General features: G+C 75.7%; 62 protein-coding genes (2 of these 62 running past the window's edge). 35 read left to right on the top strand and 27 right to left on the bottom strand.

Features of this window, described 5'->3' with window-relative positions:
• The 3 genes in view from AB0J00_RS00875 to AB0J00_RS00865 are tightly spaced (each overlapping or abutting the next) and all read left to right on the top strand, a layout consistent with a single transcriptional unit that may run on beyond the window.
• On the top strand, positions 1–1,537 hold the 3' portion of the coding sequence (locus AB0J00_RS00875; RefSeq protein ID WP_357738778.1) for a xanthine dehydrogenase family protein molybdopterin-binding subunit. It extends 746 nt beyond the left edge of the window; 1,537 of the gene's 2,283 nt are visible here — the last part of the coding sequence; its start codon lies off the left edge, out of view; the stop codon is at positions 1,535–1,537.
• Positions 1,537–2,040: a (2Fe-2S)-binding protein gene (locus tag AB0J00_RS00870; protein ID WP_357738776.1), complete on the top strand. Its 504-nt coding sequence runs from the start codon at positions 1,537–1,539 to the stop codon at positions 2,038–2,040. Before AB0J00_RS00875 ends, AB0J00_RS00870 begins: the two co-directional genes overlap by 1 nt.
• Entirely contained in the window at positions 2,040–2,858 is an 819-nt protein-coding gene (locus AB0J00_RS00865) for a xanthine dehydrogenase family protein subunit M (RefSeq protein ID WP_357738773.1), read from the top strand. Before AB0J00_RS00870 ends, AB0J00_RS00865 begins: the two co-directional genes overlap by 1 nt.
• 111 nt (positions 2,859–2,969) lie before the next feature.
• Here AB0J00_RS00865 and AB0J00_RS00860 read toward each other — a convergent pair whose 3' ends face one another.
• From AB0J00_RS00860 to AB0J00_RS00840, 5 genes are all read right to left on the bottom strand, one after another.
• Positions 2,970–4,256 carry a GTP-binding protein gene (locus AB0J00_RS00860; RefSeq protein WP_357738770.1) on the bottom strand — a complete coding sequence of 429 codons (1,287 nt, stop codon included), beginning with the start codon at positions 4,254–4,256 and terminating at the stop codon, positions 2,970–2,972.
• Positions 4,256–5,158, bottom strand: a complete 903-nt coding sequence (gene cysD / locus AB0J00_RS00855; protein ID WP_357740107.1) for a sulfate adenylyltransferase subunit CysD — start codon at positions 5,156–5,158, stop codon at positions 4,256–4,258. The genes AB0J00_RS00860 and cysD overlap by 1 nt, the downstream gene beginning before the upstream one ends.
• A 130-nt stretch (positions 5,159–5,288) precedes the next feature.
• The gene (locus AB0J00_RS00850; RefSeq protein WP_357738767.1) at positions 5,289–6,752 is read right to left on the bottom strand and encodes a HAMP domain-containing sensor histidine kinase; all 1,464 of its coding nucleotides are present in this window, start codon (positions 6,750–6,752) and stop codon (positions 5,289–5,291) included.
• A gap of 113 nt (positions 6,753–6,865) precedes the next feature.
• Entirely contained in the window at positions 6,866–7,627 is a 762-nt protein-coding gene (locus AB0J00_RS00845; protein WP_357738764.1) for a response regulator transcription factor, read from the bottom strand.
• Between the two features lie 84 nt (positions 7,628–7,711).
• Positions 7,712–8,506: a siderophore-interacting protein gene (locus AB0J00_RS00840; protein ID WP_357738762.1), complete on the bottom strand. Its 795-nt coding sequence runs from the start codon at positions 8,504–8,506 to the stop codon at positions 7,712–7,714.
• Between the two features lie 307 nt (positions 8,507–8,813).
• On the opposite strand from AB0J00_RS00840, the gene AB0J00_RS00835 reads away from it, so the two are divergent.
• Both AB0J00_RS00835 and AB0J00_RS00830 read left to right on the top strand, forming a co-directional pair.
• A complete protein-coding gene (locus tag AB0J00_RS00835; RefSeq protein WP_357738759.1) occupies positions 8,814–9,035 on the top strand; it encodes a DUF2945 domain-containing protein in 222 nt (73 codons plus the stop codon).
• Positions 9,036–9,086: 51 nt separating this feature from the next.
• Complete coding sequence (locus AB0J00_RS00830) at positions 9,087–9,518, top strand: DUF2795 domain-containing protein (RefSeq protein WP_357738756.1); 432 nt, start codon at positions 9,087–9,089, stop codon at positions 9,516–9,518.
• Between the two features lie 41 nt (positions 9,519–9,559).
• On the opposite strand, the gene AB0J00_RS00825 is transcribed toward AB0J00_RS00830, so the two are convergent.
• Positions 9,560–10,438, bottom strand: coding sequence for a hypothetical protein (locus tag AB0J00_RS00825; RefSeq protein ID WP_357738754.1), 879 nt, complete (start codon positions 10,436–10,438; stop codon positions 9,560–9,562).
• A gap of 815 nt (positions 10,439–11,253) precedes the next feature.
• On the opposite strand from AB0J00_RS00825, the gene AB0J00_RS00820 reads away from it, so the two are divergent.
• Positions 11,254–13,122 (top strand): LytR C-terminal domain-containing protein, encoded by a 1,869-nt coding sequence (locus AB0J00_RS00820; RefSeq protein WP_357738751.1) that lies wholly within the window; start codon positions 11,254–11,256, stop codon positions 13,120–13,122.
• Positions 13,123–13,186: 64 nt separating this feature from the next.
• On the opposite strand, the gene pstB is transcribed toward AB0J00_RS00820, so the two are convergent.
• The 6 genes from pstB to AB0J00_RS00790 all read right to left on the bottom strand — a co-directional run bounded on the left by pstB (position 13,187) and on the right by AB0J00_RS00790 (position 19,177).
• Complete coding sequence (gene pstB, locus AB0J00_RS00815) at positions 13,187–13,966, bottom strand: phosphate ABC transporter ATP-binding protein PstB (RefSeq protein WP_357738748.1); 780 nt, start codon at positions 13,964–13,966, stop codon at positions 13,187–13,189.
• A gap of 25 nt (positions 13,967–13,991) precedes the next feature.
• Positions 13,992–15,071: a phosphate ABC transporter permease PstA gene (gene pstA, locus AB0J00_RS00810; protein ID WP_357738745.1), complete on the bottom strand. Its 1,080-nt coding sequence runs from the start codon at positions 15,069–15,071 to the stop codon at positions 13,992–13,994.
• Positions 15,071–16,012, bottom strand: coding sequence for a phosphate ABC transporter permease subunit PstC (pstC, locus tag AB0J00_RS00805; RefSeq protein ID WP_357738742.1), 942 nt, complete (start codon positions 16,010–16,012; stop codon positions 15,071–15,073). Before pstC ends, pstA begins: the two co-directional genes overlap by 1 nt.
• 127 nt (positions 16,013–16,139) lie before the next feature.
• Positions 16,140–17,264, bottom strand: a complete 1,125-nt coding sequence (pstS, locus tag AB0J00_RS00800) for a phosphate ABC transporter substrate-binding protein PstS (protein ID WP_357738739.1) — start codon at positions 17,262–17,264, stop codon at positions 16,140–16,142.
• Between the two features lie 229 nt (positions 17,265–17,493).
• Positions 17,494–18,399, bottom strand: coding sequence for a mycothiol synthase (gene mshD / locus AB0J00_RS00795; RefSeq protein ID WP_357740104.1), 906 nt, complete (start codon positions 18,397–18,399; stop codon positions 17,494–17,496).
• Between the two features lie 46 nt (positions 18,400–18,445).
• Positions 18,446–19,177: a response regulator transcription factor gene (locus AB0J00_RS00790; protein WP_357738737.1), complete on the bottom strand. Its 732-nt coding sequence runs from the start codon at positions 19,175–19,177 to the stop codon at positions 18,446–18,448.
• A 97-nt stretch (positions 19,178–19,274) separates the two neighbouring features.
• Between AB0J00_RS00790 and AB0J00_RS00785 the strand changes: the two genes are divergently transcribed.
• The 8 genes from AB0J00_RS00785 to AB0J00_RS00750 all read left to right on the top strand — a co-directional run bounded on the left by AB0J00_RS00785 (position 19,275) and on the right by AB0J00_RS00750 (position 25,088).
• Positions 19,275–20,096 (top strand): alpha/beta hydrolase, encoded by an 822-nt coding sequence (locus tag AB0J00_RS00785; protein WP_357738734.1) that lies wholly within the window; start codon positions 19,275–19,277, stop codon positions 20,094–20,096.
• On the top strand, positions 20,093–20,914 hold the full coding sequence (locus tag AB0J00_RS00780) for a hypothetical protein (protein ID WP_357738731.1): 822 nt from the start codon (positions 20,093–20,095) through the stop codon (positions 20,912–20,914). The genes AB0J00_RS00785 and AB0J00_RS00780 overlap by 4 nt, the downstream gene beginning before the upstream one ends.
• Position 20,915: 1 nt before the next feature.
• On the top strand, positions 20,916–21,749 hold the full coding sequence (locus tag AB0J00_RS00775) for a DUF2993 domain-containing protein (RefSeq protein WP_357738728.1): 834 nt from the start codon (positions 20,916–20,918) through the stop codon (positions 21,747–21,749).
• Positions 21,750–21,795: 46 nt separating this feature from the next.
• Positions 21,796–22,263: a thioredoxin family protein gene (locus AB0J00_RS00770; RefSeq protein WP_357738725.1), complete on the top strand. Its 468-nt coding sequence runs from the start codon at positions 21,796–21,798 to the stop codon at positions 22,261–22,263.
• A gap of 161 nt (positions 22,264–22,424) precedes the next feature.
• Entirely contained in the window at positions 22,425–22,868 is a 444-nt protein-coding gene (locus AB0J00_RS00765) for a DUF4395 domain-containing protein (RefSeq protein ID WP_357738722.1), read from the top strand.
• Between the two features lie 24 nt (positions 22,869–22,892).
• Positions 22,893–23,726: a sulfurtransferase gene (locus tag AB0J00_RS00760; protein WP_357738719.1), complete on the top strand. Its 834-nt coding sequence runs from the start codon at positions 22,893–22,895 to the stop codon at positions 23,724–23,726.
• Between the two features lies 1 nt (position 23,727).
• Positions 23,728–24,021, top strand: coding sequence for a DUF1416 domain-containing protein (locus AB0J00_RS00755; RefSeq protein ID WP_357738716.1), 294 nt, complete (start codon positions 23,728–23,730; stop codon positions 24,019–24,021).
• A 167-nt stretch (positions 24,022–24,188) separates the two neighbouring features.
• Entirely contained in the window at positions 24,189–25,088 is a 900-nt protein-coding gene (locus tag AB0J00_RS00750) for a formate/nitrite transporter family protein (RefSeq protein WP_357738714.1), read from the top strand.
• Between the two features lie 94 nt (positions 25,089–25,182).
• Here the strand turns inward: AB0J00_RS00750 and AB0J00_RS00745 are convergent, their stop codons facing one another.
• A complete protein-coding gene (locus AB0J00_RS00745; RefSeq protein WP_357738711.1) occupies positions 25,183–25,875 on the bottom strand; it encodes a TetR/AcrR family transcriptional regulator in 693 nt (230 codons plus the stop codon).
• Between the two features lie 128 nt (positions 25,876–26,003).
• Here AB0J00_RS00745 and AB0J00_RS00740 point away from each other — a divergent pair, with 128 nt between their 5' ends.
• The 3 genes from AB0J00_RS00740 to AB0J00_RS00730 all read left to right on the top strand — a co-directional run bounded on the left by AB0J00_RS00740 (position 26,004) and on the right by AB0J00_RS00730 (position 29,391).
• Positions 26,004–26,945: an NAD-dependent epimerase/dehydratase family protein gene (locus AB0J00_RS00740; protein WP_357738707.1), complete on the top strand. Its 942-nt coding sequence runs from the start codon at positions 26,004–26,006 to the stop codon at positions 26,943–26,945.
• A gap of 131 nt (positions 26,946–27,076) precedes the next feature.
• Positions 27,077–27,670: an FABP family protein gene (locus AB0J00_RS00735; protein ID WP_357738706.1), complete on the top strand. Its 594-nt coding sequence runs from the start codon at positions 27,077–27,079 to the stop codon at positions 27,668–27,670.
• Complete coding sequence (locus tag AB0J00_RS00730) at positions 27,667–29,391, top strand: DUF885 domain-containing protein (protein WP_357738703.1); 1,725 nt, start codon at positions 27,667–27,669, stop codon at positions 29,389–29,391. Before AB0J00_RS00735 ends, AB0J00_RS00730 begins: the two co-directional genes overlap by 4 nt.
• 60 nt (positions 29,392–29,451) lie before the next feature.
• On the opposite strand, the gene AB0J00_RS00725 is transcribed toward AB0J00_RS00730, so the two are convergent.
• The 3 genes from AB0J00_RS00725 to AB0J00_RS00715 all read right to left on the bottom strand — a co-directional run bounded on the left by AB0J00_RS00725 (position 29,452) and on the right by AB0J00_RS00715 (position 32,777).
• A complete protein-coding gene (locus AB0J00_RS00725; protein WP_357738700.1) occupies positions 29,452–30,186 on the bottom strand; it encodes a hypothetical protein in 735 nt (244 codons plus the stop codon).
• Positions 30,187–30,538: 352 nt separating this feature from the next.
• Entirely contained in the window at positions 30,539–31,861 is a 1,323-nt protein-coding gene (gene nhaA / locus AB0J00_RS00720) for a Na+/H+ antiporter NhaA (protein ID WP_357738697.1), read from the bottom strand.
• Between the two features lie 70 nt (positions 31,862–31,931).
• Positions 31,932–32,777 carry an aminotransferase class IV gene (locus AB0J00_RS00715; RefSeq protein ID WP_357738695.1) on the bottom strand — a complete coding sequence of 282 codons (846 nt, stop codon included), beginning with the start codon at positions 32,775–32,777 and terminating at the stop codon, positions 31,932–31,934.
• A gap of 41 nt (positions 32,778–32,818) precedes the next feature.
• On the opposite strand from AB0J00_RS00715, the gene AB0J00_RS00710 reads away from it, so the two are divergent.
• The 8 genes from AB0J00_RS00710 (at position 32,819) to AB0J00_RS00675 (ending at position 38,593) form a co-directional block, all read left to right on the top strand.
• The gene (locus AB0J00_RS00710; protein ID WP_357738692.1) at positions 32,819–33,274 is read left to right on the top strand and encodes a Fur family transcriptional regulator; all 456 of its coding nucleotides are present in this window, start codon (positions 32,819–32,821) and stop codon (positions 33,272–33,274) included.
• Positions 33,271–34,389 carry a folate-binding protein gene (locus AB0J00_RS00705; protein WP_357738689.1) on the top strand — a complete coding sequence of 373 codons (1,119 nt, stop codon included), beginning with the start codon at positions 33,271–33,273 and terminating at the stop codon, positions 34,387–34,389. The genes AB0J00_RS00710 and AB0J00_RS00705 overlap by 4 nt, the downstream gene beginning before the upstream one ends.
• Before the next feature lie 61 nt (positions 34,390–34,450).
• On the top strand, positions 34,451–35,299 hold the full coding sequence (locus tag AB0J00_RS00700; RefSeq protein ID WP_357738687.1) for a 3-keto-5-aminohexanoate cleavage protein: 849 nt from the start codon (positions 34,451–34,453) through the stop codon (positions 35,297–35,299).
• Positions 35,296–35,859: an aerial mycelium formation protein gene (locus tag AB0J00_RS00695; protein ID WP_357738684.1), complete on the top strand. Its 564-nt coding sequence runs from the start codon at positions 35,296–35,298 to the stop codon at positions 35,857–35,859. The genes AB0J00_RS00700 and AB0J00_RS00695 overlap by 4 nt, the downstream gene beginning before the upstream one ends.
• Complete coding sequence (locus AB0J00_RS00690) at positions 35,860–36,825, top strand: asparaginase (RefSeq protein WP_357738681.1); 966 nt, start codon at positions 35,860–35,862, stop codon at positions 36,823–36,825. It abuts the gene before it with no gap.
• 56 nt (positions 36,826–36,881) lie between these two features.
• Positions 36,882–37,385, top strand: a complete 504-nt coding sequence (locus AB0J00_RS00685; protein ID WP_357738678.1) for a helix-turn-helix transcriptional regulator — start codon at positions 36,882–36,884, stop codon at positions 37,383–37,385.
• Complete coding sequence (locus AB0J00_RS00680; RefSeq protein ID WP_357738675.1) at positions 37,382–38,203, top strand: hypothetical protein; 822 nt, start codon at positions 37,382–37,384, stop codon at positions 38,201–38,203. Before AB0J00_RS00685 ends, AB0J00_RS00680 begins: the two co-directional genes overlap by 4 nt.
• A gap of 96 nt (positions 38,204–38,299) precedes the next feature.
• Positions 38,300–38,593: a DUF2516 family protein gene (locus tag AB0J00_RS00675; RefSeq protein ID WP_357738673.1), complete on the top strand. Its 294-nt coding sequence runs from the start codon at positions 38,300–38,302 to the stop codon at positions 38,591–38,593.
• Between the two features lie 6 nt (positions 38,594–38,599).
• Here AB0J00_RS00675 and AB0J00_RS00670 read toward each other — a convergent pair whose 3' ends face one another.
• From AB0J00_RS00670 to AB0J00_RS00660, 3 genes are read right to left on the bottom strand one after another with little or no spacing between them, the layout of a single operon-like run.
• Positions 38,600–38,803 (bottom strand): PspC domain-containing protein, encoded by a 204-nt coding sequence (locus AB0J00_RS00670; RefSeq protein WP_357738671.1) that lies wholly within the window; start codon positions 38,801–38,803, stop codon positions 38,600–38,602.
• 34 nt (positions 38,804–38,837) lie between these two features.
• Positions 38,838–39,698, bottom strand: coding sequence for a fused MFS/spermidine synthase (locus tag AB0J00_RS00665; RefSeq protein ID WP_357738667.1), 861 nt, complete (start codon positions 39,696–39,698; stop codon positions 38,838–38,840).
• Between the two features lie 24 nt (positions 39,699–39,722).
• Positions 39,723–40,193 carry a VOC family protein gene (locus AB0J00_RS00660; RefSeq protein WP_357738664.1) on the bottom strand — a complete coding sequence of 157 codons (471 nt, stop codon included), beginning with the start codon at positions 40,191–40,193 and terminating at the stop codon, positions 39,723–39,725.
• A 27-nt stretch (positions 40,194–40,220) separates the two neighbouring features.
• On the opposite strand from AB0J00_RS00660, the gene AB0J00_RS00655 reads away from it, so the two are divergent.
• Complete coding sequence (locus AB0J00_RS00655; protein ID WP_357738661.1) at positions 40,221–41,081, top strand: helix-turn-helix domain-containing protein; 861 nt, start codon at positions 40,221–40,223, stop codon at positions 41,079–41,081.
• A 7-nt stretch (positions 41,082–41,088) separates the two neighbouring features.
• Here AB0J00_RS00655 and AB0J00_RS00650 read toward each other — a convergent pair whose 3' ends face one another.
• Positions 41,089–41,874 (bottom strand): maleylpyruvate isomerase family mycothiol-dependent enzyme, encoded by a 786-nt coding sequence (locus AB0J00_RS00650; protein WP_357738658.1) that lies wholly within the window; start codon positions 41,872–41,874, stop codon positions 41,089–41,091.
• Between the two features lie 74 nt (positions 41,875–41,948).
• Positions 41,949–42,800, bottom strand: coding sequence for a class I SAM-dependent methyltransferase (locus AB0J00_RS00645; RefSeq protein ID WP_357738655.1), 852 nt, complete (start codon positions 42,798–42,800; stop codon positions 41,949–41,951).
• Positions 42,801–42,840: 40 nt separating this feature from the next.
• On the opposite strand from AB0J00_RS00645, the gene AB0J00_RS00640 reads away from it, so the two are divergent.
• Positions 42,841–43,869 (top strand): UDP-N-acetylmuramate dehydrogenase, encoded by a 1,029-nt coding sequence (locus tag AB0J00_RS00640; protein ID WP_357738653.1) that lies wholly within the window; start codon positions 42,841–42,843, stop codon positions 43,867–43,869.
• Entirely contained in the window at positions 43,866–44,138 is a 273-nt protein-coding gene (locus AB0J00_RS00635) for a hypothetical protein (RefSeq protein WP_357738650.1), read from the top strand. Before AB0J00_RS00640 ends, AB0J00_RS00635 begins: the two co-directional genes overlap by 4 nt.
• 35 nt (positions 44,139–44,173) lie before the next feature.
• Here AB0J00_RS00635 and AB0J00_RS00630 read toward each other — a convergent pair whose 3' ends face one another.
• On the bottom strand, positions 44,174–44,956 hold the full coding sequence (locus tag AB0J00_RS00630) for an SDR family oxidoreductase (protein WP_357738647.1): 783 nt from the start codon (positions 44,954–44,956) through the stop codon (positions 44,174–44,176).
• An 85-nt stretch (positions 44,957–45,041) separates the two neighbouring features.
• On the opposite strand from AB0J00_RS00630, the gene mshA reads away from it, so the two are divergent.
• From mshA to AB0J00_RS00610, 4 genes are all read left to right on the top strand, one after another.
• Positions 45,042–46,403, top strand: a complete 1,362-nt coding sequence (gene mshA / locus AB0J00_RS00625) for a D-inositol-3-phosphate glycosyltransferase (protein ID WP_357738644.1) — start codon at positions 45,042–45,044, stop codon at positions 46,401–46,403.
• Positions 46,403–46,921, top strand: coding sequence for a YbjN domain-containing protein (locus AB0J00_RS00620; protein ID WP_357738641.1), 519 nt, complete (start codon positions 46,403–46,405; stop codon positions 46,919–46,921). Before mshA ends, AB0J00_RS00620 begins: the two co-directional genes overlap by 1 nt.
• Before the next feature lie 156 nt (positions 46,922–47,077).
• The gene (locus tag AB0J00_RS00615; RefSeq protein ID WP_357738638.1) at positions 47,078–48,358 is read left to right on the top strand and encodes an aminotransferase class I/II-fold pyridoxal phosphate-dependent enzyme; all 1,281 of its coding nucleotides are present in this window, start codon (positions 47,078–47,080) and stop codon (positions 48,356–48,358) included.
• Between the two features lie 34 nt (positions 48,359–48,392).
• On the top strand, positions 48,393–49,145 hold the full coding sequence (locus AB0J00_RS00610; RefSeq protein ID WP_357738635.1) for a phosphoglyceromutase: 753 nt from the start codon (positions 48,393–48,395) through the stop codon (positions 49,143–49,145).
• 80 nt (positions 49,146–49,225) lie between these two features.
• On the opposite strand, the gene AB0J00_RS00605 is transcribed toward AB0J00_RS00610, so the two are convergent.
• Genes AB0J00_RS00605 through phoU form a run of 3 tightly spaced genes read right to left on the bottom strand, consistent with a single transcriptional unit; the run spans position 49,226 to position 50,728 of the window.
• Entirely contained in the window at positions 49,226–49,606 is a 381-nt protein-coding gene (locus AB0J00_RS00605; protein WP_357738632.1) for a hypothetical protein, read from the bottom strand.
• A gap of 47 nt (positions 49,607–49,653) precedes the next feature.
• Positions 49,654–50,034 carry a hypothetical protein gene (locus AB0J00_RS00600; protein ID WP_357738629.1) on the bottom strand — a complete coding sequence of 127 codons (381 nt, stop codon included), beginning with the start codon at positions 50,032–50,034 and terminating at the stop codon, positions 49,654–49,656.
• A 31-nt stretch (positions 50,035–50,065) separates the two neighbouring features.
• Entirely contained in the window at positions 50,066–50,728 is a 663-nt protein-coding gene (gene phoU / locus AB0J00_RS00595; protein ID WP_357738626.1) for a phosphate signaling complex protein PhoU, read from the bottom strand.
• A 227-nt stretch (positions 50,729–50,955) separates the two neighbouring features.
• On the opposite strand from phoU, the gene AB0J00_RS00590 reads away from it, so the two are divergent.
• Both AB0J00_RS00590 and AB0J00_RS00585 read left to right on the top strand, forming a co-directional pair.
• The gene (locus AB0J00_RS00590) at positions 50,956–52,266 is read left to right on the top strand and encodes an ATP-binding protein (protein ID WP_357738623.1); all 1,311 of its coding nucleotides are present in this window, start codon (positions 50,956–50,958) and stop codon (positions 52,264–52,266) included.
• The gene (locus AB0J00_RS00585; RefSeq protein ID WP_357738621.1) at positions 52,263–52,946 is read left to right on the top strand and encodes a response regulator transcription factor; all 684 of its coding nucleotides are present in this window, start codon (positions 52,263–52,265) and stop codon (positions 52,944–52,946) included. Before AB0J00_RS00590 ends, AB0J00_RS00585 begins: the two co-directional genes overlap by 4 nt.
• Positions 52,947–53,132: 186 nt before the next feature.
• On the opposite strand, the gene AB0J00_RS00580 is transcribed toward AB0J00_RS00585, so the two are convergent.
• Positions 53,133–53,351: a DUF3072 domain-containing protein gene (locus AB0J00_RS00580; RefSeq protein WP_357738618.1), complete on the bottom strand. Its 219-nt coding sequence runs from the start codon at positions 53,349–53,351 to the stop codon at positions 53,133–53,135.
• A gap of 93 nt (positions 53,352–53,444) precedes the next feature.
• On the opposite strand from AB0J00_RS00580, the gene AB0J00_RS00575 reads away from it, so the two are divergent.
• Positions 53,445–54,515: a helix-turn-helix domain-containing protein gene (locus tag AB0J00_RS00575; RefSeq protein WP_357738615.1), complete on the top strand. Its 1,071-nt coding sequence runs from the start codon at positions 53,445–53,447 to the stop codon at positions 54,513–54,515.
• Here the strand turns inward: AB0J00_RS00575 and AB0J00_RS00570 are convergent.
• A protein-coding gene (locus AB0J00_RS00570; RefSeq protein ID WP_357738613.1) for a hypothetical protein crosses the window boundary here: on the bottom strand, positions 54,411–54,686 show its final stretch. It continues 552 nt past the right edge of the window; the window shows 276 of its 828 coding nt (coding positions 553–828); its start codon lies off the right edge, out of view — the gene reads right to left on this strand; it ends in the stop codon at positions 54,411–54,413. The genes AB0J00_RS00575 and AB0J00_RS00570 overlap by 105 nt on opposite strands.

Here is a 54,686-nt window from a genome sequence, read left to right as displayed (position 1 = left end):
CGACCCGGAGTTCGCCCTGATCGCGAAGCTGGCCGAGATCGTCGGCCGGCCGGTGCGCTGGTCGGAGACCCGCTCGGAGAACCTCATCGGCATGCTGCACGGCCGCGGCCAGCAGCAGCAGGTCACCATCGGCGGCCGCCGCGACGGCACGATCGAGGCCTACAGCCTCGTCGTCGACCAGGACGCCGGCGCGTACCCGCGGATCGGCGTCGTGCTGCCCACGTTGACGATGATGATGGCGCCGGGCGTCTACGCGTTCCCGAAGGTGCACGCCCAGGCCCGCGCGCTGGCGACCAACACCACCTCCATCGGCGCCTACCGCGGCGCCGGCCGGCCGGAGGCGACCGCGGCCGTCGAGCGGGCGGTCGACCTGTTCGCCGCCGAGATCGGCATGGACCCGGCCGAGGTGCGCCGGATCAACCTGCTGCCGGCGTTCGCCTCCCCGCACCGGACGTCGATGGGCGCGACCTACGACAACGGCGACTACCCCGCCGCGCTGGAGAAGGCGCTGGAGGCCGCGGGCTATCCCGAGCTCCGCGCCGAGCAGGCCCGCCGCCGCGAGGCCGGCGAGGTGCGGCAGCTGGGCATCGGCATGTCGGTCTACGTCGAGATCACCGGCGCGGGCGGCGAGGGCGGCGGGCCGACCGAGGACGCCTCGATCGAGGTGCACCCCGACGGCACCGCCACGATCCTCACCGGCACCTCGCCGCACGGCCAGGGCCACGCCACCGCGTGGGCGATGATCGCCAGCGACCAGCTGGGCATCCCGATCGAGGACATCACCGTGGTGCACGGCGACACCGACCTGATCCCCAAGGGCGGCGGCACGATGGGCTCGCGCAGCCTGCAGCAGGGCGGCGCCGCGGTGCACCAGGCCGCCGGAGAGCTGGTCGAGCTGGCCAAGACCCGGGCAGCGCAGAAGCTCGAGGTCGACCCCGGTGACCTCGTCGTCGACGTCGCGCTGGCCGGGCTCGCCGTCCGCGGCACCCCGGGCGTGGGCGTGACCTTCGCCGAGCTGGCCGGCGACGAGCAGCTGCTGGTGCGCACCACCTTCCAGGCCGCCGCGCCGACGTTCCCCTTCGGGGCGCACGTGGTCGTCGTCGAGGTCGACGTCGAGTCGGGCAAGGCCGAGGTGCAGCGGGTGGTCGCCGTCGACGACGCCGGCACCATCCTCAACCCGCTGCTCGCCGACGGTCAGCGCCACGGCGGGCTGGCCCAGGGCGTGGCGCAGGCGCTGCTGGAGGAGGTCCTCTACGACGCCGACGGCAACCCGCAGACCTCGACCCTGGCCGACTACCCGTTCGTCTCGGCCACCGAGCTGCCCAGCTTCGAGCTGGTGCCCATGGCCACCCCCACGTCGATGAACCCGCTCGGCGCGAAGGGCATCGGCGAGTCCGGCACGGTCGGGTCGACCCCGGCCACGCAGAACGCCGTCATCGACGCGGTCGCGCACCTCGGCGTCCGGCACATCGACATGCCCACCACCCCGATGCGGGTGTTCCGGGCCGTCCAGGCAGCTCAGCAGGAGGGCAACTGATGCAGGTCGAGATCACCGTCAACGGCGAGCGGCGCACCGACGAGGTCGAACCCCGTCTGCTGCTCGCGCACTACCTGCGCGACGTGTGCGGGCTGACCGCCACCAACATCGGCTGCGACTCCACCTCCTGCGGGGCGTGCACCGTCGTCGTCGACGGGCTCACCGTGAAGAGCTGCACGGTGCTGGCCGCGCAGACCGACGGCGCGCAGGTGACCACGCTCGAGGGGCTGGCCGGCCCGGACGGCGAGCTGCACCCGGTGCAGGCGGCGTTCCGCGCCGAGCACGGCCTGCAGTGCGGGTTCTGCACGCCCGGCATGGTCATGGCCTCGATCGGCGTGCTGGCCGACAACCCCGACCCCAGCGACCGCGAGGTCCGCGAGGGGCTGGAGGGCAACCTCTGCCGGTGCACCGGTTACCACAACATCGTGCGGGCGGTGCGGGCCGCGGCCCAGGCCGGCCCGGCCGCCGGCCAGGTGCCGCAGGCGCAGGAGGTGGAGGCCTGATGATCCCTTCTCCGTTCGATCTCGTCCGGCCGGCGTCGGTCGAGGAGGCGATCGAGGCGCTCGTCGAGCACGGCGACGACGCCAAGGTGATCGCCGGCGGGCACTCGCTGCTGCCGCTGATGAAGCTGCGGCTGGCCGTCCCGGGCGTGCTGGTCGACGTCGGCTCGCTGCGCGAGCTGTCCTACGTGCGGGTCGAGGGCGACGAGGTGGCCATCGGCGCCACCACCCGGCACTTCGAGCTGGAGCGCTCGGACGTCGCCCGCGCCGAGGTGCCGCTGCTGCCGCACGTCGCGAGCCGGGTCGGTGACCCCCAGGTGCGCCACCGCGGCACCCTCGGCGGCACCGTCGCGCACAGCGACCCGGCGTCCGACCTGCCCACGGCGCTGCTGGCGCTGGGCGGCACGGTCGTCGTCCAGGGGCCCGGGGGCCGCCGGGAGATCCCGGTGACCGAGTTCTGGCTGGGCTTCTTCGAGACCGCGCTCTCGCCCGACGAGCTGGTGGTGGAGCTGCGGGTGCCGCGCACCGGCACCGCCGGCTGGGGGTACGAGAAGTTCACCCGCCGGGAGAACGACTGGCCGATCGTGGCCGCCGCGGCGGTGCAGGGCCGGGTGGCGCTGGCGAACATGGCCGGCGCCGTCGTCCGGGCGACCGCCACCGAGGAGGCGCTGGCCCGCGGCGCGTCGATCGCCGAGGCCGCGGCGCTGGCCGACGAGGGCACCTCGCCGTCCAGCGACATGCACGCCGACGCCGACTACCGCCGGCACCTGGCCCGGCTGCTCACCCGCCGCGCCCTGGAGACCGCCGCCGCGTCGTCCTGACCCGGTTCCGGCGCCGAGAGCTGACCCGCTCTCGGCGCCGTAACCGGGGCCGCCGCTCTCTCGCGAGGAACCGGCCCGGTTCCTCGCGAGAAAGCGGATGGTGGCCCGGGGTCAGCGGGCGGGGGTGAGCATCCCGGCGCCGACGGTGGCGTTGGTGGCCTCGTCGATGAGGATGAACCGCCCGGTCGCCCGGTTGCGGTGGTAGTCGTCGACGAACAGCGGCTGCGTGGTGCGCAGCGTGACCCGGCCGATGTCGTTGAGCCCGAGCTCCGGCGCCTCGGTGTCCCGGTGCAGCGTGTTGACGTCGAGCCGGTACTGCAGGTCCTTCACCATGGCGCGCACCGAGCGGGTCGTGTGCTTGACCGCCAGCCGCGTGCGGGCCCGCAGCGGCTGGTCGCTCATCCAGCAGACCAGCGCGTCGAGGTCCTGGGTCACCTGCGGCGCGTTCGCCGGGCGGCAGATCAGGTCCCCGCGGGAGACGTCGACGTCGTCGGTCAGCCGCACGGTCACCGACATGGGCGGGAACGCCTCGTCGACCGGGCCGTCCGGCCCGTCGATCGCGGCGATGGTGGTGGTCAGGCCGCTGGGCAGCACCTGCACCTCGTCGCCGGGCCGCAGCACGCCGCCGGCCACCGTGCCCGCGTAGCCCCGGTAGTCGTGGAACGCGTCCGACTGCGGCCGGATCACGTACTGCACCGGGAACCGGGTGTCGACGAGGTTCCGGTCGCTGGCCACGTGCACGTGCTCGAGGTGGTGCAGCAGCGAGGTGCCCTGGTACCAGGGCATGTTCGCCGAGCGGGTCACCACGTTGTCGCCCTGCAGCGCCGAGATCGGGACGACGGTCAGGTCCGGGACGTCGAGCTTCGCGGCGAACCCGGTGAACTCGTCGCGGATCCGCTCGTAGACGTCCTCCGACCAGTCGACCAGGTCCATCTTGTTGACCGCGACGACCAGGTGCGGCACCCGCAGCAGCGAGGCGAGGAAGGCGTGCCGGCGGCTCTGCTCGACCATGCCCTTGCGGGCGTCGACCAGCACGATCGCGAGGTCGGCGGTCGAGGCGCCGGTGACCATGTTCCGGGTGTACTGCACGTGCCCGGGGGTGTCGGCGAGGATGAACGTGCGCCGCGGGGTGCTGAAGTACCGGTAGGCGACGTCGATGGTGATGCCCTGCTCGCGCTCGGCGCGCAGCCCGTCGGTGAGCAGCGCCAGGTCGACGTAGTCGCCGCGGCTGGCCCGCTCGATCGCCGCGTACTGGTCCTCGAACACCGCCTTGCTGTCGTAGAGCAGCCGGCCGATCAGGGTGCTCTTGCCGTCGTCGACGGAGCCGGCGGTGGCGATCCGCAGGATGTCCTTGCGGGCGCCGGCGATCTCGTGGCCGGCGCTCTCCAGAGCTGTCATCAGAAGTACCCCTCCTTCTTCCGGTCCTCCATCGCCGCGTCGCTGACCTTGTCGTCGCCGCGGGTCGCGCCGCGCTCGGTCAGCCGGGTCACCGCGATCTCGGCGATGACCTCCTCCACGGTGGTGGCGGTCGACCGGACGGCGGCGGTCAGGTTCGCGTCGCCGACGGTGCGGTACCGGACGCTCTCCCGGGTGACCGGCTCGCCGTCCTTGGGGGTGATGAACTCGTTGACCGCGTAGAGCATCCCGCCCCGGTCGACGACGTCCCGCTCGCCGGCCAGGTACAGCGGCGGGATGGCGATGTCCTCCTGGGCGATGTAGCTCCAGATGTCCAGCTCCGTCCAGTTGGACAGCGGGAACACCCGGATCGACTCACCGAGGTGGATGCGGCCGTTGTAGAGGTCCCACAGCTCCGGGCGCTGGTTCTTCGGGTCCCACTGGCCGAACTCGTCGCGGAAGGAGAACATCCGCTCCTTCGCCCGGGCCTTGTCCTCGTCGCGCCGCGCCCCGCCGAACAGCGCGGTGAACCCGTGCTGCTCGACCGCGTCCAGCAGCACCGGGGTCTGGATCCGGTTGCGCGAGCCGTTGGGCTCCTCGCGGACCGTGCCGGCGGCGATCGCGTCGGGCACCGAGGCGACCACCAGCTCGACACCGAGCTCGGCGACCCGGCGGTCGCGGAAGGCCAGCACCTCGGGGAAGTTGAGGCCGGTGTCGACGTGCATCACCGGGAACGGGATGCGGGCCGGGGCGAACGCCTTGCGGGCGAGCTCCAGCATCACGATCGAGTCCTTGCCGCCGGAGAACAGCAGCACCGGTCGCTCCGACTCGGCCGCCACCTCCCGGATGACGTGGATCGACTCGGCCTCCAGCGTCTGCAGCTGGGTGAGCCGGTAGTCGGGCAGGGTCTCGAGCGGCGTCACGAGGCGGGCTCCGGAGGTCTGCGGGCAGGGACGACGGCGGTGCGGTGGGTCATCAACCGCACCGGGACGGTGCGGATTCCCGCTCCAGTGTCCACATGCCGCCGCGACGCGGTCAGGCCGGTGGGGCGGCGGGCCCCTCGGACGCCGGCGTGGGCGGCCCCGAGCGGGGCAGCCGGACGGTGAAGGTGGCCCCCTGACCGGGCGCGGTGGTCAGCTCCACCCGGCCACCGTGCGCGGCGACCAGCGAGGCCACGATCGACAGCCCGAGCCCGGTGCCACCGGCCGCCCGGGTGCGGGAGGTGTCGGCCCGGTAGAACCGCTCGAACACCCGCTCGGCGTCGGCCGAGGTCATGCCCGGGCCCTCGTCGGCGACGGCGAGGCCCACGGTGTCCGGGTCGCCGGGGTCCTCGAACACGCGCACGGTCACCGGCGTGCCGGGCGGCGTGTGGGTCAGCGCGTTGGTCACGAGGTTGCCGACCACCTGGCGCAGCCGGGCCTCGTCGCCCAGCACGACCGGGACGTCGGTCAGCGACTCGTCCAGGTGCAGCCGGACCGGCCGGTCGGGCTGGACGGCGCCCGCGTCGTGCACCGCGTCGCCGGCGATCTCCCCGAGGTCGACCGGGACGACGTCCAGCGGCCGCTGCTGGTCCAGCCGGGCCAGCTGCAGCAGGTCCTCGACCAGCAGGCCCATCCGGGTCGCCTCGGACTCGATCCGCTGCATCAGCCGCCGGGTCTCCTCGGGGCTCCCGGCCGCGCCCTGCCGGTGGAGCTCGGCGAACCCGCGGATCGAGGTGAGCGGGGTGCGCAGCTCGTGGCTGGCGTCGGCGACGAACCGGCGCATCCGGCCCTCCGAGGCCCGGGCCTGCTCCTCGGAGTCCTGCTGGGCGCGGAACGAGGTCTCGATCCGCGACAGCATGCCGTTGAGCGCGGTCGACAGCCGGCCGACCTCGGTGCGCTGGTCGCCCTCGGGCACGCGGCGGGACAGGTCGCCGGCGGCGATCGCCCGGGCGGTGTCCTCGACCTCCTCCAGCGGCCGCAGGCTGTTGCGCACCAGCATGTAGCCGGCCACGCCGAGCACGACGAGGACGAGCAGGCCGACGACGACCTCGAGCGCGACGAGGCGGCGGACCACGGCGCGGTCGTCGGCGAGGTCGGTGCCGACCACGATGGCGAGGTCGGGGCTCACCTGGGAGACCGCGATCCGCCAGGAGGTGGTCCGGTCCTGGGACCGCACGGTGAACGGCGAGGAGCCGTAGTCCTGCGCGGTCGCGGCGGTGAGGCCGGTCAGGTCGGGCAGCGTGGTCTTCGCGTTGTCCAGCGAGAAGATGCGCACGCGACCCGTGGCGTCGACGCAGGCCAGGTAGCTGCCCGGGATCGACAGCCGCGGCTGGGCGCAGGAGGTGGCGAGGTAGGCCGGGCTCTCGTTGTCCAGGGCCTGCATGCTGCTGATCAGCTCGTCGTCCTGCTGGTCGATCAGGTAGGCGCGCAGCAGCGACGTGGCGGCGAACCCGGTCGCGGCCAGCGCGGCGGCGAGCAACGCGACCAGCAGGGCCACCAGCCGCACTCGCAGCGGCACCTGCCGGGCCCAGCGCGACGGTGTCGGGGCGGGGTCCGGTGGCTCCGCCGGTGCCGGTGGCGGGGCGGGGGCGGCGCCCGGCTCCGTCGCCGCCCCGGTGAGCGGGGTGGCGGTCACGAGCCCCGCGGCAGGCGGAGCGAGTAGCCGACGCCGCGGAGCGTGTGCAGCAGCCGCGGCTCGGTGGTGTCGACCTTGCGGCGCAGGTAGGAGATGTAGGACTCCACGACGTTGGCCTCGCCGTTGAAGTCGTAGTTCCAGACGTGGTCGAGGATCTGCGCCTTCGACAGCACCCGCCCGGCGTTGGCCATCAGGTAGCGCAGGAGCTTGAACTCGGTGGGGGAGAGGCTGACCAGCTTCCCGGCCTTGAGGACCTCGTGCGACTCCTCGTCCAGCTCGATGTCGGCGAAGGTGAGCTTCGGCGACTCGGACGCCTTCTGCACGCCCTGGCTGCGGCGCAGCACCGCGCGGATCCGGGCGAGCACCTCGTCGAGGCTGAACGGCTTGGTGACGTAGTCGTCGCCGCCCAGCGTCAGGCCGGTGACCTTGTCCTCCCCGGCGTCCCGCGCGGTGAGGAACAGGACGGGGGTGTGCGTGCCGTTCTGTCGCAGCCGGCGGACCACGCCGAAGCCGTCGAGCCCCGGCATCATGACGTCGAGCACCAGCAGGTCGGGCTTGAACTGCGCGGCGACGGTGAGCGCCTGCTGGCCGTCGGCGGCGGTGGCCACCTCGAAGCCGTTGTAGCGCAGGCTCGCCGACAGCAGCTCGCGGATGTTGGGCTCGTCGTCGACCACGAGCAGGCGGGCCTCCGGCGCCTGCGCGCTGCTGCTGGTGGCCACGGTCCCTCCCGATGAGCCCGGCACGGCGGTCGTCGTCATGGTCCCAGGCTCCACCGGCGCGCTGCTCCCCGGCTGGACCCGAGCTGTGAACAACCTGGGAGCTGTCCGGCTCGGGGCCGGTCCCTAGCCGGCGGGAGCCATCGCCCGGCCGCGGCGCCAGTAGCCGACCACGTGGTGCTGCGCCCGCCGCAGCCCCCACCGGTCGCGCAGGTCGGCCCGGACCGCCCGGACGACGCCGGACTCGGCGGCCACCCAGGCGAAGACGTCGTCCCCACCCGGCGGGTCCAGCGCGGCGACGGCGTCCACCAGCACCGTGCTGACCCCCGGCTCGACCCCTCCGCGGTGCAGCCAGCGCACCTCGATGCCGGGCGGGGCGGCCAGCGGCTGCTCCTCCTCCGGGCCGGCGACCTCGAGGAGGGCCACGCCCCGGGCGTCCGGCCGGGCGGCGGCCAGCACCCGGCTGACCGCCGGGACCGCCGTCTCGTCACCGGCTACCAGCAGCCAGCCGGCCGGCGCGTCGCCCAGCGGGGCGGCGCTGGCCACCCCGAGCAGGGCGCCGGGGGCGGCGGCCGCCGCCCAGGTGGCCGCCGGGCCGTCGCCGTGCAGCACGAAGTCGATGTCGACCTCGCCCTCGGCGGCGCCCTCGGGCGCGGACTGCCGGCGGGAGGTGTAGCTGCGCAGGCTGACGCCGTGGCTGCCCTGCGGCCAGACGATCCGCCCGTCGCGGGCGATCTGCGGCCAGTGGGGAGCCGGGTCGCCGACCCGGGGCACCAGCAGCGAGAGCGTGGGTCCGGCGGCCCGGACGGCGGCGACCGGCGCGGTCAGGGTGACCCGGCGGACGGCGGGTGTCACGTCGCTGACCGAGCGGACGGTCAGGACGTCGACCGGGCGGGCGTCGGCCGGGGGTGAGGCGGTCACGGCCACCGAGCCTAGGAGTGGGCCGGAAACGGGGCCGACCCGACCAGCCCCGGGGGAATGGGGCCAGCCGGGCCGGCGTCCGTGGACGGTCACTCACCGAGTGTCACCAGCGCGGCGCGCTGGCCGGGGAAGACACCCGATGGGGTCCGTCGAGGGGCAACGCTACGTGACGATCAACCCGGCTGGACACCATCGACCGGAGAAGCAACCCGATCGGGTGAGCGGCGGATGCCCGCCGGTCCCATGTGTGCGGCCGGCTGCCGTCGGGCAGGCACCGGGTCATCCACCGCCGAACGGGAGGCACCCAGTGGCCGGCAAGTCGGACGAGCACTTCAGCAAGGGCGACCACGTGTCGTGGAAGAGCCACGGCGGTGAGGCCGAGGGCACCGTCGAGCGCGAGATCACCAAGGACACCGAGGCGGCCGGTCGCACCGTGCGGGCCAGCAAGGACGACCCGCAGTACGAGGTGAAGAGCGAGAAGAGCGGCGGCACCGCCGTCCACAAGCCCGGCGCCCTGCACAAGGACTGACCCGCACAGGACCTGCCGGGCCGACGACGGCCGGCAGCGAGGAGGCACAGCGTGAGCGAGACCGACGACACCTTCGCGGGCACGGCCGCCCGCAGCACCAAGCACAGCGCCCGGGAGGACGACGAGCTCAAGCACGAGATCGAGGGCTTCATCCGCTCCGGCCGCTCGACGCACGCCGAGGAGTGGAAGGACCCGGAGCCGGAGGCCGAGGGCGACCCGGACGTCGACTCCTCGCCGGACAGCACGCTCACCGGGGGCGTCCCGGTCGGCACGACCCCGGACGCCGTGGTCGCCCGGGCCGAGCTCGCCCGCTGGCTGGACCGGGCCGACTTCCCCAGCTCCGGCGCGGACCTGGTGGAGCGGGCCCGCGACCACCGGGCACCCGACGCCGTCGCCGACGAGCTGGCGCGGCTGCCGCAGGACCAGGTGTTCGAGCGGATCGGGGACGTCGTCCGGGCGCTGGGCTACCCGACCGAGACCTGAGCCGCCGGGCCGGGGCACCCGCCGCGGGTGCCCCGGCCGGCTCAGCCCTCGTCCTCCGCGGCCTCTTCCTCGGCGATCTCCTGGGCGCCACGACGGCGGAAGAGCTTCGACCCCGGGAACCCCTTCACCACCTGGCGCAGGTCGTCGACGGTGTCGACCAGCGCGTGCACGTCCGGCGCGACGCCGTCGAGCGAGGCCAGCACCGGCAGGACGTCCTCGTCGAGGTGCAGCACGAGCTGGGGCAGCCGGTCGACCAGGGTGATCAGCGCCTGCACCTCGTCCGGGTCCAGGTGGGCCGCGAACCGGGTGACCACCGGCGCGAGGTCGGCCAGCGCCGGGCGCCAGCCGTCCAGCAGCGGAGCCGTGGCGTCCAGCAGCCCCTCGGCGCGGCCGAGGGCACCGTCGGCCCCCGCCACCGTGCCGCCCACCGCGGCCACCAGCCGGTCGGCCTGCCCGGTGGTCTCGCCGACCCGGCCGATGGCCGCGTCGGCCTCGTCGGTGGTCCGGCCCACGCGCCCGATGGCGCTGTCGGCCTTGTCGGTGGTCTCACCGACCCGGCCGATGGCCGCGTCGGCCTCGTCGGTGGTCCGGCCCACGCGCCCGATGGCCGCGTCGGCCTTGTCCGTCGTCTCGCCGACCCGGCCGATGGCCGCATCGGCCCCATCGGTGGTCCGGCCGACCCGCCCGATCGCAGCGTCCGCCTCGTCGATGACCCCCTCGACCCGGCTCACGGCCGCCTCGGCCCGGCCGACCACGGACTCGGCGCGGTCGACGACCGCGGAGACCCGGTCCAGCAGCCGCTCCACCTCGCCGACGGCCGCGCCGATGCGCGGCAGCAGGGCGAGTGCCTGGGTGACGCCGTCGCGGAGCCCGGTGGCCGCGCCGAGCACGTCGGAAGGGCCGGGGATCGACAGCTTCACGTCCCGGACGCTACGCACGGCACCGGGTCGCCGCCGGGTGAGCGCGACCACCCGAGCGCAGCCGCCCCCGCGCGCCGCTCCTCGGGAACGCTCGCGGCCCGTATCGTGGAACCCTCTGCGACCGGGCGGGCACCGGGCGTGGGCGACGGGCGCCGAGGCCGAGATCTGGCCGGGTGCGGGACCACGACGATGGGAAGTCGACACCGGTGGCGGACGGGCCGACGAACGGTGCTGCGGACGGCGGGACCCCCCGCAGCCGTGCCGCCCGTCGATCGGCTCCCGGTGAGGCGACCGCGGGCTCCCCGCTGACCGTCGACGAGCTGATCGCGCGCTCCGGGTCCGGCGTGGGCCGCCGCCGGGCCGAACGGCGCGCGGCGGGGGAGGCGACCGGCAGCAGCCCCCGCGTCGGTCCGGGCGGGGACGGCGCCCGCGAGGCGGCCGGCGCCCGCCGCTGGGACGACCCGTGGGGCGACCTGCGGCCGGACGCACCCGCACCCGGCACCCCCGCATCGGGCACCTCCGCACCGGGCACCCCCGCGTCCGGTGCCGACGCGGCCGCGCCCCAGCGGCCCCCCGCCCGCCCGGCCCGACCCGACGTCCCCCCGGCCGGCCGGCCGCAGCCGGCTCGCCCGGCCACCCCGAGTCCGGAGCTCCGTCGCTCCCCGGTGCCGCCGGCGACACCGTCCCCGTCGGCCCGGCAGGTCCCGCCGCCGGTCGCCGCGCGGCGCCCGGTGCCCCCGGCCGGCGCGACACCCGCCGGCGCCCCCGTCTCCCCGCCGGCCCGCCCCGCGGAACCGCCGCTGCCGCCGAACCGGGTGTCACCGGTACCCCCGGCCGCCCCGCGGTCGGCCGCACCCACCCCGCCGGCCGCCACCCCGCCGCTGCCGGCCCGCCGGCCCGCAGCCGGCCCGCCGGACACCGCGCACCCGTCGTTCCCGCTGCCCTCTCCCGGCCGGCTCGACCGCCCGGACACCGCCCACCCGTCGTTCCCGCTGCCCGGCGGGCTCGGCCGTCCCGCTGCCGACCGCCCCGCTGCCGACCGCCCCGCTGCCGACCGGCCGGCTGCCGACCGGCCCGCGCCCGGCCGGCCCGCACCGGTCCGCACCCCCCGGCACAGCGCGCCGGTCCCGCCGCTGCCCGGCTGGAGCCCGCCCGGCGAGCCCGGGCCCCCGGCGCCGGCACCCGCGCCCGCGGCCACGGGGTCCCACGCGCTGCACCTGTCCGGCCTGCGCCGCTCCGGCGCCCGGCGCGCGCCGCTGTCGCCGCGCCGCAAGCGGCTCGTGCACGCGCTGGTGGCACTGGGCTGCATCGTGACCGTGGTGGCCGGCTACTACCTCGGGCTCTACCTCTACGCCGACCGGGCGATCGACCGGGTCGACGCGCTGGTCACCGACGGGCCGGAGGTGCTCGCCCCGCAGCTGCAGGCCGCCGGGTCGACCTACCTGGTCGTCGGCACCGGGCTGCCCGGCCGCAGCGGCGCCGCCGCGGTGAGCACTGTCGTCGCGCACGTCGCCGGCAACGGCCGGCACGCGGTCATGGTCAGCGTCCCGCCGACCGCCCTCACCGACACCCCGGCCTGCCGGACCGCCGACGGCAGCGTGCGGCAGCCGGTCACCGAGCAGTTCGCCGACGCGCTGCTCGACGGCGGCCCGTCGTGCCTGGTGCGCTCGGTCCAGCAGCTGTCCGGGCTGCGCGTCGACCACCTCGTCCAGCTCGACCTGGGCAAGGCGCCCGGCCTCGTCGACGCGCTGGGCAGCGTGCCGGTCTGCCCCACCGGCGGGCGGACGCTGTCGGCCGGGCAGGTCACCGGCTACCTCGACCCGGACACGGCCACCGAGGACGTCACCGGCGCGGCCGCCGGCGACCGGGTGCAGCGGGTGCTGACCGCGACCCTGCGCGGCGCGCTGACCGCCGGCACGCTGGCCGACCCGGTGACCCTGACCCGGTTCCTCACCCGGGCCGGCGGCGCGTTGACCGTCGACGCCGACACGACCCTCGGCGACGTCCGATCGCTGGCCGCCACCCTCGGCGACCTCCCGGACGACGCCGTGCAGCGCACCGCGGTGCCGGTGGCCCAGGTCGGCTACGTGCCGGCCGGCAGCGACACCGCCGCGGTGCTGCTCGACGGCACCGCGACCCGCGAGCTGTTCGACTCGGTGATCGACGGCGGGCAGCTGCCGCCCGCTGCCGAGGCCCCGGCCGAGGGCGAGCAGGACGGCGGCGCGCAGCCCAGCGAGGCGGCGGACAGCAGCAGCAGCGGCAGGGCGGGCGCCGGTGACACGCTGCCGGACCCGACGCTCGCCGAGGCGGTGCCGCCGGGCACCACGGTCACCGTGCCGCCGGCCGGCGTCCGGGTGGAGGTGCTCGACGCGACCGGTGGCGGCCGGGCGGCCGAGGTGGCCGACGGGCTGAAGGCCGGCGGGTTCACCGTGACCGCGCAGGGCGCGGAGCCCGGCGCGGTCCAGCGGACGATCGTCCGGTACGGCCCGGCGTCGCTCGAGCCCGCCCGCACCGTCGCCGCGGCGGTGCCGGGGTCGGTGCTGGTGGAGAGCGACCACGTGGGCAACGACGTCCAGCTGGTCGTCGGCCCGGGCTTCCAGGGCCTGACCGGGGTCGGGGTGGGCGCACCCGTCCCCGAGTCCGCGGCGCCGCCCGCGCCGGCGGACGCGGCCGCCTGCTCCTGACCCCGGGAACGGCACCGCCCCGCCGACCGGGCGGTCGACGGGGCGGTGGGGTGGTCGGGGCAGGTCAGCCGAAGCGGCCGGAGATGTAGTCCTCGGTCGCCTTCTGGTCGGGGTTGCTGAAGATCTTCTCGGTCGGGTTGAACTCGACCAGGTGGCCGGGCTGGCCCACGCCGCTGAGGTTGAAGAAGCCGGTCGACTCGCTCACCCGGGCGGCCTGCTGCATGTTGTGGGTGACGATGACGATGGTGAAGCGCTCCTTGAGCTCCGTCATCAGGTCCTCGATGGCCAGGGTGGAGATCGGGTCCAGCGCCGAGCACGGCTCGTCCATCAGCAGCACCTCGGGCTCGACCGCGATCGCGCGGGCGATGCACAGCCGCTGCTGCTGGCCACCGGACAGCCCCGCGCCCGGCCGGCTCAGCCGGTCCTTGACCTCGGTCCACAGGTTGGCGCCGCGGAGCGACTTCTCCACCAGGTCGTCCATGTCGGACTTCTTCATCCGGGTGCTGTTCAGCCGCACCCCGGCCACCACGTTGTCGTAGATCGACATCGTCGGGAACGGGTTGGGCCGCTGGAACACCATGCCCACCTGGCGGCGGACGTCGACCGGGTCGACGTCGGCGCCGTAGAGGTCCTGGCCGTCGATGACGACCTTGCCCTCGACGCGGGCGCCGGGGATGACCTCGTGCATCCGGTTGAGCGAGCGCAGGAAGGTCGACTTCCCGCAGCCCGAGGGGCCGATCAGCGCGGTGATGCTGCGCGGCTCGATGGAGACGTTCACGCCCTGCACGGCCAGGAAGTTGCCGTAGTAGATGTCCAGGTCCGAGACGTCGATGCGCTTGGCCACGGTGGTTCCTCCGGGTGGGGGTCGCTCAGCGACCGGTCTTGGGGGCGAAGAAGCGGCTGATGAGCCGGGCGACGACGTTGAGGGCCATGACCAGCACGATCAGGACCAGTGCCGCCGTCCAGGCCCGGTCGATCGCGAACTCCGGCGGGAACCCGGGCTGGGTGAGCTGGTAGTAGGCGAAGACGGGCAGGGTGGCCATGCGGCCGTCGAACGGGTCGAGGTTGGTGCCCTGGGTGATGCCGAGGGTGACCAGCAGCGGGGCGGTCTCGCCGATGACCCGGGCCACGGCGAGCGTGACGCCGGTGCCGAGCCCGGCGATCGACGTCGGGATGACGACCTTGACGACGGTGCGCCACTTCGGGACGCCGAGCGCGTAGGCGGCCTCGCGGAGCTCGTTGGGCACGAGCTTGAGGACCTCCTCCGAGGAGCGGACGACGACCGGGATCATGAGCACCGCCAGCGCGACCGAGCCGGCGATGCCGAGCCGGACGCCGGGGCCGAAGAAGATCGCGAACAGGGCGTAGGCGAACAGGCCGGCGACGATCGACGGGATGCCGGTCATGACGTCGACGAAGAAGGTGATCGCCTTGGCCAGCCGGCCGCGGCCGTACTCGACCAGGTAGATGGCCGTCAGCAGGCCGACCGGCACCGAGATCACCGCGGTCAGGGCGGTGACGACGATCGTGCCCATGATGGCGTGGTAGGCGCCGCCGCCCTCCCCGACGACGCCGAGCATCGAGGAGTTGAAGAAGGTGCCGTCCAGCCGTGCGGCGCCCTTGGACACCACGGTCCAGACCAGCCAGACCAGCGGGATCATCGCGATGCCGAACGCGCTGTGGACCAGCGCGGTGACCAGGCGGTCCTTGGCGGTGCGCGCGCCCTCGACGGCCCGCGAGCCGACGTAGGTGGCCAGCGGGCCGAGCACGAGGGTGTAGACGACGGTGACGGCGATCGAGAAGCCGGTCAGCGCCGAGAGCCCGGCGGCGACGAGCAGGCCGACCAGGTAGAGGCCGACACCGGCGAGCCGGGGGAGCCGGCGCTGGGTGCGCACCGGGCCGGCCGGCGGGGCCGGGCGCTCGGCGACGGGGGTGGCGGTGTGGCTCATCAGTTCGCTCCGGAGAACTCGGCGCGCCGGGTGACGACCCATCGGGCCAGCATGTTCACCGCGAGCGTGATGACGAACAGGACCAGGCCGCTGGCGATCAGCGTGTTGATCGCGAGGCCGCTGGACTCGGGGAACTGCAGCGCGATGTTCGCCGCGATGGTCGAGGGGTTGCTGCTGCTGATCAGGTTGAACGTGACGCCGCCGGAGGCCGACAGCACGATCGCGATGGCCAGCGTCTCGCCCAGGGCGCGGCCGAGGCCGAGCATCGCCCCACCGATGACGCCGGACTTGCCGTAGGGCAGCACCGACATCTTGATCATCTCCCAGCGGGTGGCGCCGAGCGCCAGCGCCGCCTCCCGGTGCAGCGCCGGGGCCTGGGCGAACACCTCGCGGGAGATCGCCGAGATGATCGGGAGGATCATCACCGCGAGCACCAGCCCGGCGGTGAGCATCGTGCGGCCGGTGGCCGAGGCCGGGCCGGCGAACAGCGGGATGAACCCGAGGTGCTCCTCGGCCCACTGGTAGAACGGCACCAGTGCCGGCGCGAGCGCGGCGATGCCCCAGAAGCCGTAGACGACGCTGGGGATCGCGGCGAGCAGGTCGACCAGGTAGCCGAGCGCGGCGGCGATCCGGCGCGGCGCGTAGTGCGTGATGAACAGGGCGATGGCCACGGCCAGCGGGGTGGCGACGAGCAGGGCGATCGCGGCGGCGATGAGCGTGCCGAAGACCAGCGGGCCGACGTAGGACGCCAGGCTCTTGCCGTCGGGCAGGTCCGCGGAGTCGGCGGTGACCGCCGGCCAGGCCTCCGAGATCAGGAAGACGGCGACGCCGGCCAGGACGAGCAGGATGAGGACGCCGGCGCCGGTGGCGCTGCCGGCGAAGACGCGGTCCCCGACCCGGCGCCGGGGGCGCGGGGTGGGGGGTGCGCTGGTGGTGGTCACCGATCGCTCCGTGGGTGGTGGGGCCGGGGGGTGGGGCCGGGTGCTCCGGGGTGGGCGGCGCCGCACGGCGGCCCGGGGTGTCCGCTGGGACTCCCCGGGCCGCCGTTCAGCGCTCGATCGCGATCGGTCAGCTGCCGCTCTTGATGGCGTCGACCGCCTTCTGCGAGTTCGCCCGGATCTCGTCGGAGATCGGCGAGCTGCCGGCGTTCTTCGCGGCGGCCTCCTGGCCCTCCTTGCTGATCACGTAGCCCTCGAAGGCCTTGACCAGGTCGGCGGTCGTCTTGTCCTTGTAGGTCACGCAGCCGATGTGGTAGCTGACCAGGACGACCGGGTACTCCTCGGCGGAGGTGGGGGTCCGGTTGACGTTGACCGCGAAGTCGAAGTCACCGCGGCCCTCGACGCGGGGGGAGTTGGCGACCACCGCGGCCGCGGCCTCGGCCGAGGGGGCGACCCAGTCGGAGCCGACCTTGACCTTGGCGATGCCCAGGCCCTTGACCTGGCTCTCGTCGGCGTAGCCGATCGTGCCGTTGCCGGCCTTCAGCGCCTGGACCACGCCGGAGGTGCCGGTCGCGGCCTCGCCGCCCTGGGCCGGCCACTCCTCGACGGCGCCGGCCGTCCAGGAGCTGCTGGCGGCCTTGGACAGGTAGTCGGTGAAGTTCTTCGTGGTGCCCGACTTGTCACCGCGGTGGACGGCGGTGATGGCCAGGTCCGGCAGCTTCGCGTCCTTGTTGTCCGCGGCGATGGCCGGGTCGTTCCACTTGGTGATCGTGCCGCTGAAGATCTTGCCCAGGGTGTCGGGGCTGAGGTTCAGCGACTTCACGCCCTCGACGTTGAACGCGACGGCGATGGCCGAGACGTAGTTCGGCAGCTCGAACACGCCGTCGGTGCCGCACTGGGTGGCGGCCTTGGTGATCTCCTCGTCGGTCATGGCGGCGTCCGAGCCGGCGAACGCGACCCCGCCGTCCAGGAACTGGGTGCGGCCACCGCCGGAGCCCACCGGGTCGTAGTTCACGGTGACGCCGGGCTGGCTGCCGTTGAAGCCGGCCGTCCAGGCCTGCATGGCGGCCTGCTGCGCGCTCGAGCCGGCGCCGCTCAGCGAGCCGCTCAGCTGGGGGGCGCTGCTGCTGCTGCCGCTGCCCTCGGAGCTCGCGTCGCTGCCGCCCTCGTTGGAGGCGCCGCAGGCGGCGAGAGCGAGGGAACCGGCGAGCGCCGCGGAGATCGCAGCGGCGCGCGTCGTGGTGCTGAGCTTCAACTCAGTGCCTTTCGACTGGGGTGCCCGGACGTCGGTGCCGGGCAGTGCGGGATCGAACGGCACCGAAGCTAGGGACCCCAGGTGGACGGATCCGGGTGCGTCGGTGAACGCCCGGTGAACGCCTGTTGAGGCCTCGGACACGACGCGTGGGACGGCGTCCGTCGAACGGGTGAACGAGCCCGTGTCGAGTTGCCCGACCGCTCCGGACGGGCGGTTCAGCGACCCGTCGTCAGGACGCGGGGGAGCGCCGCCACGACACGTCGACCGCGTACCGGGTGAAGCCGCTGCGCTCGTAGAGCGAGACCGCGGCGGTGTTGTCCTCCTCGACGTAGAGGAGCACCTCGCCCAGGCCCTGGCGGCGCAGGTGCGCCAGGCCCAGGTCGGTGAGGGCGCGGCCCAGCCGCATGCCCTGCGCGGCCGGGTCGATGCCCAGCACGTAGACCTCGCCCACGGGCGCGTCACCGGCCTCGCCGGCGGGGTGGACCTTGGTCCAGTGGAAGCCGAGCAGCTCGCCACCCGGCCCACCGCGCCAGGCGAGGAAGAAACCGGCCGGGTCGAACCACGCCTCGCCCTCCCGCAGCGCGAGGTCCTCGGGCGTCCAGCGGCCCTGCTCGGGGTGGAAGTCGAAGGCCTGGGCGTTGACGCCCAGCCAGGCCTGCTCGTCGACGCCGGGGCGGAAGGGGTGCACGGTGACGCCCGCGGGCAGCGCCGGGTGCGGATCGGGGTCGACGCCGGCCAGGGGGCGGCGCATCTGCAGCAGCACCCGGGCGCGCTCGTAGCCGCGGGCGGTGGCCAGCTCCGCGGAGCCGGGCAGCTCTCCGTGCGCCCACACGCGCAGCGGCCGGTCACCGGCCAGCGCCTCCAGCCGGGCGAGCAGGGCGCTGCCCACCCCCTGCCGGCGGGCGGACGGCGCCACGACCAGCTCCGCCTCGGCCTCCGGCTCACCGGGCGCCCGCTCGAGCCGGGCGTAGCCGACCAGCACGCCGTCGCCGTCGCGGGCGGTCAGGTCGCTCCCGCCGGGGCCGCCGCCGTGCTGCAGCCGCAGCTCGGCCTCCTCCGACACCGGGCGGACGCCGTCCGCCGTGGTGGCGGCGGCCAGCAGGGCGAGCACCTCGGCGACGTCCCCGGCCGCCAGGCGGGGGACGTCGGTGACGAGGGGGGAGCCGTTCAGCGGGATCGGCTCAGACCGCGGACGGGGCGTCGGGGGCCGGGACGTTCGCGGCCGCCGCGTCGGCGACCTGCTGGTCGAGCTTGTAGCCGACGTTGCGCACGGTGCCGATCAGCGCTTCGTGCTCGGTGCCGAGCTTGGCGCGCAGCCGGCGGACGTGGACGTCGACGGTGCGGGTGCCGCCGAAGTAGTCGTAGCCCCAGATCTCCTGCAGCAGCTGCGCACGGGAGAAGACCCGGCCCGGGTGCTGGGCGAGGTACTTGAGGAGCTCGAACTCCTTGTAGGTCAGGTCGAGCGGGCGGCCGCGGAGCTTCGCGGAGTAGCTGTGCTCGTCGATCACCAGCTCGCCGGCCTTGGTCACGCCGCCCTCGGCGCCGTCGGCCGGGGTCGCGGCGGCGAGCCGGCGGGCGACCGCCCACTTCAGCCGGGCGTCGACCTCTGCGGGGCCGGCGGTGTCGAGCACGACGTCGTCGACACCCCAGTCGGCCGAGAGCGCGACGAGACCGCCCTCGGAGAGCACCGCCACCAGCGAGGCGGCCACGCCGGTCGAGGCCAGCAGCGAGCACAGCGTGCGGGCGGAGACGAGGTCGTGCCGGGCGTCGACGAGCACCACGTCGCCGGAGTCGCCGTCGAGCAGGCTGGACAGCTCGGGTGCCACCACGCGCACCTGGTGGGCGAGCAGCCCGAGCGCGGGGAGCACCTCGGTGGTCGCCTGGCGGGCGGAGGTCATGAGCACGAGTCGCATGTCGTCTCCTCAGAGGCCGTCGACGGCGCTGTCGAGGTGAGAGGGCAGGATAACCGATGTGCGCCGCCGTTCCGTCCTCCCTGCGGGTGGACGGCGGTTGCAGGTCCGCACCGCCGACGGTGTGCCGCTCTCCGGGGTCCTGCTGCCCTCCCGCACGGAGCCCGGCGACGGGCACCGCCCGGTCACCTTCGTGGTGGCCCACGGGTTCACCAACGACGTCACCTACCCGGCCTTCGTCCGGCTGGCCGGCTGGCTGAACCGGTTCGGCGAGGTCCGGGCGCTGGACTTCCGCGGCCACGGCGCCTCCGGCGGCGGCAGCGCCGTGGGCGGCGACCCGGAGCTGCTGGACGTCGACGCCGCGGTCGCCGCCGCCCGCGCCGACGGCGCCGAGGTGGTCGTGACGGTCGGGCTGTCGATGGGCGGGGGCGCCGCGCTGCGCCAGGCCGCGGCCGGGGAGCACCGGCCCGACGCCGTGGTCAGCGTCAGCGCGGTCAGCCGCTGGTACGTCCGCGACACCGCGCCCATGCGCCGGGTGCACTGGTTGCTGGAGACCACCGCCGGCCGCCGGCTCGGGGCCGCCGCGCTCCGGCTGCGGTTCGACGTCCCGTGGCTGACCGTGCCCCCGGCGCCGGTGCAGCTGGTCAGCCGGATCGCGCCCACCCCGCTGCTGCTGGTGCACGGCGAGCTGGACACCTACTTCCCGCTGGAGCACTTCCGCACGCTCGCGCAGGCCGCCGGGCCGGCGGCGACGGTGTGGGTGGTGCCCGGCATGGGCCACGCGGAGACCGGGGTGACCGCGCCGCTGGCCGAGCGGATCGGCCGCTGGGCGCAGGCCACCGCCGACGCGCTGCCCGCCCCGGCCGCCGCACCGGCGCGTGCGGGCGGCCCGGCGCCCGCCTCTGCGACCATCAGGGGGTGACCTCCGCCGCACCCGACGTCGAGCTCTCCGGTGAGGGCCACCACCTGCCCGCCGCGGGGCTGGCGGTGGTGGCGGCCGCGCTGCTCGCCGGGCTGCCGGCCGTGCTGGACGACGCCGGCCGGTTCGCCGCGGTGCTCGTGCTCCAGCTGGCGCTGGTCGCCGGCTGGGTGGTCGGCACCGGGGTCCGCGGCCGCGCCGGGGCGCTGGTCATCGGCGGCGTCGCCGCGGTCGCCGCGGACCTGTCGCTGGTGCTGCCCGACCGGCCCGACCTCGACGGCCTGCTCACCGTGCTGGGGCCGGCCTTCCTGGTCGCCGTCGTCCACCAGATGACCCGCCCGGCGCCGCGCGCCGCGCTGGTCACCTCGCTGGCGTCGGTCGTGCTGCTGGTGTCGGCGGTGTCCTCGCTGGCCGTGCTGCTCGCCGTCGGCCGGGTGCCCGGCCAGTCCGGCATCGTGACGACGACGGCGTTCGTGGTGGGGGCGGCGCTGGTCGTCGGGCACCTGGCCGACCTGCTGGCCCCCCGGCCGCTGATCGCCGACGGCGTGCCCCGCGGGCTGGTCGGGCTGGTCCTCTCGGTGCTCATCGGCGTCGCGGTCGCCCTGCTCCGCGGCGGCAGCGGCTCGATGCTGGACCTGCTGACCGCCGCCACCTACGGCGCGGCGCTGGGCGGGGTGGCCGCGCTGACCGGCCTCGGCGCGTCGTACCTGGTCGCCCAGCGCACGGGGCATGGTTGGGCGCTGTCGGTGGTCCAGGCGCTGCTGCCCTGGGCCGCGGCCGCGCCGGTGGCCTACGCGCTGGCGCTCCACGCGGGGGGATGACATGAGCCAGCACGACCGGTCCGACGACGACACCCGGGCCATCCGGTACGACCAGCCCTACGACGAGCAGGGGTACGACGACGGGTCCTGGGACGACGGCTGGGACGACGAGCCGCCCCGCCGGCGCCGCCGCGGCCGCCGGCTGCTCGTCGTCCTGCTGGTGCTGCTCGTGCCGCTCGCCGTGCTGCTCGTGGTCGCCGACCGGGTCGGCGTGCGGATCGCCGAGGGCGTGGTCGCCGAGCAGATCGAGCAGCGCGGGGCGCTGTCCGGCCGGCCCGACGTGGACATCGCGGGCACGCCGTTCCTCACCCAGGCGCTGCGCGGCCGCTACGACGACGTCCGGGTGCGGCTGACCGCCGCCGAGCTGGACCAGCCGGAGGGCACCAGCGCCGACGTCTCGCTGCGCGGGGTGCACGTGCCGCTGTCGGACGTGATCGGCGGCTCGGTGCGGGAGGTGCCGGTCGACCGGGTCGACGGCACCGCGTCGCTGTCCTACGAGCTGCTGAGCTCCCAGCTGGGTGACGACACCCGGCTGAGCTGGACCGGCACCTCGCTGCGGGTCACCCGCACCGTCGAGGTGCTCGGGTACACGGTGCCGCTCACCGCCGACGGCACCGTCCGGCTCGACGGGCAGGAGCTGCGGATCGACGTCGGCAACGTGTCCGCGGCCGGCGCCGGCGTGCCGTCGGCGGTCGTGCGGCGCGCGTCGGACCTGCTCGACCTGCACTACCGGGTGCCCACCCTGCCCTTCGGCCTGCAGCTCACCGGGGTGCGCCCCGGTGCGGACGGCGTGCAGGTCACCGTCGAGGCCGAGGACACGGTGCTGCGCGGCTGATGCCGGCCCGCGGAATGGTCGGGCGGGCGGACCGGTTGCCGGAGGCGTGAGCGGGACCGGAGCCGTGGTGCTGGTGGCCGCCCTGGCCGTGTGCGCCGGGGTGGCCTGGTGGTCCCGCACCCGTGACGGCCGGGTCCGCCGGCTCTCGGCCGAGGAGGGGCGCGTGGGCAGCCGACCGGACGGTGCAGCGCAGCAGACGACGGTGTTCGACCAGCTGGGCGTGCGCGCCGGCGAGGCCGACCTGACCGTCGTCCAGTTCTCCACCGCGTTCTGCGGTCCGTGCCGGACCACCCGCGCCCGGCTGCAGCAGCTCGCGGCGACCCACCCGGGGCTGTCCTACGTGCACGTGGACGCCGAGAGCCACCTGGACGCCGTCCGGGAGCTCGACGTCCGGCGCACCCCCACGCTGTTCTGGCTGGACCGCTCCGGGGAGGTGCTCGCGCGCAGCAGCGGGGCCCCGCGGCCGGCCGAGCTGACCGCGTTCGTGGAGGCCCGCACCGGGGCCGCGTCGTGACCCGCTACCCTCGCCCCGTGGGCATCCTGCTGACCTCGCGACGCACGGTGGACCTGTGCCGCGTCGGCAGCTGCCTGTGTCCGACCTCCTGAGGGCGCTGACCACTCCGCGCCCAGACGTGCCCTGAACGCCGTCGGAGGTCCCCCGGAGGTCCGTCCCCCATGCGTCCCACCCCTGCACCGTCCCGCGAGGTCGACGTCCGCGGTCCGCGCTTCGGCGCCTGGCTCACCTCGCTCGTGCTGGCGGCCGCGCTGCTGACCGGCAGCGGCTGGCTGGTCACCGTCCAGGCCGTGGTGTTCGCCGTCGGCGCCGCCGCTGGGCTGCGCCACGCGCCGTACGGCGTGCTGTTCCGCGTGCTGGTCGCGCCCCGGCTGGGGCCGGTCCGGGAGCGGGAGCCCGAGGCCCCGCCGCGGTTCGCCCAGCTCGTGGGCCTCGTCTTCGCCGGGGTCGGCGCCGCCGGGTACCTGCTCGGCGCGCCGGTGCTCGGCGCCGTCGCCACCGGCCTCGCGCTGGTGGCGGCCCTGCTCAACGCAGCCACCGGCTTCTGCCTGGGCTGCGAGCTCCACCTGATCGTCCGGCGGGCCCGCGCGGCCCGCGCCGTCTGACCCACCCACCGCAAGGAGAGAGCCATGAGCCGCAACGACGTGCTCGTCACCGCCGACTGGGCCCAGGAGCACCTCGGCCAGCCCGGCATCGTCTTCGTCGAGGTCGACGAGGACACCAGCGCCTACGACAAGGGCCACCTCGAGGGCGCGGTGAAGCTGGACTGGAAGACCGACCTGCAGGACGCCGACTCCCGCGACTTCGTCGACCGCGAGGGCTTCAGCGCCCTGCTGTCGGCCAAGGGCATCAGCAACGACGACACCGTGGTGCTCTACGGCGGCAACAACAACTGGTTCGCCGCCTACGCCTACTGGTACTTCAAGGTCTACGGGCACCGCGACGTCAAGCTGGTCGACGGCGGCCGCAAGAAGTGGGAGCTGGACAGCCGCCCGCTGTCCTCCGACGTCGTCGAGCGCCCGGCCACCTCGTACCAGGCCGCCGAGCCGGACACCTCGATCCGCGCCTTCCGCGACGAGGTCGTCGCCGCGATCGGCACGAAGAACCTCGTCGACGTCCGCTCGCCCGACGAGTTCGCCGGCAAGCTGACCGCCCCGGCGCACCTGCCGCAGGAGGGCGCGCAGCGCGCGGGCCACATCCCGACGGCGGTCAACGTGCCGTGGAGCAAGGCGGCCAACGAGGACGGCACCTTCAAGAGCGACGACGAGCTGCGCACGCTCTACGCCGACGCGGGACTGGACACCAGCAAGGACACCATCGCGTACTGCCGCATCGGCGAGCGCTCGAGCCACACCTGGTTCGTGCTGCGCGAGCTGCTCGGTGAGCAGAACGTGAAGAACTACGACGGCTCGTGGACCGAGTACGGCTCCCTGGTCGGCGTCCCGATCCAGAAGGGCGCCTGACGTGTGCGGCGCACCCGCCCAGGGGGGCGCGCTGGCCGGCATCGACCTGACCACCCAGACGGTGATCCAGGGGTCGGTCTGGCACGACGGCTCGCCGGTGGCCGGGGCCTACGTCCGGCTGCTGGACGCGACCGACGAGTTCACCGCCGAGGTGGTCACCAGCCCCGAGGGTGAGTTCCGCTTCTTCGCCGCGCCGGGGGACTGGACGCTCCGCTCGCTGGCGCCGGTCGGCCGCGCCGAGCGGAAGGTGGCCGCCGAGGTCGGGCTGAACGAGACGACCCTCGCGATCGCCTGAGCGGCCGCAGCTCGAGCCAGGGCCCGTCTCCCCTCCGGGGGAGGCGGGCCCTGCCGCGTCGACGGCCGGTGAGCGGGATCGGCCCCCGGGGAACAAAATGGTTGCATCGCGCCATTCACTTTGGCGACGGCCTCCGCCGCCCCCGCGCAAGACACGAGGAGATCCCCATGGCGTTCAAGACGCCTGACCAGATCGCCGTCACGGCGGTCGACGCCGGTGCGGCCAAGGCCCACCTGTCGCCGGCCCGGATGCTGGTGGGCGGTGTCCTCGCGGGTGCCTACATCGCGTTCGCCGGCCTGCTCGGCATCGTCGTCACCTCCGGGCTCGCGCCGGCGACCTGGGGGAACCTGCCCACGCTGGTCTTCGGCCTGACCTTCTCGACCGGGCTGATCCTGGTCGTCATCGCCGGCGCCGAGCTGGTCACCGGCAACATGGCGCTGCTGCCGCTGGCGGTCCTCCAGCGCCGGGCGACCACCGCCCGGGCCGGCCTGAGCCTGGTGCTGGTCACCGTGGGCAACCTGCTCGGCTCCCTGCTGGTCGCCTACGTCTTCGCCGTGAAGACCGGGGTCATCGGCAGCGCCGACAGCCCCGAGGGCTCCGGCGGGGCGCTCACCTTCGCCCGGCTGGGGGCGGTCGCCACCGGCAAGGCCCTCACCGAGACCAACTCGGAGATCTTCTTCCGCGCCGTCGCCTGCAACTGGCTGGTCTGCCTGGCCGTGTGGATGGCGTTCGCGGCCGAGGACGTCGTCGGCAAGGTCTTCGCGATCCTGTTCCCGATCACCGGGTTCGTCGCGATGGGCTTCGACCACGTCGTCGCCAACATGTTCTTCCTGCCGGCGGCCGTGTTCGCCCACGTGCCGGACATCGGCTGGAGCGACGTCGCCGGCAACCTGGTCTTCGCCTACCTCGGCAACTTCGTGGGGGCGGCGGTCTTCGTGGCCGGGGCCTACTGGTTCCTCTACCTGCGGGGCAAGGACACCACGGCCACCGCGCCGAACAGGGTGCAGACGACCGCGGCCAGCGACGCCGATAGCAAGGCCGGCCAGTACGCCGCCGGCCCGCGCTGACGGCTCCCCGCCCCTCCACCCCGACCCCCTCCCGCCCGACACCTCCCGCCCCGGCGCACCTGGTGCACCGGGGCGGGTGTGCGTCCGGGGCCGGTCAGCGGGCCGGTCGCAGGCCCACCAGCCCCGCCAGGTCCCGCGCGGCAGCGTCGAAGAACGCGTCCGGGTCGGCGACCGCACCGGTGAGGTGCCCGAACAGCTCGAAGCTGACCAGCCCGAACAGGCCGCTCCACGCCAGCACCGCGCGGGCCTGGGTCCGCTCGTCGACGTCCGTGCGGCCGGGCGCGAGCACCGGCGCCACCTCCGGGGTGACCAGGGCCGCGGCCGGCGCGGCGGGCTCCCCGGGCGCCACCAGCCCGGCGTCGGCCGCGGCGGCCAGGATCCTGCCCAGTGCGGAGCCGACCCGCATCGCCGCGGGCACGGTGTCCCGCGGCGCGCGGTAGCCGGGCACCGGCGAGCCGTAGAGCAGCGCGTACTCGTGCGGGTGGGCGCGGGCCCAGCCCCGCACGGCGGTGCACACGGCCGCCCACCGGGCGAGCGGCTCGGCGTCCGGGTCGTCGGCGGCCTCGGCCGCGGAGCCCAGCGCGTCGTACCCGTCGATGATCAGCCGGGTCAGCAGGTCGTCGCGGCTGGGGAAGTAGCGGTACACCGCTGAGGACACCATGCCCAGCTCCCGCGCCACGGCCCGGAGCGACAGGCCGGCCGCGCCGACGGTCGCGAGCTGGGCGCGGGCCAGCTCGGTGATCTCGGCGGTCAGCTCGGCGCGGGCGCGCTCACGGGCGGTCGGCACCGGTCCAGCATGTGCGACGAGAGCACCGCACGCAAACGAGAGCACCGCTCTTGACAGGGACGGCGACCGGGTGGAGGGTCGACGCACCAGAGAGCACCGCTCTCGCAAGCGACGACCCGGAGGTCGACATGGGACGGCACGTGGTGGTGGGCAAGGGCCCGGTGGGGACGGCGACGGCGGAGCTGCTGGCCGAGCGGGGGCACGACGTGCTCGTGCTCTCCCGCAGCGGCGGGCGCAGCACCGCCACGGTCGAGCACCGCGCCGTCGACGCGAGCGACGCCGCCGCGCTGACCGCGGCGGTCGGGGCGCCCGACGCGCTGTACAACGCGGTCAACCCGCCCGCCTACGACCGCTGGACGCAGGACTGGCCGCCGATCGCGGCCGCGGTGCTCACCGCCGCCGAGCAGGCCGGCGTCCTGGTGGTCATGGGCAACCTGTACGGCTACGGCCGGCCGAGCGGGCCGATGACGCCGGAGACCCCGCTGGCGGCCACCGACGTCAAGGGGCGGATCCGGGCCGGCATGTGGCAGGACGCGCTGGCCGCCCGCGCCGCGGGGCGGCTGCGGGTCACCGAGGCGCGCGCCTCGGACTTCATCGGCCCGACCGTGCCGCCGGCCCAGTCGCACGTCGTCCGCCAGCTCGCCACGCTGCGGGCCGGCCGGCGGGCCTGGGTGGTCGGCGACCCCGATGCCCGGCACAGCTGGAGCTACGTGCCCGACGTGGCCGCGACGCTGGCCACCCTCGGCACCGACCCGCGGGCGGAGGGCCGGGCCTGGATGGTGCCCAGCGGCGAGCCGCGCAGCCAGCGGCAGGTGCTCACCGAGCTGGCCGCCGCCATGGGCGCCCGGCCGGCCCGGGTCAGCGGCCTCCCGTGGCCGGTGCTGCGGGCGATCGGCGCGACCAACGCCCAGATGCGCGAGATCGTCGCGATCCGGCACCAGTGGGACGGCGACTTCGTGCTGGACGCCGCCGCGACCACGGCCACCTTCGGGCTGACCGCGACCCCGTGGCCGGACGTCGTGGCCGCCACCGCCGCCGCGGCCGACGGGGCACCGGCGACCTCCCGCTGAGCGCGCGGATACCGTGACCCCATGGGCCAGGTCTCCGCGTGGGCGCTCGTCGTCCTCTCCGCGCTGGCCGCCGCCGGCTGCGCGGCGTCCGCCTGGCGCCTCACCCGCCGCGAGCGTCCGGAGCGCACCCGATGAGCACGCCGTCCGACCAGCCCACGTCCCCCACGCCCGCCGGGCTGCCCGCGCAGCCGGCCGGCGGGCCCACCGAGCTGCCCGTGCCCGACACCGTCGACGTCCGCGAGGGCCCCGAGGTCGCGCACGAGCTGCTCTCGGTGCTGCCGCTGCTCGGCGAGTGGCACGGCGAGGGCCAGGCGGCGGGGCCCGACGGCGACCACCGGTTCGGGCAGTGGGTGCGGTTCGCGCACGACGGCCGCGACTTCCTGTCCTACGAGTCGCGCACCTGGCGGATCGCCGACGACGGCACCGTCGCCGGCCCCGACGCCCGGGAGACCGGGTTCTGGCGCCCGCGCGAGGGCGACGAGGTCGAGCTGCTGGTCTGCTCCCCGGCCGGCCTGGTGGAGATCTACGCCGGCACCGCCCGGACGTCGACCAGCTGGGAGCTCACCAGCGACGTGCTGGCCCGCACCCCCGACCACCCGGACACCAGCCGCGCCACCCGGCTGTACGGGATCGTCGACGGCGCGCTGCTGTACGCCGTCGACCGCGCCGCCGCCGACCAGCCGCTGCGCCCGACGATGTCCGCCCGCCTGGAGAGGATCCGATGACGCAGCCCGCGACCACCGAGTCGTCCGCCCGCCCCGCCACCCCCAGGCAGGTCGCCGACCGGTTCGTCGAGCAGCTGTCCGACCTCGACCCGATCGTCGCCACCAGCCTGGGCAACCGGCCGGGCGACGACCGGCTGCCCGACACCAGCCCCGCGGGTGCCGACGCCGAGGCGCAGCTGCAGCGCGACACCCTCGCCGAGCTGGACCGGGTGCTCGCCGCCGACCCGGCGCTCGCCGACGACCCCGTCGAGCGCCGCTGCGCGACCCTGCTGCGCGAGCGGCTCACAGCGTCGCTCGACCTGCACGACGCCGGTGAGCACCTGCGCGCCGTCTCCAACCTGTTCTCGCCGGTGCACTCGGTCCGCCAGGTCTTCTCGATGATGCCCAGCGGGTCCGCCGAGGACTGGGCCGTGATCGCCCGCCGGCTGGCCCGGGTGCCCGAGGCGTACCGCGGCTACCGCGAGTCGCTGGCCGCCGGCGCCGCGCGCGGCCTGCTCGCCGCGCCCCGCCAGGTGCGCACCGTCGTCGGCCAGCTCGACGAGTGGCTGGCCGGGCCGTACTTCGCCGGCCTGGTCGCCGCCGGCCCCGAGGAGCTGCGCGGCGAGCTGGACGACGCCGCCCGGGCCGCCGACGGCGCCGTCGCCGAGGTGCGCGACTTCCTGCGCGACGAGTACGCCCCGCAGGCCGAGGGCACGCCCGACGCGGTGGGCCGCGAGCGCTACGCCCGGTTCGCCCGCTCCTGGAACGGCACCGACCTGGGCGCCGGCCAGGGGCTGGAGGAGGCCTACGCGTGGGGCTGGGCCGAGCACAAGCGGATCCTCGCCGAGCAGCGGGTGCTCGCCGACCAGGTGCTCGCCGGCGGCACGCCGATGGAGGCGATGCGCTGGCTCGGTGAGCACGGCGAGGCGATCGAGGGCGTCGAGCAGATCCGGGTGCGGCTGCAGGCGATGATGGACGAGGCGGTGGACGCCCTCGACGGCGTCCACTTCGACATCGCCGGGCCGGTGCGCCAGGTGGAGGCGATGATCGCCCCGCCGGGCAGCGCAGCGGCGCCGTACTACACCCGCCCGACGCAGGACTTCTCCCGGCCCGGCCGCACCTGGCTGCCGACCCTGGGGAAGGACCGGTTCCCGCTGTGGGACCTCGTCTCCACCTGGTACCACGAGGGCGTCCCCGGCCACCACCTGCAGCTCGCGCAGTGGGCCTACGTCGCGCAGGACCTGTCGGCCTACCAGACCTCTATCGGGTCGGTGGGCGCCAACGTCGAGGGCTGGGCGCTCTACGCCGAGCGGCTGATGGACGAGCTGGGCTTCCTCACCGACCCCGGCGCCCGGCTCGGCTACCTCGACGCGCAGCAGATGCGCGCCGTCCGGGTGGTCGTCGACATCGGCATGCACCTGGAGCTGACGATCCCCGACGACGTCGAGGGCTCGATCGCCGGGCACGCCGGGGAGACGTGGACGCCGGAGCTCGCCCGCGCCTTCTTCGGCGACTACTGCGGCCGCGACCCGGAGTTCCTCGACAGCGAGCTGGTGCGCTACCTGGGCATGCCCGGCCAGGCGATCAGCTACAAGCTGGGGGAGCGGGCCTGGCTCGCCGGCCGGGAGGCCGCCCGGGCGGCGAAGGGCGACGCGTTCGACCTCAAGGCCTGGCACATGGCCGCCCTCTCGCAGGGCAGCCTGGGCCTCGACGACCTCGCCGCCGAGCTCGCCCAGCTGTAGCGCCCGAGGCACAGGAAGCTCTGCACCCGGTTCCGGGCGCGGAACCGGGTGCGGAGCTTCCTATGCCTGGGGGTCGGGGGCGTCGGGGGGCGGCGGGTTGACCCGGTCGGCGTCCCAGGTGGTGCGGTCGGCCGCCGAGGCGGGCGCCGTCTCCAGGTCCGGGGCGGCCAGCACGTCGGCGATGCACGCGGCGGTGCCGGCGACGTAGGTGGTGACCAGGTCCGCGTCGGTGGCCACCAGCCACGCGCGGTCCAGCGGCCACCAGAGGTTGGCGCTCTGCTCGAACGGCTCGGCGGCCATGTTCGCCGCGGCCAGGGTGATCGGCCCGTGCACGAGCCAGAAGCCGCGGCCGTCGACGTCGACGGTGGGGTGGTCGGTGAGCACCGCGCCGCCGTCCTGCACGCCGAACCAGCAGTCCTCGGGTGTGCTGGTGTGCCGGGACAGCACGCCCACCAGCCGCTCGGCGACCGGGGCGGGCAGGTGCCCGCGGGCCGGGGCACCGTGCCACAGCGGCGCCTGGTCGTCGTTCTCGAAGTAGTCCATCGCGCCGGTGACCGAGCCCCACTGCATCAGCGGGTGGGCGGAGGTGCCGTTGGCCGTCGCGACGGCCCGCCAGGGCACCTCGACGTCGTCGTCACCGACGTAACGCACCGCGGGGTGGAACACCCGGGCGACGGCGGGGAAGAGGTCGGTCACCAGTGCGGCGACCGTGCCCGGGACGGCGGCGCGGACGGCGCCGGCGATCCACTCCCCGGCGGCGGGGTCGAGCGCCACGGGGCGGCCGGCGAACTGCACGCACCGGATCCTCCCAGGGACCGACCGTCCTGGAAAACGGACAACCCCCGGGCTGCTCCGCGGCGCTGGACCCGCCGGAGCGGGGAGCTGCACGCGGGCCGACTGGACAATGGTCGGCGGCCCGGGGGTCGGGTGACTGTCCGGTTCTCGCTCGCCGCCGTACGACGGACGGGCGGGATTGCCGTCGCTCAGTTCGCGTCGGTCCACGACGCTGGCTGAACGGGCGGCCCATCTGGACGGCGGCTAGCGGACAGCCACCTCACGAGTCCTGAACGACATCAAAGTCCGGACCACCTCCTCTCTCGTGTACCCCGACGGTACGACGCCGGAGAGGGCGCGGCAACGAGCTTTTTCAGCCCTCGGCGGAACGGGCCGCGAACACGTCCGGCACCCCGTCGGCGTCGTCGTCCACGGTCTCCTCCTCGCGGATCCGCCGGTACCGGCGGTTGCGCAGCCGGAGCAGGACCGACGCCAGCAGGGCGGCCAGCAGCGTGCCGGTGAGCACCCCGACCTTCACGTGCTCGTCGCGCAGCGAGCCCGGGCCGAAGGCCAGCTCGCCGATCAGCAGGGACACCGTGAAGCCGATGCCGGCGAGCACCGCCAGACCGATCACGTCGGGCCAGCCGAGCGAGGGGTCGAGCTGGGCGCGGGTGAAGCGCGACAGCAGCCAGGTGGCCAGCGAGATGCCGATGGTCTTGCCCAGCACCAACCCGACGACGATGCCCAGTGCGACCCGGTCGGTGAGCGCGGAGCCCAGCCCGGAGAGGCCGCCGACGGTGACCCCGGCGGAGAAGAACGCGAACACCGGGACGGCGAAGCCCGCGCTGATCGGGCGGAACCGGTGCTCGAAGTGCTCGGCCAGCCCCGGCCCGGCGTCCGGTCCCCCGGCGGACTGGCTCCGGACCACGGGCACGGTGAACGCCAGCAACACCCCCGCCACGGTCGCGTGCACCCCGGAGGCGTGCACCAGGGCCCAGGCCACCAGGGCCAGCGGCATGAGCAGCCACCAGCTGCGCACCCGCCGCTGCACCAGGAACCCGAACGCGGCGATGGGCAGCAGCGCCAGCAGCAGGGGGGTGATCGACAGCGCCGAGGTGTAGAAGACCGCGATCACGACGATCGCCAGCAGGTCGTCGACGATCGCCAGGGTCAGCAGGAAGGTGCGCAGCGCGCTGGGCAGGTGGGTGCTGATCACCGCCAGGACGGCGAGCGCGAACGCGATGTCGGTGGCGGTGGGGATCGCCCAGCCGGCCAGGTCACCGTCCCCGCCGAGGTTGACCAGCACGTAGAGCACCGCCGGCACGGCCATGCCGCCGACCGCCGCGGCCACCGGCAGGGCGGCCTTGCGCGGGTCGCGCAGGTCGCCGGCGACGAACTCGCGCTTGAGCTCCAGCCCGGCGATGAAGAAGAAGACCGCCAGCAGCCCGTCGGCGGCCCAGGCGCCCAGCGACAGGTCCAGGTGCAGGGACGCCGGCCCGACGGTCGTGTCGCGCAGCGTCTCGTAGGCGGCCGACCAGGGGGTGTTGGCCCAGACCAGCGCGACCAGCGCGCCCACCATGAGCAGCACGCCGCCGACGGTCTCCTTGCGGAGCACCTCGGCGATCCGGGCGGTCTCGGACCACGACCCGCGGCGGAAGAGGCTCGGGGTGGGACGGGTGGGACCAGGGGCGGTCATCGGGCGGCTCCGGTGTGCGGGGTCGGGTCAGGAGTTGCCGACCAGACTTCCCGGCGCACCGTGGGCCACGTTACCGGGCGAGCAGCTCCCGCACCCGGGCGGTCAGCCCCGCGTCCCCGCGCGCCACGCCGTCCAGCTGCACCACCGGCGCCGCGCCCCGGATGCCCGACAGCAGCCACACCGCATCCGCGGCGTGCAGGTCGGCGACCGTGCCGGCGGTGACGGCGGTGGGCCGGCCGGCGGCCTCCGCGGCGGCGAACAGCCGGGCCTGGGTGGTGCCGGCGAGGATGCCGGTCTCGACCGGCGGCGTGTGCAGCCGTCCGCCGGCCGCCCAGACCACGGTCGAGGTGGGGCCCTCGAGCAGCTGCCCCTCCAGCGAGGTGAAGACGACGTCGTCGGCGCCGCGGGCGTGCGCCTGCCGGTAGGCGGCCATGTTCACCGCGTAGGAGAGCGTCTTCGCCCCGCCGAGCAGCCACGGGGCGGTGGCCCGGAAGCCCGCCGGCACGCCGAGGGAGAGGGTGACCACCCGGACGCCCTCGTCGCGCTGGCGCAGCGTCTCCGCCGGGACGGCGGCCAGCAGCGCCAGCAGCGTGGGCGGGGTGCCGTCGCCGAGCCCGCGGGTGAGGAAGACGCGGCAGGCGCCCTCGACGGTGGCCGGCCAGCCGTCGACGACCGCGGCCACCACCGCGCGGACGGCGTCGTCGCCGGGGTGGGTCAGCTCCATCAGCCGGGCCGAGCGGCGCAGCCGGGCCAGGTGGTCGCCGAGGTGCGGCGTCGCCCCGCCGGCGACCAGCACCGACTCGAAGCACCCGTCGCCACGCCCCAGCCCGAGGTCGAACGCGCCGACCACCGGGTCTGCTGCGCCGACCGTGCGCGCGCCGCCGTCGGACCAGACCGCCACCCGTTCCGTGCTCACGCTGCGCCAGCCTGCCGTACGCCGGAACTACGCTCGACGGCGTGTCCGGGGAGGAGAAGGCGGGAGCCCCGCTGGCCGCCGAGCTGCGCGCCCGCGGGTTGCGGATGACCGGCCAGCGCCAGCGGGTGCTGGACGCGGTCGCGGCGCTGTCGCACGGCACCCCCGAGGAGATCCACGCCCGGCTCAAGGCGGACGCCGGCCCGGGTGGCGCCGCACCGGACACGTCCACCGTCTACCGCGCCCTGGAGCTGCTCGAGCAGCTCGGCCTCGTGTGGCACACCCACCTGGGCAAGGGCGCCCCGATCTACCACGCCGCCCAGCAGCACCGGCACGTCCACGTGGTCTGCCAGTCCTGCGGCACGCTCAGCTCCGCCGACCCGACGCTGCTCGACCAGGCCGCGGAACGTCTGGCGGCGGAGATGGGTTTCAGCCTGGACGTGGGGCACGTCGCCCTGTCCGGCACGTGCCGGGAGTGCCGGGAGAAGGAGAACCCATGAGCTCACCGCTGCTGCACCGACCGGGCGCCGTCGCGCAGGAGGGCGGGTCGGTCGCGGCCCACTACGGGGAGCCGCTGCCCGAGCAGCGCCGCCTCGCCGAGGGCGCCGGCCTGGTCGACCGCAGCGACCGGGACGTCGTCGCCGTCCCCGGCGCCGACCGGTTGTCCTGGCTGCACGACCTGACCAGCCAGCACCTGCGCGAGCTGCCCGACGCCACCGGCACCGAGGCGCTGTTCCTCGACCCGAACGGCCGCGTCGAGCACCACGCGGTGCTCGCCGACCTGGCCGGCACGACCTGGCTGGACGTCGAGGCGGGCACCGGCGAGGCGCTGGCCGGCTGGCTGCAGCGGATGCGGTTCATGCTCCGCGTCGAGCCGGCGCTGGTCACCGACGCGTGGGCGGTGCTGTCGCTGGTGGGCCCGCAGGGCGACGCGGTGCTGGCCGCCGCGGGCCGGCCGGTGCCGGACGGCGCGCCGTACGCCGTCGTCCCGCTGCCCGGGGGCGGCCTCGCGCGCCGGATGCCGGCGACCGGCGACGGCGTCCCGGTCGTCGACCTGCTGGTGCCCCGCGCCGAGCTGGCCGCGCGCGCGGACGAGCTGCTGGCCGCCGGCGCCGTCCTGGCCGGGGTCGACGCCTACGAGGCGCTGCGGGTCGAGGCGCGCCGGCCGCGGGCCGGGGTGGACTCCGACGAGCGCACGATCCCCAACGAGGTGGAGTGGCTGCGCACCGCCGTCCACCTGGAGAAGGGCTGCTACCGCGGGCAGGAGACCGTCGCCCGGGTGCACAACCTCGGCCGGCCGCCGCGCCGGCAGGTGCTGCTGCACCTCGACGGGCTGAGCGAGACCCTCCCCGCCGCGGGCACGCCGGTGACCAGCGGCACCCGCGAGGTGGGCCGGGTCGGCAGCGTGGTGCGCCACCACGAGCTGGGCGTCATCGCGCTGGCGCTGGTGAAGCAGTCCGTGGCGCAGGACGCGCAGCTGCGCGTGGGCGACGCGGTGGCCGCGATCGACCCGGACGACGCCCCCCGGGGCCCCGACGCCGACGTGGCTGCGGCGCGTGAGCGCGTGGCGGCCGTCCGGTCTGCGAACATGCGCCCGAGGACGACGCGTTCGTGAGCATCGCAGCGAGCGCCAGCGAGCGAGGAGCGGAGCGGTTGCGGAGTCGAGTCGAGTGCCGGTGACGACCGGCACCCTCATCACGCTCGCCCCCACGGGGGCGGAGTCGGCGAAGGCCGACGTGCCGGCGCTGCCGGTGGGCGTGGACGAGGTGGTGGCCACCGCACGCGACTGCCAGGCGCTGGGTGCGGCGGTGCTGCACCTGCACGTCCGGGGGCTCGACACCCGCCCGACGCTGGACCTGCCGCGGGTGCGCGAGGTGGTCGCCGCGGTGCGGGAGAGCACCGACCTGGTGGTGCAGCTGTCGACCGGCGGCGCGGTCACCGACCCGCCCGAGGCGCGGCTGGCCGTGCTGGACGCCGAGCCCGACGCCGCCTCGCTGTCGCTGGGCACGGTCAACTTCGGCCGCGACGTCTTCTACAACCCGTGGGACCTCATCGTCGAGCTGCACACCCGGATGCAGCAGCGGGGGATCGTCCCCGAGTACGAGGTGTTCGACCTCGGCCAGCTGGCCACGCTCGCCCGGTTGCTGGACCGGCACGGCCTCCCGCACGGTGGGCACGTGCACGTCGACCTGGTGATGGGGGTGCCCGGCGGGATGCCCGGCACCACCGCGGCGCTGGCCGCCTGCCTGCCGGCGCTGCCGCCCGGGTCGACGTTCGCCGCCACCGGCGTCGGGCGCACCTCGTTGCCGGTGATGCTGGCCGCGCTGTCGGCCGGCGGGCACCTGCGGGTCGGCATGGAGGACACGCTCACCTACGCGCCCGGCGAGCCGGTGCGCGACAACGCCCAGCTGGTCGCCCGCGCGGCCGGGCTCGCCCGGATCGCCCAGCGCCCGCCCCTGACACCCACCGAGGCCCGCGAGATGCTGGGCGTCGCACCGAGCCGACCCGTGGAGGAACCCCGATGACCGCCCCCGAGCCCACCGCCCCCGGCGGCGCCGCCGTCGACGAGCTGCTCGACCCGGCCTTCCTAGACGGCGTCGAGCAGCTGCCGATGGGCGACGTGCGCGCGCTGCGCCGCCGCGCCGAGCAGGCGGAGGTCAACCTCTCCTACACCCGCCGGCTGCTGCAGGGCCGGCTGGACATCGTGCGCCGGGAGCTCCAGCGCCGGGCCGAGCACGACGGCCGGTCGCTGATGGACCTGCTGCCGGAGATCCTCGCCGAGAAGGGCCGCGGCCCCGCCCACGGCCTGGGCCGGCACCAGACCGTGCAGCCGCAGGCCCCCGAGCAGCTCGAGCACTGGGTCAACAGCCTGGCGCCCGGCGTCGACCTCTCCGACGTGCCGGGGCTGCCCGACGACCAGCTGGAGTCCGCGGCCCGCGCGCTGGGCGCGGGCGAGCGCAGCCTGTCCGAGCGGCGCCGCGGCGTGCAGCAGGTCATGGACGCGCTCGCCGGGGAGCTGGGCCGCCGCTACCGCGACGGCGAGGCCGACGTGGCCCAGCTGCTCGCCGACGAGGCTCGGCACTGAGTGGGCGACTGGCCGGACAGCCCCGTCCTCGCCGAGGTCTGGCGGTCGGGGTTCCTGGAGTCGGTGCACCGGGGGTCGCTCGTCGTCCTCGGTGCCGACGGCGAGGTGGTGTTCGAGGCCGGGGACACCACCCGGCCGGTGCTGCCCCGCTCGTCCAACAAGCCGGTGCAGGCGACCGCCTACCTGGACGCCGGGTGGCAGCCGCGCGACGACCGCGACCTCGCCCTGGCCGCGGCCTCGCACAGCGGTGAGGACGGCCATCGTGAGCTGGCCGCCGAGCTGCTCGCCGCCGCCGGGCTGACCCCCGACGACCTCGGCTGCCCGCCGGCGCTGCCCGGCCACGAGGCGACGCGCGCGCAGTGGCTGGTCGCCGGCCGGGCGCCGGAGCGGCTGGCGATGAACTGCTCGGGCAAGCACGCCGCGATGCTGGCCGCCTGCGTGGCGGCCGGCTGGCCGACCGAGGGCTACCTCCACCGCGGCCACCCGTTGCAGCAGGCGATCGAGGCCCGGCTGGCCGAGGCCGGCGAGGAGCCGGTCGCCGCGGTCGTCGTCGATGGCTGCGGCGCCCCGCAGCACGGGCTCCCGCTGCGGGGCCTGGCCCGGGGCGTGCTGTCGCTGGTCCAGGCGGAGCCGGGGACCAGCGGACGGCGGGTCGCCGACGCGATGCGCGCGCACCCGTGGCTGGTCGCCGGCACCGGCCGCGACGACACCGAGCTGATGCCGGCGGTCGAGGGGCTGCTGGTGAAGGGCGGTGCCGACGGCGTGCACGTCGCCGCGCTCCCGGGCGCCGGCGCGGTCGCGCTGAAGTTCGACGACGGCGGGGACCGGGCCCGGCTGCCCGTGCTCACCGCGGGGCTCCGCCGGCTCGGGGTGCCGGCCGACGTGCTGTCGCCGTGGCTGCTCACCCCGGTCACCGGCGGCGACGAGGTGGTCGGCCAGATCCGGGCGGGCGCGGTCCTCGCCTGAGGGCAGTGCTAGCTGCTGCGCTTGCAGCAGCTAGCACTCCGGGCTACCGTGGAGCCGTGCAGCGCCCCACGGAGTTCGTCCGCGAGCAGGTGACCTCGGTCCGCGAGACCGTCGCCACCGCTGCGGCGTCCGCCGCGGCCGAGGCCACCCAGGTCTCCGGCGCGGTCGGCTCGCAGGTGGGCGAGTTCATCCGCGCCCAGCGCAGCTCCGCGCAGGTGTCGCTGCGGGAGCTGGCCCGGACGGCCGGCGTGAGCAACCCGTACCTGTCCCAGGTCGAGCGCGGGCTGCGCAAGCCGTCCGCCGAGATCCTGGCGCAGATCGCGCGCGGCCTGAAGATCTCGGCCGAGACGCTCTACGAGCAGGCCGGCTTCCTCGACCGGCGGTCCGGCACCGCCGGCACGGTGGCCGCCATCCGCGCCGACGAGGCGATCTCCGAACGGCACAAGGCCGTGCTGCTGGAGCTGTACGAGACCTACGCCCGCGAGCACGCCGCGCGGGCCGCCACCGGGCGCGCACCAGAGACCACCCCCACCCCGCACCCCCAGGAGGAGCAGGCATGAGCCGCACCGACACCCTGAAGTCCACCGGCAAGACGCTCGTCGACACCGGCCGCACCGGCCTGCTGGCCGCGCTCGGCGCCGGCGACGCGGCCTTCGACCGGGCCCGGTCCGCCGTCGAGCTGCTGCGCACCCGCGCCGAGTCCCTGCCGGGCGAGGCGCAGGTCCAGGCCGACCTGGCCGCCAAGGAGGCCCGCACCCGGGCCGAGCTGGCCCGTGACCGGGCGCAGCGCGCCGCCGCCGTGGCGCGGGCCCGCGCCGAGGTCGCCGCCGGCCAGGCCGCCGCCGCGGCCGAGCAGGCCCGCCTCGCCGCCCAGACCGCCCGCTCCGCCGTCACCTCGGGCGTCCGGCCGGACGCCGTCGTCGAGCAGCTCACCGAGCTCGTCGGCACCGCCCGTCAGCAGGCGCTGGCGGCGCTGGAGGAGCTCACCGGCCGCGGCGAGAAGCTCGTGGGCGAGCTGCGCACCAGCCCGGCGCTGCGCCGCGTGGTCGGCCGCACCGAGCAGGTCGTCGACACCGTCGAGGGCACGGTCGAGGACACCACCGACGCCGCGGCGGACGCCGCGGACACGGTCACCTCGCTGACCCAGGAGAGCGCGGCCCGCACCGGCGCGGCGCTCGACTCCGCCGAGGAGCTCAGCCGCACCGCCGCCACGGCGGGCAAGCGGACCGCCCGCAAGGCCACCGCCGACAAGGCCACGACCGAGAAGGCCACCGCCGAGAAGCCGGCCAAGAAGGCGGCCGCGAAGAAGAGCCCGGCCCGCGCCGCCACCCCGGTGCCGGACCCGACCGCCGTCCCGGCCAAGAGCACCGACCGCTGACCCGGTCCCCCCACCGCGACGGCCCGGTACCCCCTCAGGGGGTGCCGGGCCGTCGCGTCGTGCGGGGCAGTGGCCCGGCGCGGGTAACCTCGGGGCATGTACGACTTCGACGGGGTCATCATGAGCGTCGTGTCGCTCGCGACACTCGTCCTCGCCGTGTGGGCGTTCGTCGACGCGGCGATCCGCCCGACCGCCGCCTTCCCGGCGGCGGGCAAGCTCAGCAAGCCGGCGTGGCTGGGCATCACCGGCGTCGCGGCGCTGCTGCTGCTGTGGAGCGGCCCGCTCAGCTTCTTCGGGCTGCCCGCGGTCATCGCCGCGGTCGTCTACCTGGTCGACGTCCGGCCGGCCGTGCGCGGGCTGCGCCGCGGGGGCAGCAGCAACCCCTGGTGACCGGGCTCAGCGGCCGCCGTCGGCCGGCATGAGCACCCACAGCACCAGGTAGGCGACGAACTGCGGGCCCGGCAGCACGCAGGACACCACGAACGCGATCCGCAGCCCGCTCCGGGACAGGCCGAAGCGGCGGGCGAGGCCGGAGCACACCCCGGCGATCACCTTGTGCTGCGTGTCGCGGGTGAGCCGGCGGGACATCGGTGCGGTCATGCCCCGACCCTACGGTCCCGCACGGGCGGGCGGATCAGCCGAAGACGCCGGCCGGCGGCTCGGGTGAGGGCTGCGCGGCCGCGTCGGTCACCGGGGCCGTGCTGCCGGTGAAGGCGGTCAGCAGGTCGCCGGCGACCACCCGCGAGGGCATCGGGTCCGCCGAGCAGCGCCGGGTGAGCTCGGCCAGCGGCAGCTCGGCGTCCGAGGCGACCGCGACCAGGTTGCCGAACCGCCGGCCGCGGAACGTGCCGGGCTCGGCGACCAGCGCGACGTGCGCGAACACCGCGGCCAGCGTGGCCGCCTCCGCGCGGGCGAACCGCAGCGGCGGCCCGTCGGAGACGTTCCACGCGGTGGTGCCGCCGGGGCGCAGCACCCGGGCGACGTCGGTGGCGAACTCCACCGTGGTCAGGTGCGCCGGGGTGCGGGCGCCGGCGAACACGTCGACCACCACCACGTCGGCGCTGGCCGCCGGCAGCGCGGCGAGACCCTCCCGGGCGTCGATCGCGCGCACCCGGACCCGGGCCCCGCGCGGCAGCGGCAGCTGGCCGCGCACCAGGTCGGTCAGCTGCTCGTCCAGCTCCATCACCCGCTGCTGCGAGCCCGGCCGGGTCGCCGCCACGTAGCGCGGCAGGGTCAGCGCGCCGCCGCCCAGGTGGACGACGTCCAGCGGCGCCCCCGGCTCACCCACCAGGTCCAGCACGTGCCCGATCCGGCGCACGTACTCGAACTCCAGGTGGGTGGGGTCGACCAGGTCGACGTGCGACTGCGGCACCCCGTCGAGCAGCAGCTGCCAGGAGCCGTCCCGGTCGGCGTCGCCCAGCAGCTCCGCCGTCCCGCCGCCGACCCGGGTCGCGCCCGGCAGCGGCGTCAGGTGCTCACGGTTCCTCCGGCCCACCCGACCATCGTGCCGGACGGCCGGTCAGACCCCGCCGGCCGCCGCCCACTCGGCCAGCCGCCGGTCGGCCTCCTCGGGCGAGACGTCCTCGACCCGGGTCATCACCGCCCAGCGGTGGCCGAACGGGTCGATCACCGAGGCGAACCGGTCGCCGGTGACGAAGGTGGCCGGCGGCTCGCGCAGCACCGCGCCGCGGGCGACGGCCGCGGCGGTGACCGCGTCGACGTCGGGCACGTAGACGCAGGTCGAGCTGCTCACCGGTCCCGTGCCGGGGGCGACCAGCTCGTAGGCGTCGCTGGGGTCGCCCAGCTGCAGCCGGCCGATCCCCAGGTCGAGCTCGGCGTGCGGCACGGTCCCGTCGGGGGCGTCCATCCGGCTGACCACGCGGGCGCCGAACACCGCGCAGTAGAAGTCGATGGCCTCGGCGGCGGGGGAGCAGACGAGGAAGGGGGTCAGGGTCGTGTAGCCGTCGGGGCGGCCGTTCGTGATCGCCATGTCGGAGACCCTGCCTACGCTGCGGCCGTGCCGTCTTGGACGAACGCGACAGGGGGGACGGCGGAGCGCGCCGACCCGCTCTCCCGCGGGGTGCTGCACCCGGAGCGGACCCAGCAGGTGGCGGGGTTGCGCCGCGACCTGCAGGTGCACCCGGCGCTCGCGCCGTTCGTGGAGCGCTGGTGGTCGGTGCGCTGGGACCGCACCGGGCAGCCGCCGTTCCGGTCCGAGGTGCTCAGCCACCCCAGCGTCAACCTCTCGGTCGAGGAGGGCACCTCCCCGCGGTTCGGCGTCGCCCTGCCCGCGGTGCTGGTGCACGGGGTCGTCGTCCGCCGGTTCACCATCGACCTGGTCGGGTCCGGCCGGGTGACGGCCGCGAAGTTCCGCCCCGGCGGCTGGGCCGCGTTCACCGGCCAGGGGCCCGCGGTCGGCACGGTCACCCCGCTCGGCGCCGGGCTGGGCGTCGACCCGGCCCGGCTGCTCGCCGACCTCCTCGGTCAGGACGACGACGCCGACCGGGTCGCCGTGCTGGAGGCCGCGCTGGTCCCGGTCGCGCCGGAACCGCCGGCCGAGTACGCGGAGCTGTCCGCGCTGCTCGCCGAGATGGCCGACGACCGGTCGCTGCTGCGGGTCGACCAGGTGGCCGACCGCGCCGGGCTGTCGGTGCGCTCGCTGCAGCGCCGCTTCGCGACCTGGGTCGGCGTGCACCCGAAGGCGGTGCTCGCCCGCTACCGGCTGCAGGACGCCGCCGCCGCGATCGACGCGGGGGAGCGGGACCTCGCGGGGCTCGCCGCGTCGCTGGGCTGGTTCGACCAGGCCCACTTCAGCCGCGACTTCCGGGCGGCGGTCGGCGTCCCGCCGTCGGTGTACCTGGCCCGCGCCGTCGGCTGAGCCGCGGTCAGCGGCCGCGCAGCAGGGCGGCGGCGCGCGGGTCGCCGGTGGTGCGCACCTCCGCCGGGCGCCCCCACAGCCGGCGCAGCAACTGGTCGGCGGTGCCTTCGAGGCGGGCGTCGCAGCCGGCGGCGGGCTCGTCGGTGACGGTCACCTCGGCGTCGGCCACCCGCACCGTCCAGGCGCGCTCCAGGTCGGTGGCGGTCACACCGACGGTGACCCGGGCGGTGGCCAGCGGCGGGGCGCCGGCCCAGCGCGGCAGCAGGACGGCGAGCAGCTCGTCGACGCCGTCGCCGGCCAGCACCGGGTCGGCGGGCCGCGGGTCCAGCCCCGCGGCGACGGCGAGGTCCATCCGGTGCACGGTGACCTCGTGGGTGAGCCGCCGCGCCCACTCCCGCACCCGGCCGGCGGCGGCCGGGCCGACCGGCCACGCCGGGGCGTCGGGGTCGGTGGTGCGCAGCGCGGTGACCAGCTCGGTCAGCCCGACGGCGTACCAGCCGTGCAGGTCGTCCCGTGGCGGGCGGAACCGGCTGACCGGCCCGGGGTCGCGGCGCGCACCGGCCCGGACGGCGACCGTCGCCCGGCGCATCACCGCACCGACGTGGGCCACCAGGTCGTGCGCCGTCCAGCCGGGCACCCACGGCACCTCGACCTGCAGGCCGCCGCTGACCGGGGTGCGGCCGGCGGCGAGCTCCTGGGCGGTGATGCCCAGCCGTTCGCCCTCCTCGACCACGGCGGCGGTGCACCGGTCGAGCAGCTCCTCGGGTGACAGCCGCGGCGGGGAGATCGTCACCCGGCCATCGTGCACCCGCCGGGCACAGGTACCTACACGTGCGTTCTGACCGCTCCAGGTGCAGGGGTTGGCACCTATGCCTGCGGAGGGGCGACCGCCGACCAGCGCACGGTGACCTCGCCGTGCTTCCAGCGCCGGGTCGAGCCGACCAGCGGCCAGCCGTCGTCGGCCAGCGCCTGCACGGCGGCCGCCCACCGCTGCCGCGGCCCGAACGTCGACAGCCCCGCGGCCGAGGCCCACGCGGCGTCCAGGGCCTGCAGGAAGGCGTGCACCGGCTGGCCGGGGACGTTGTGGTGGATGAGCGCCTTGGGCAGCCGCTCGGCCAGGTCGGAGGGCCGGTCGAGGTCCGACACCCGGGCGGCGACGGTGAGGGTGAGCGGACCGTCCTCGTCGAGGGCCACCCAGGTCGCGCGGCGCCCCCACTCGTCGCAGGTGCCCTCGACGACCACGCCGCCGGGGGCGAGCGCGGCGCGCATCGTGTCCCAGGCCCGGCCGGCCGACTCCTCGTCGTACTGGCGCAGCACGTTGAACGCGCGCACCAGCACCGGCCGCAGCCCGGCCAGCTCGAACCCGCCGACCCGGAAGTCCACCCGCGGCGGGTCGCGCTGCTCGGCGACGGCGGCCACCCGTTCCGGGTCGATCTCCAGCCCGACGACCTCCAGCCCGTCGACCTCGGGCGCGAGCCGCTCCACCAGCTCCAGGGTGGTGACGGCCGACGCCCCGTAGCCCAGGTCGACGACCAGCGGGCGGGCGGCGTCGCGCAGCCGCGGCACCTGGGTGGCGACGATCCAGCGGTCGACCCGGCGCAGCCGGTTGGCGTTGGTGGTGCCGCGGGTCGGCAGGCCGAGCGCGCGGGCGCGCCCGGCGGCCAGCCGCGGGGCCTTCTTCCGGGGCGGCAGCGACGCACGCTGGGTGTGGTCGCTCACGGACGACGAGGTTAGCCGGACCGCCGGTTACCGTTGCCGTGTGCAGGTACGCGACGACGCCCGCCTCGCGGACCTCACCACCCTGGGGGTCGGCGGGCCGGTGGACCGGTTGGTCGAGGTCACCACGCGGGACGAGCTGGTCACCGCCGTCCGGGACGCAGATGACGCGGGCCGGCCGTTGCTGCTGCTCGGCGGCGGGTCGAACGTGATCGGCGCCGACAGCGGGTGGGGCGGCGATGTGGTGCTGGTGCGCACCCGCGGGGTGACGCCGACCGGCCGCGACGGCGAGATCGAGGTCGAGGCCGGTGAGCCCTGGGACGACCTGGTCGCGCACACCGTCGCCGCGGGCCTGGCCGGGATCGAGGCGCTGTCGGGCATCCCCGGCTCGACCGGCGCCACCCCGGTGCAGAACGTCGGCGCCTACGGCCAGGAGGTCGCGCAGACGATCACCGCCGTCCGCGTGTACGAGCGGGCCACCCGCACCGAGCGGGTGCTCACCCCGGCCGACCTGGCCTTCGCCTACCGCGACAGCCGTCTCAAGCGGTCGCCCGGCGCGTTCGTCGTCCTGTCGGTGACGTTCGCCCTCGCGCCGCAGGCGCACTCGCTGCCGGTGGCCTACGCGGAGCTGGCGCGCACCCTCGGCGTCGAGCTGGGGGAGACGGCCCCGCTGCCGGCGGTCCGCGAGGCGGTGCTCGGCCTGCGCCGCGGCAAGGGCATGGTCTGGGACCCCGCCGATCCCGACACCCGCAGCGCGGGCTCGTTCTTCACCAACCCCATCGTGCCGGTCGCCGCCGCCGTGCCCGGTTGCCCGAGCTGGCCGGCGGGGGTGGGCGCCGACGGCGCCGAGCAGGTCAAGCTGTCGGCCGCGTGGCTGGTCCAGTCGGCCGGGTTCGGCAAGGGCACCCGCGACGGCCGGGTCGGGACGTCGCCGCGGCACAGCCTGGCGCTGACCACCGAGCCCGGCGCGACCGCGGGGGAGCTGCTGGCGTTCGCCGGCCGGGTGGTCGACGCGGTGCGCGACCGGTTCGGCGTGACGCTGGTGCCCGAGCCGTCGGTGGTGGCGGCGTGAGCGTGCGTCCGGACGACGCCCGGCGGCTCGGCGCGGTCTACGAGGACCTGCGCCGGACGACGGCGCCCGGACCGGACCCGAAGGCGTGGTTCGCCCGGATGGAGGCCGACGCCGCGCTGGCCGGCCTCATCTCGCGGGTGCTCAACCAGGGCACGGTGACGCCGGAGGAGGTCGCCGACGCCCGCGCGCTCACCGACCGCGCCGGCACCGCCGCCGACCCCGCACGGGTCGCCGCCGCCTACGACCTGCTCGCCCAGCAGACCGCCTGACCCCGGCCGGCGCGGGCGCCGGCCGGGACCGGGGGCTACTCCTCCCGCGCGACCTTGTGCTGGGCGGCCTGGGCGCGGGGGCGGAGGACGAGCAGGTCCACGTTGACGTGGTGCGGCCGGGTGACCGCCCAGGCGATGACGTCCGCGACGTCCTCGGCGACCAGCGGCTCGCGCACCCCGCGGTAGACGGCGTCGGCCTTCTCCTGGCTGCCGGTGCGGTTGAGCGAGAACTCGTCCGTCTTGACCATGCCGGGGGCGATCTCGATCACCCGGACCGGGTCGTGCACCAGCTCCAGGCGCAGCGTCTCGGCCAGCGTGTGCACCCCGTGCTTGGCCGCGGTGTAGCTCGCGCCGCCCTCGTAGCTGACCAGCCCGGCGGTGGAGCCGACGAACACCAGGTCGCCGGCGCCGGATGCCGTGAGCGCCGGCAGCAGCGCCTTGGTCAGCCGCACCGGCCCGAGCACGTTGACGTCGTAGGTGCGCTCCCACGACTCCAGGTCGGCGTCCGCGACCGCGTTGGCGTCGAAGGCGCCACCGGCGTTGTGCACCAGGACGTCGACCCGGTCGAGGCCCGCGGCGAACTCGGCGACCGACGTGGGATCGGTCACGTCCAGGTGCACCGCCCGGCCGCCGATCCGCTCGGCGAGCGCGGTCAGCCGGTCGATCCGGCGGGCGGCGAAGACGACGTCGAACCCCTCCGCGGCGAGCCGCTCGGCGGTGGCGGCGCCGATCCCGCTGGAGGCGCCGGTGACGACGGCGACCCGGCCGGCACCGGGGAAGGGCACTCGTGCGGGGGACGGGGTGTCAGGGCTGGACATGTGGTCATCCTGTCGCTGTTGCAAACTGGACCGTCGACAGGGTGTCCGCCTCGGGCGCCAGCGCAGCCCGAGCGGAGGGAGCACCGTGCCTGCACGCCGGTCCGGTCGTCAGGGACTCCTCTGGCGCAACACGACCGCACCCGTGCTGCCCCGCCGGGTCGCGACCCTCTCGGTGCACACGAGCCCGCTGGACCAGCCGGGTGCCGGTGACGCCGGGGGCATGAACGTCTACGTGGTCGAGGTCTCCCGCCGGCTGGCCGAGCGCGGCATCGCCGTCGACGTGTTCACCCGGGCCACCTCGAGCGAGCTGCCCCCGGTCGTCGAGATGAGCCCCGGGGTCACCGTGCGGCACGTCACCGCCGGACCGTTCGAGGGCCTGGGCAAGCAGGAGCTGCCCGGTCAGCTGTGCGCCTTCACCGCCGCCGTGATGCGGGAGGAGGCCCAGCACGAGCCGGGGCACTTCGACGTCGTCCACTCGCACTACTGGCTGTCCGGGCAGGTCGGCTGGCTGGCCCGGGACCGCTGGGGCGTGCCGCTGATCCACTCCGCGCACACGCTGGCCAAGGTGAAGAACGCCGCGCTGGCCGAGGGTGACGAGCCCGAGCCGCGCGCCCGGGTGATCGGCGAGGAGCAGGTGGTCGCCGAGGCCGACCGGCTGGTCGCCAACACCGAGGACGAGGCCCGCCAGCTGGTCCGGTGGTACGACGCCGACCCGCGCCGCACCCTGGTCATCCCGCCGGGCGTCGACCTGCGCCGCTTCCGCCCCGGTGACCGGCAGGCCGCGCGCCGCCGGATCGGGGTCGCGCCGGACGCCGTCGTCCTGCTGTTCGTCGGCCGCATCCAGCCGCTCAAGGCCCCCGACCTGCTGCTGCAGGCGGCCGCCGAGATGCTCGCCGCCGACCCGGCGCTGCGGGACCGGCTCGAGGTGCTCGTCGTCGGGGCGCCGAGCGGGTCGGGGCTCACCGAGCCGCGGCGGCTGCAGGAGCTCGCCGTCTCCCTGGGCATCACCGACGTCGTCCGGTTCCTGCCCCCGCAGCCGCCCGAGCAGCTGGCCGACCACTACCGGGCCGCCGACGTCGCCGTGGTGCCCAGCCACAACGAGTCGTTCGGGCTGGTCGCGCTGGAGGCGCAGGCCTGCGGCACGCCGGTGGTCGCCGCCGCCGTCGGCGGGCTGTGCACCGCGGTGGACGACGGGGTCTCCGGGCTGCTCGTCGGCAGCCGCGACCCCGCCGACTACGCGAGCGCGATCGGCCGCGTGCTGGGCCGGCGCGAGCTGCTCGCCGCCGGGGCCCGCCGGCACGCCGCCGCGTTCAGCTGGGACCGCACCGTCGACTCGCTCGTGGGCGCCTACTCCGCGGCGATGGGGGAGATGGCCGCCGCCCGCGCGGCCACCCGCGGCGAGCGGCCGCTGGAGGCGGTGCGCCTCCTCTCGGGGGACGCGGGCTGATGGGCACCCGCCCGGTCGCCGAGCTCGACGCCGTGGTCGACCAGACGCTGCGCGACGCCGGGCTGGCGCACGAGCACCCCGCGCCCGGCCGCTGGCTGGTCGACCTGCCGGGCACGAAGAAGCTGAAGACCGTCTGCGGGCTGGTCGTCGGCGACCACGCGCTGCGGGTGGAGGCGTTCGTCTGCCGCCAGCCCGACGAGAACCGCGAGCAGCTGTGGACCTGGCTGCTGCAGCACAACGCCCGCATGTACGCCGTCGCGTACTCGATCGACGCCGTCGGCGACGTGTACCTGACCGGCCGGCTGCCGCACGCCGCGGTCACCCCCGAGGAGCTGGACCGGGTGCTGGGCGCAGTGCTCAGCTACGCCGACGAGCACTTCAACACGATGCTCGAGATCGGCTTCGGCTCCTCGATCCGCCGCGAGTGGGAGTGGCGGGTCAAGCGCGGTGAGTCGCTGCGCAACCTCGAGGCGTTCGCCGCCTTCGCCGACCCCTCCCGGCGGACCGCCGGCTCCTGAGGGCGCCGGCTCGTCGCCGCTGAGCCGCACGTCACACCCGCTCCAGTGACCCGCTCACCTGAAGCGGTGCCCGTGCGTGGCGTTCGTTGACCCTGCGTGACCGGAACCGCAGGCTGTCCCCGGCCGGGTGACCTCCCGGCGGACGAGGAGAGCTCCGTGCCGCAGCAGAACGCCACCACCGCCCCGCCCGCGCTGTTCGGTACGACGGCGCCGGCAGCCCGGCGGCGGGACGCCTTCGCGCCGCTGTTCGACAACCCGTTCGCCCAGATGCTCAGCCGCCAGGAGCGCGACGGCGAGGCCACCCACGCCGTGCCGACCGCCGGCGCGCCGCTGCCGCTGACCCGGTACGACGACGGCCGGGAGCGGCTCAACCTGGGCAGCAACAACTACCTGGGCCTGGCCGGTGACCCGCGGGTGGTCGAGGCCGCCGCCGCGGCGCTGCACCGGTACGGCACCAGCGCGACCGGCAGCCGGGTGCTCAACGGCACCAGCCGGCTGCACCTCACGCTGGAGGAGGAGCTCGCCGCCTTCTACGGCACCGAGGCGGCCGTGCTCACCTCCTCGGGGGTCAACGCCAACGTGGCGCTGCTGTCGACCGTCGGGGTGCCCGGCGACGCGCTGCTGGTCGACGCGCACGCGCACGCCAGCCTGCACGCCGCGGCCGCCGCCAGCCGGGGCACCGTCGTCCGCTTCCGGCACAACACGGTCAGCTCGCTGGCCGCCCGCCTGGAGCGGCTGGACCCCGACGCCGGGGCGGTCGTCGCCGTCGACGGCGTCTACTCGATGACCGGCGAGCTCGCGCCGCTGGCCGAGATCGCCGAGCTGTGCGCCCGGTTCGGCGCCCGGCTGGTGGTCGACGAGGCGCACGGGCTGGGGGTGCTCGGCGACCACGGCCGGGGTGCGGTCGAGGCCACCGGGGCGCTGCACCGGGTGGACGCGGTCACCGTCGCGATGAGCAAGTCGCTGGCCAGCGTGGGCGGTGCGGTCATGACCAGCAAGGACGCTGCCGCCGGCATCCGGGCCGGGGCGATGCCCTACGTGTTCAGCGCTGCGGGCGACCCCGCCGCCACCGCCGCGGCGCTCACCTCGCTGCGGCTGCTGCAGGCCGAGCCCGAGCGCCGCGCGCAGCTCGCGGCCAACGCGGAGCTGCTCCGGTCCGCGCTCGCCGAGGCGGGCGCGCCGCCGGTGCCCGGCCGGGGCGCCGTCGTCGCCGTCCGCACCGGGGAGACCGAGGTGACCCGCCGCGCGTGGCAGGCCGCCTTCGACGGCGGGGTCTACGTGAACGCCGTCGTCCACCCGGCCGTGCCGCGCGGGCAGGGCGTGCTGCGGCTGAGCGTCATGGCCACCCACACGCCGGCGCAGGTGCGCGCCGCGGCGCAGGTCGTGGCGGCCGCGGTGCTGGCGACCCGCGAGGAGCCGGCCACCGCGATGGCCTGACACCGGCCGGCCGGCGGTCGGGCAGGATGAGCCCGTGACCTCAGGGACCCTCATCCTGCTCCGCCACGGCGAGAGCGAGTGGAACAAGGCCAACCTCTTCACCGGCTGGGTGGACGTCGAGCTGTCGGACAAGGGCCGCGCCGAGGCCGCCCGCGGCGGCCAGCTGCTCGCCGAGCACGGGCTGCTGCCGGACGTGCTGCACACCTCGCTGCTCAAGCGGGCGATCACCACCGCCGAGCTGGCGCTGGCCGCCGCGGACCGGCAGTGGATCCCGGTGCAGCGCTCCTGGCGGCTCAACGAGCGGCACTACGGCGCGCTGCAGGGCAAGGACAAGGCCGCCACCCTCGCCGAGTACGGCGAGGAGCAGTTCATGACCTGGCGCCGCAGCTACGACACCCCGCCGCCGCCGATCGAGCTCGGCAGCGAGTACAGCCAGGACGCCGACCCGCGGTACGCGTTCCTGCCGCCGGAGGCCCGCCCGGCCACCGAGTGCCTGGCCGACGTCGTCGTCCGGATGCTGCCGTACTGGTACGACTCGATCGTCCCGGACCTGCGGGCCGGCAGGACGGTGCTCGTCGCCGCGCACGGCAACAGCCTGCGCGCGCTGGTGAAGCACCTCGACGGCATGGGCGACGCCGAGGTCGTGGGGCTCAACATCCCGACCGGCGTGCCGCTGCGCTACGACCTGGACGACGACCTGCGCCCGGTCACGGCCGGCGGGCAGTACCTCGACCCCGAGGCCGCAGCCGCGGCGATCGAGGCCGTGAAGAACCAGGGCAAGAAGTAGCCGTTCGGCCTGCTCTTCCCCAGTCGATCATCGGCGGGCGGCCCGCCCCGCCGGCGTGCCGGGCAGCCGTCCGCCGATGATCAACGCGGTCCGGACGGCGAGCGCGCCGTCCGGACCGTGACGAGGAAGTCCTCACTGACCGGGGCGACGACCTCGCCGGTCCAGGGGTCCTCCAGATGACCGTCGTCGTGCTCGTCCGACCCGCCCAGCGCCCGGCCGCTCGGCAGACGGAGCACCGGCACGGGAGCCGCTCCTTCACGCACGACCGCGATGTCGACGACGCGCCCCTGCACACGCTCCCCGGCGGGGACGTCGAGGCCCCCGTGATGGCTCTCGGAGAGGCGCACCCGCCCGTCCGGGCCCGCAGAGCGGATGCACCGGAAGTCCACCAGCTGGCCGCGCTCGACGGCCTCCCCGCAGCACTGGTGCTCCCAGCCACCCACCTCGACGACGACGTCCACCGCCGCACCGTAGGGCGTCTCCGTCGGTCGGTCAGCCCGTTTGCCGGTCAGCCGCGCTGCGCGTCGCGCCAGTCGCCCCAGCTGCGGGGACGACCGCCCTGCGCGCCCTGCCGGGGATTGCGGGAGCGGTCGTGCAGGTAGATGACCTGGACGTCCTGGCCCGCCGCGTCGGCCTCCTGCTGGATCCACCGGGCGAGCTCGGCGCCCTCGTCGAGCCACCGGGCCTCGCCGTCGCCCAAGCGCCCCTCCGCCGCCGACCAGCGCTCGTTCCACGCGTCGATCCGGGCGACCAGGCCCGCGGACAGCGGGAGGAGCTCGCCCAACTGGCTGCCGGGAGCGGTCCCGTGCTCCGCGGCGAGCGTGACGTGCACCGGCCCCTGCTCCCCGCGACCGGCCCGTGGCTGGTCGGCCCGGCGACGACGGCTCACCCGCTCATGATGCCGGGCGAACCGGCCGGCGTCAGGCCTGGGAGACGACCGGGATCTCGCGCTCGCCGGTGACCAGGTAGACCACCCGGCGGGCGACGCTGACCGCGTGGTCGGCGAACCGCTCGTAGTACCGGCCCAGCAGCGTCACGTCGATCGCCGACTCGATGCCGTGCGTCCACGACGGGGCCAGCAGCTCCCGGAACAGCTGCTTGTGCAGCTGGTCCATCAGGTCGTCGTCGGCCTCCAGCGCGATCGCCGCCTCGACGTCCCGCTTGGCGATGATGACGCCGGCCTTCGACACCAGGCTCTCCGCGACGTTCCCCGCGTCCAGGAAGATCGGCCGCAGCTCCTGCGGCACCGCCGAGTCGGGGAAGCGCATCCGCGCCACCTTGGCGATGTGCTCGGCCAGGTCGCCCATCCGCTCCAGGTCCGCGACGGTCGCCATCGCGGTGGTGATCGCCCGCAGGTCGCTGGCCACCGGCGCCTGCCGGGCCAGCAGCGTGAAGCAGCGGTCGTCGACCCCCGCGCGGACGGCGTCGATGTGCTGGTCGCCCTCGATCACCCGGTCGGCCAGCGTCACGTCGGCGTCCAGCAGCGCCGTGGTCGCGGTGCGCATGGCCGAACCGACCGAGTTCGTCAGCTCGACCAGGCAGTGGTTGATGTCGTGCAGTTCCTCGTGGTAGCTCTCGCGCACGGGTCCTCCTCGATGGGGGCCGCTGGGCGGCTCAGGGGGGTCAGCGGATGTGCGCCGGGAAACGGCTGTCGCGCACGCGTCGAACCAGGACGGTAGGAGCCGAGTTACCGCCCCAGGGAACCAGCAGGTGAACGGCCCGGTGCCGCTCGGTGAACACTCCCGCCCCGACCGGGTGATCGCCGTTCGGCGTGCTGGTCACGGCCTCCCCGCCGCCTAGCATCGGAGGCGTGGAACCCGTGGTCGCCCTGGTGGCGGGCCTTGTGATCGGCCTGCTGCTGTCGCTGGCCGTCTGGTCCGCGTCGCGCACCTGGGGTCCCCTCGGCGCCGCCTCCCGGCTGGGGGCCTCGCTGGACGACGCCGGCCGTCGCGGCTCCGAGGAGGAGGGCACCCTCACCCGCCGGCTGGTCGACCTCATGGACCCCGCCGTCGTGCTGCTCGCCTCCGACGACTCCGTGCTGGTGGCCAACCCCTCGGCTCGGGCGCTCGGCATCGTCCGCGGCAGCCGGCTCGTCGTCCCCGGGCTGCTCGAGGTCGCGCACGGGGTGCAGCGCAGCGGCAGCCGCCGGGCCGACGTCCCGCTCGCCGGCGACCTGGTCGGCGGCGGGCCCCGCACCGTCGGCGTCCACGGCATCCGGCTGCGCAGCGGCGCGGGCGTGACCGCCGGACCGGTCGCGCTGGTGCTCACCGACGTCACCGAGGCCCGCCGGGTCGAGGCCGTCCGCCGCGACTTCGTCGCCAACGTGGGGCACGAGCTGAAGACCCCGGTCGGCGCGCTGGCGCTGCTCGCCGAGGCCGTGCAGGGCGCCGCCGACGACCCCGAGACCGTGCAGCGCTTCGCCGCCCGGATGAGCCACGAGGCCGACCGGCTGTCCCGCCTGGTGCGCGAGCTGATCGACCTGTCCCGGCTGCAGGGCGCCGAGCCGCTGCCCGAGCTCGCCCCGGTCGCCGTCGCCACCGTCGTCTCCGAGGCCGTCGACCGCACCCGCGCCGCCGCCGCGGCCAAGGGCATCGAGCTCGCCGTCGGCTGCGCGCCCGACCTCGTCGTCCGCGGCGTGGAGGCCCAGCTCGCCACGGCGCTCACCAACCTGCTGGCCAACGCGGTCGCCTACAGCCCGACCGGGACGACGATCGCCGTCGGTGCCCGCGCCCGCTCCGGCTTCGCCGAGATCGCGGTGACCGACTCCGGCATCGGCATCCCGCGCTCGGACCGCTCCCGGGTGTTCGAGCGCTTCTACCGCGTCGACCAGTCCCGGGCCAGCGCCACCGGGGGCACGGGCCTCGGCCTGGCCATCGTCAAGCACGTCGCCAGCAACCACGGCGGCTCGGTCACCGTCTGGAGCGAGGAGGGGCTGGGGTCGACGTTCACCCTGCGCATCCCGCTGGCCGCCGGCGTCGACGAGCCGGCCCCCGCCGACGCCCCCGAGCGGCCGCCCGTGCCCGACCTGCGGGCCCGCCCCACCACCGACGACGGCCCGCTCCGGGCCGAGACCGCCCCACTGGGCAGCGCCCACCGGGGCATCGAGAGAGGACGGTCATGACCCGAGTGCTGGTGGTGGAGGACGAGGAGTCCTTCTCCGACGCGCTGTCCTACATGCTGCGCCGCGAGGGCTACGACACCGTCGTGGCCGCGACCGGCACGGACGCGCTCGCCGAGTTCGACCGGGCCGGGGCCGACATCGTGCTGCTGGACCTCATGCTGCCCGGCCTGTCCGGCACCGAGGTCTGCCGCGCGCTGCGGGCGAGGAGCGCCGTGCCGATCATCATGCTGACCGCCAAGGACAGCGAGATCGACAAGGTCGTCGGCCTGGAGCTCGGCGCCGACGACTACGTCACCAAGCCCTACTCGGCGCGCGAGCTGGTCGCCCGCATCCGTGCCGTGCTCCGCCGCGGCACCGACAGCGCCGAGCCCGTCGCCGACAGCACCCTCGAGGCCGGCCCCGTCCGGCTGGACGTCGAGCGGCACGTCGTCGCCGTCGACGGCGAGCCGGTGTCGCTGCCGCTCAAGGAGTTCGACCTCCTCGAGCTGCTGCTGCGCAACGCCGGCCGGGTGCTCACCCGCGGCCAGCTCATCGACCGCGTCTGGGGCGCCGACTACGTCGGGGACACCAAGACCCTCGACGTCCACGTCAAGCGGCTGCGCGCCAAGCTCGAGCCCGACCCGGCCAACCCCAAGTACCTGGTCACCGTCCGGGGGCTCGGCTACAAGTTCGAGAGCTGAGTCATTGCGATCCTCCGGATCGCGACCGCGGCCAGGTGCCGTGCCCCTCGTGCGTGGAGCCGTTGCCCGTCCGACCGAGGGGGACCCTCCGGGCCCCGCCGCGGTCAGACCGCCTGCGGCGGGCTCGTCGCCCCGGGGTGAGGACCCTGCGGGCCCGTCACTCCGGGGCGACGACGCCTGCCGGCGTCACTGGCCGCGGCCGGTCTCTTCCTGGAGTTCGTCGATCTTCACCGAGGCGTCGGCCTTGCTGATGTCGTCGGGGACCTCCTCGCCCGCCTCGCGGGCCAGGGTGTGCAGGTAGCTCTTCTGGGCGCCGGTGGCGGGTTCGTCGCCGGTCACCCAGTCGGACGGGTCCTTCTCCGCGCTGCGCGGGCTGTCCGGTCCGGTGGCGTTCGATTCGCTCATGTGTTCGAAGCTACCCACGCCCTCGCGCGCTGACACCTGCTCCCGCGCTGGCAGGTCTGGTGCCGGGCGTCGGTTTCCTGCCATGCTCCCGGCATGAGTGCCCGAGAGCGCCCGCTGGTGGTCAGCTCGGTCGTCGCGGACGGGCTGGTCGGCAGCTTCGGGCTGGGCGTCACGACCGAGGTGTTCGGCTACGACCGCACCGCCATGGGCCTGCCCCGGTTCGACTACGCGCTGGTCACCGAGCACCCGGGGGAGATCCGCACCGACACCGGCCTGCGGTTGCTCGTCGACGAGGGGCTGGAGCGGCTGTCCCGCTCCGACATCGTCACGCTCACCGCCTGGGAGCTGTTCCAGCGCGTCCCGTCGCCGGCGCTGGTCGGGGCCGTCCGCGCCGCGCACGAGCGGGGGGCGATCATCGTCAGCCAGTGCACCGGCGCGTTCGTGCTCGCCCACGCCGGGCTGCTCGACGGCTGCCGGGCCACCACGCACTGGCGCTACGCCGGCGAGCTGGCCGCCCGCTTCCCCGCGGTCACCGTCGACGCGGCCGTCCTCTACGTCGACTGCGGCCGGGTGCTCACCGGCGCCGGGACGGCGGCCGGCGTCGACACCCTGCTGCACCTGGTCCGCCGCGAGTGGGGCGCCGCCGCGGCCAACGCGCTGGCCCGCGACATGGTCGTGCCCCCGCACCGGGACGGCGGCCAGGCCCAGTTCATCGACACCCCGGTGGCCCGCTGCGAGGACGACCTGCTGGGCGTCGTCCTGGACTGGGCGCGCGCGCACCTGGCCGAGGACATCAGCGTCGACCTGCTGGCCCGCCGCGCGCTGATGAGCCCGCGCAGCTTCGCCCGCCGGTTCAAGGCGGCGACCGGCACCACGCCGCACGCCTGGCTGCTGGCCCAGCGGCTGGCCGCGGCCGAGGCGCTGCTGGAGGACAGCGACGCCCCGGTCGAGGAGATCGCCCGGCTGGTCGGCTTCGGCACCGCCGCCGGGCTGCGGGAGCAGTTCAGCCGCCGGCGCGGGGTCTCCCCGCGGGCCTACCGGCAGACCTTCCGCGCGGCGTCAGCCGGGCCGGCGCCGGTGCAGCTCGACGGGCACCGGCCGGGGGCTGGCGGGGTGCGGCGCGACCAGACCCTGGTCGAGGCGGGCCTCGGTCAGCCGGCGTAGCTCGTCGTAGGCCGGTCGGCCGATCAGCGCCACCAGCTCCGGGCCGTAGGTCTCCACCAGCGGCTGCGCGGCGACGTGCGCGGCGGGCGAGCCGGTGCACCACCAGTGCAGGTCGTGCCCGCCGGGACCCCAGCCGCGCCGGTCGAACTCGCCGATCGTGTCGACCAGCAC

Source organism: Modestobacter sp. NPDC049651, from assembly GCF_040659695.1.
Taxonomy (GTDB): Bacteria; Actinomycetota; Actinomycetes; order Mycobacteriales; family Geodermatophilaceae; genus Modestobacter.
Note: the sequence above shows the minus strand (reverse complement) of the source record. Positions and strands in the feature narration are given on the sequence as shown.

Bases quoted from the DNA above. Each gene is read 5' to 3' on its own strand.
- AB0J00_RS00870 (WP_357738776.1), top strand. From the start codon at position 1,537: ATGCAGGTCGAGATCACCGTCAACGGCGAGCGGCGCACCGACGAGGTC.
- AB0J00_RS00865 (WP_357738773.1), top strand. From the start codon at position 2,040: ATGATCCCTTCTCCGTTCGATCTCGTCCGGCCGGCGTCGGTCGAGGAG.
- AB0J00_RS00860 (WP_357738770.1), bottom strand. From the start codon at position 4,256: ATGACAGCTCTGGAGAGCGCCGGCCACGAGATCGCCGGCGCCCGCAAG.
- AB0J00_RS00845 (WP_357738764.1), bottom strand. From the start codon at position 7,627: ATGACGACGACCGCCGTGCCGGGCTCATCGGGAGGGACCGTGGCCACC.
- pstA (WP_357738745.1), bottom strand. From the start codon at position 15,071: ATGAGCCACACCGCCACCCCCGTCGCCGAGCGCCCGGCCCCGCCGGCC.
- AB0J00_RS00790 (WP_357738737.1), bottom strand. From the start codon at position 19,177: ATGCGACTCGTGCTCATGACCTCCGCCCGCCAGGCGACCACCGAGGTG.
- AB0J00_RS00775 (WP_357738728.1), top strand. From the start codon at position 20,916: ATGAGCCAGCACGACCGGTCCGACGACGACACCCGGGCCATCCGGTAC.
- AB0J00_RS00765 (WP_357738722.1), top strand. From the start codon at position 22,425: ATGCGTCCCACCCCTGCACCGTCCCGCGAGGTCGACGTCCGCGGTCCG.
- AB0J00_RS00760 (WP_357738719.1), top strand. From the start codon at position 22,893: ATGAGCCGCAACGACGTGCTCGTCACCGCCGACTGGGCCCAGGAGCAC.
- AB0J00_RS00750 (WP_357738714.1), top strand. From the start codon at position 24,189: ATGGCGTTCAAGACGCCTGACCAGATCGCCGTCACGGCGGTCGACGCC.
- AB0J00_RS00740 (WP_357738707.1), top strand. From the start codon at position 26,004: ATGGGACGGCACGTGGTGGTGGGCAAGGGCCCGGTGGGGACGGCGACG.
- AB0J00_RS00735 (WP_357738706.1), top strand. From the start codon at position 27,077: ATGAGCACGCCGTCCGACCAGCCCACGTCCCCCACGCCCGCCGGGCTG.
- AB0J00_RS00730 (WP_357738703.1), top strand. From the start codon at position 27,667: ATGACGCAGCCCGCGACCACCGAGTCGTCCGCCCGCCCCGCCACCCCC.
- nhaA (WP_357738697.1), bottom strand. From the start codon at position 31,861: ATGACCGCCCCTGGTCCCACCCGTCCCACCCCGAGCCTCTTCCGCCGC.
- AB0J00_RS00705 (WP_357738689.1), top strand. From the start codon at position 33,271: ATGAGCTCACCGCTGCTGCACCGACCGGGCGCCGTCGCGCAGGAGGGC.
- AB0J00_RS00695 (WP_357738684.1), top strand. From the start codon at position 35,296: ATGACCGCCCCCGAGCCCACCGCCCCCGGCGGCGCCGCCGTCGACGAG.
- AB0J00_RS00680 (WP_357738675.1), top strand. From the start codon at position 37,382: ATGAGCCGCACCGACACCCTGAAGTCCACCGGCAAGACGCTCGTCGAC.
- AB0J00_RS00675 (WP_357738673.1), top strand. From the start codon at position 38,300: ATGTACGACTTCGACGGGGTCATCATGAGCGTCGTGTCGCTCGCGACA.
- AB0J00_RS00670 (WP_357738671.1), bottom strand. From the start codon at position 38,803: ATGACCGCACCGATGTCCCGCCGGCTCACCCGCGACACGCAGCACAAG.
- AB0J00_RS00660 (WP_357738664.1), bottom strand. From the start codon at position 40,193: ATGGCGATCACGAACGGCCGCCCCGACGGCTACACGACCCTGACCCCC.
- AB0J00_RS00630 (WP_357738647.1), bottom strand. From the start codon at position 44,956: ATGTCCAGCCCTGACACCCCGTCCCCCGCACGAGTGCCCTTCCCCGGT.
- AB0J00_RS00620 (WP_357738641.1), top strand. From the start codon at position 46,403: ATGGGCACCCGCCCGGTCGCCGAGCTCGACGCCGTGGTCGACCAGACG.
- AB0J00_RS00585 (WP_357738621.1), top strand. From the start codon at position 52,263: ATGACCCGAGTGCTGGTGGTGGAGGACGAGGAGTCCTTCTCCGACGCG.
- AB0J00_RS00580 (WP_357738618.1), bottom strand. From the start codon at position 53,351: ATGAGCGAATCGAACGCCACCGGACCGGACAGCCCGCGCAGCGCGGAG.
- AB0J00_RS00575 (WP_357738615.1), top strand. From the start codon at position 53,445: ATGAGTGCCCGAGAGCGCCCGCTGGTGGTCAGCTCGGTCGTCGCGGAC.